At 54.1% G+C, this 57,322-nt stretch carries 58 protein-coding genes (2 of these 58 running past the window's edge); 38 read left to right on the top strand and 20 right to left on the bottom strand.

The annotated features are described in order from the left end of the window. On the bottom strand, window positions 1–32 hold the 5' portion of the coding sequence (locus tag ABIE48_RS19090) for a DUF1796 family putative cysteine peptidase (protein WP_192715552.1). 583 nt of this gene lie to the left of the window's left edge; the window shows 32 of its 615 coding nt (coding positions 1–32); the start codon lies at window positions 30–32; its stop codon lies beyond the left edge, outside the window. A gap of 156 nt (window positions 33–188) precedes the next feature. Between ABIE48_RS19090 and ABIE48_RS19085 the strand changes: the two genes are divergently transcribed. Further along, on the top strand, window positions 189–722 hold the full coding sequence (locus tag ABIE48_RS19085) for a pyrophosphohydrolase domain-containing protein (protein ID WP_145024086.1): 534 nt from the start codon (window positions 189–191) through the stop codon (window positions 720–722). A gap of 113 nt (window positions 723–835) precedes the next feature. On the opposite strand, the gene ABIE48_RS19080 is transcribed toward ABIE48_RS19085, so the two are convergent. Then, a complete protein-coding gene (locus ABIE48_RS19080) occupies window positions 836–1,039 on the bottom strand; it encodes a hypothetical protein (RefSeq protein ID WP_145024088.1) in 204 nt (67 codons plus the stop codon). Window positions 1,040–1,403: 364 nt separating this feature from the next. On the opposite strand from ABIE48_RS19080, the gene ABIE48_RS19075 reads away from it, so the two are divergent. The 3 genes from ABIE48_RS19075 to ABIE48_RS19065 are packed head-to-tail and all read left to right on the top strand — an operon-like array spanning window position 1,404 to window position 3,652. Beyond that, on the top strand, window positions 1,404–1,598 hold the full coding sequence (locus ABIE48_RS19075; RefSeq protein ID WP_145024090.1) for a hypothetical protein: 195 nt from the start codon (window positions 1,404–1,406) through the stop codon (window positions 1,596–1,598). A 39-nt stretch (window positions 1,599–1,637) separates the two neighbouring features. Then, window positions 1,638–2,636, top strand: coding sequence for an SMI1/KNR4 family protein (locus tag ABIE48_RS19070; RefSeq protein ID WP_354519496.1), 999 nt, complete (start codon window positions 1,638–1,640; stop codon window positions 2,634–2,636). A gap of 2 nt (window positions 2,637–2,638) precedes the next feature. Further along, window positions 2,639–3,652, top strand: coding sequence for a phosphotransferase (locus tag ABIE48_RS19065; protein WP_192715551.1), 1,014 nt, complete (start codon window positions 2,639–2,641; stop codon window positions 3,650–3,652). A gap of 108 nt (window positions 3,653–3,760) precedes the next feature. Here the strand turns inward: ABIE48_RS19065 and ABIE48_RS19060 are convergent, their stop codons facing one another. The 4 genes from ABIE48_RS19060 to ABIE48_RS19045 form a co-directional block, all read right to left on the bottom strand. Next, window positions 3,761–4,468, bottom strand: coding sequence for a hypothetical protein (locus tag ABIE48_RS19060; protein ID WP_192715550.1), 708 nt, complete (start codon window positions 4,466–4,468; stop codon window positions 3,761–3,763). Window positions 4,469–4,653: 185 nt separating this feature from the next. Beyond that, window positions 4,654–4,881 carry a sulfurtransferase TusA family protein gene (locus ABIE48_RS19055; RefSeq protein WP_145024096.1) on the bottom strand — a complete coding sequence of 76 codons (228 nt, stop codon included), beginning with the start codon at window positions 4,879–4,881 and terminating at the stop codon, window positions 4,654–4,656. 48 nt (window positions 4,882–4,929) lie between these two features. Beyond that, on the bottom strand, window positions 4,930–6,000 hold the full coding sequence (locus ABIE48_RS19050) for a YeeE/YedE family protein (protein ID WP_145024098.1): 1,071 nt from the start codon (window positions 5,998–6,000) through the stop codon (window positions 4,930–4,932). A gap of 118 nt (window positions 6,001–6,118) precedes the next feature. Continuing rightward, on the bottom strand, window positions 6,119–6,931 hold the full coding sequence (locus ABIE48_RS19045) for a helix-turn-helix domain-containing protein (RefSeq protein WP_192715549.1): 813 nt from the start codon (window positions 6,929–6,931) through the stop codon (window positions 6,119–6,121). A gap of 212 nt (window positions 6,932–7,143) precedes the next feature. Between ABIE48_RS19045 and ABIE48_RS19040 the strand changes: the two genes are divergently transcribed. After that, window positions 7,144–8,610 carry a sulfatase family protein gene (locus tag ABIE48_RS19040; RefSeq protein WP_192715548.1) on the top strand — a complete coding sequence of 489 codons (1,467 nt, stop codon included), beginning with the start codon at window positions 7,144–7,146 and terminating at the stop codon, window positions 8,608–8,610. Window positions 8,611–8,724: 114 nt separating this feature from the next. Here the strand turns inward: ABIE48_RS19040 and ABIE48_RS19035 are convergent, their stop codons facing one another. The 3 genes from ABIE48_RS19035 to ABIE48_RS19025 form a co-directional block, all read right to left on the bottom strand. Next, window positions 8,725–9,687 carry a serine hydrolase domain-containing protein gene (locus ABIE48_RS19035; RefSeq protein ID WP_192715547.1) on the bottom strand — a complete coding sequence of 321 codons (963 nt, stop codon included), beginning with the start codon at window positions 9,685–9,687 and terminating at the stop codon, window positions 8,725–8,727. 216 nt (window positions 9,688–9,903) lie between these two features. Beyond that, window positions 9,904–10,494, bottom strand: a complete 591-nt coding sequence (locus ABIE48_RS19030; protein WP_192715546.1) for a YjgB family protein — start codon at window positions 10,492–10,494, stop codon at window positions 9,904–9,906. Window positions 10,495–10,642: 148 nt separating this feature from the next. Then, the gene (locus ABIE48_RS19025; RefSeq protein ID WP_313958120.1) at window positions 10,643–11,440 is read right to left on the bottom strand and encodes a lipase family protein; all 798 of its coding nucleotides are present in this window, start codon (window positions 11,438–11,440) and stop codon (window positions 10,643–10,645) included. 79 nt (window positions 11,441–11,519) lie between these two features. Between ABIE48_RS19025 and ABIE48_RS19020 the strand changes: the two genes are divergently transcribed. After that, window positions 11,520–11,882 carry a DUF488 domain-containing protein gene (locus ABIE48_RS19020; RefSeq protein ID WP_260869346.1) on the top strand — a complete coding sequence of 121 codons (363 nt, stop codon included), beginning with the start codon at window positions 11,520–11,522 and terminating at the stop codon, window positions 11,880–11,882. A gap of 185 nt (window positions 11,883–12,067) precedes the next feature. Here ABIE48_RS19020 and ABIE48_RS19015 read toward each other — a convergent pair whose 3' ends face one another. Further along, the gene (locus ABIE48_RS19015) at window positions 12,068–13,000 is read right to left on the bottom strand and encodes a helix-turn-helix domain-containing protein (protein WP_260869347.1); all 933 of its coding nucleotides are present in this window, start codon (window positions 12,998–13,000) and stop codon (window positions 12,068–12,070) included. A gap of 56 nt (window positions 13,001–13,056) precedes the next feature. Between ABIE48_RS19015 and ABIE48_RS19010 the strand changes: the two genes are divergently transcribed. Further along, window positions 13,057–14,364, top strand: coding sequence for an ADP-ribosylglycohydrolase family protein (locus tag ABIE48_RS19010; RefSeq protein ID WP_145024110.1), 1,308 nt, complete (start codon window positions 13,057–13,059; stop codon window positions 14,362–14,364). Window positions 14,365–14,542: 178 nt separating this feature from the next. After that, window positions 14,543–15,367, top strand: a complete 825-nt coding sequence (locus tag ABIE48_RS19005; RefSeq protein WP_192715545.1) for a sugar phosphate isomerase/epimerase family protein — start codon at window positions 14,543–14,545, stop codon at window positions 15,365–15,367. Between the two features lie 105 nt (window positions 15,368–15,472). Here the strand turns inward: ABIE48_RS19005 and ABIE48_RS19000 are convergent, their stop codons facing one another. After that, window positions 15,473–15,679, bottom strand: coding sequence for a helix-turn-helix transcriptional regulator (locus tag ABIE48_RS19000; protein ID WP_354520664.1), 207 nt, complete (start codon window positions 15,677–15,679; stop codon window positions 15,473–15,475). A gap of 49 nt (window positions 15,680–15,728) precedes the next feature. Continuing rightward, window positions 15,729–16,328, bottom strand: coding sequence for a hypothetical protein (locus ABIE48_RS18995; RefSeq protein ID WP_354519490.1), 600 nt, complete (start codon window positions 16,326–16,328; stop codon window positions 15,729–15,731). 198 nt (window positions 16,329–16,526) lie between these two features. Here ABIE48_RS18995 and ABIE48_RS18990 point away from each other — a divergent pair, with 198 nt between their 5' ends. The 6 genes from ABIE48_RS18990 to ABIE48_RS18965 all read left to right on the top strand — a co-directional run bounded on the left by ABIE48_RS18990 (window position 16,527) and on the right by ABIE48_RS18965 (window position 23,618). Further along, on the top strand, window positions 16,527–18,407 hold the full coding sequence (locus tag ABIE48_RS18990; RefSeq protein WP_192715544.1) for a beta-L-arabinofuranosidase domain-containing protein: 1,881 nt from the start codon (window positions 16,527–16,529) through the stop codon (window positions 18,405–18,407). A 212-nt stretch (window positions 18,408–18,619) separates the two neighbouring features. After that, window positions 18,620–19,513 (top strand): helix-turn-helix domain-containing protein, encoded by an 894-nt coding sequence (locus ABIE48_RS18985; protein WP_354519488.1) that lies wholly within the window; start codon window positions 18,620–18,622, stop codon window positions 19,511–19,513. 104 nt (window positions 19,514–19,617) lie between these two features. Then, window positions 19,618–20,628: a phytanoyl-CoA dioxygenase family protein gene (locus tag ABIE48_RS18980; RefSeq protein WP_192715543.1), complete on the top strand. Its 1,011-nt coding sequence runs from the start codon at window positions 19,618–19,620 to the stop codon at window positions 20,626–20,628. Window positions 20,629–21,142: 514 nt separating this feature from the next. Continuing rightward, a complete protein-coding gene (locus ABIE48_RS18975; protein ID WP_192715542.1) occupies window positions 21,143–21,904 on the top strand; it encodes a sigma-70 family RNA polymerase sigma factor in 762 nt (253 codons plus the stop codon). Window positions 21,905–21,994: 90 nt separating this feature from the next. Next, window positions 21,995–22,816, top strand: coding sequence for a VOC family protein (locus ABIE48_RS18970; RefSeq protein ID WP_192715541.1), 822 nt, complete (start codon window positions 21,995–21,997; stop codon window positions 22,814–22,816). Continuing rightward, window positions 22,803–23,618, top strand: a complete 816-nt coding sequence (locus ABIE48_RS18965) for a VOC family protein (RefSeq protein WP_354519485.1) — start codon at window positions 22,803–22,805, stop codon at window positions 23,616–23,618. The genes ABIE48_RS18970 and ABIE48_RS18965 overlap by 14 nt, the downstream gene beginning before the upstream one ends. 327 nt (window positions 23,619–23,945) lie before the next feature. On the opposite strand, the gene ABIE48_RS18960 is transcribed toward ABIE48_RS18965, so the two are convergent. After that, window positions 23,946–24,755: a phytanoyl-CoA dioxygenase family protein gene (locus ABIE48_RS18960; protein ID WP_145024139.1), complete on the bottom strand. Its 810-nt coding sequence runs from the start codon at window positions 24,753–24,755 to the stop codon at window positions 23,946–23,948. 134 nt (window positions 24,756–24,889) lie between these two features. Here ABIE48_RS18960 and ABIE48_RS18955 point away from each other — a divergent pair, with 134 nt between their 5' ends. From ABIE48_RS18955 to ABIE48_RS18935, 5 genes are all read left to right on the top strand, one after another. Next, complete coding sequence (locus ABIE48_RS18955; RefSeq protein WP_354519483.1) at window positions 24,890–25,708, top strand: helix-turn-helix domain-containing protein; 819 nt, start codon at window positions 24,890–24,892, stop codon at window positions 25,706–25,708. Window positions 25,709–25,753: 45 nt separating this feature from the next. Further along, complete coding sequence (locus tag ABIE48_RS18950; protein ID WP_354519481.1) at window positions 25,754–27,013, top strand: serine hydrolase domain-containing protein; 1,260 nt, start codon at window positions 25,754–25,756, stop codon at window positions 27,011–27,013. 237 nt (window positions 27,014–27,250) lie between these two features. Then, complete coding sequence (locus ABIE48_RS18945) at window positions 27,251–28,438, top strand: hypothetical protein (RefSeq protein WP_192715538.1); 1,188 nt, start codon at window positions 27,251–27,253, stop codon at window positions 28,436–28,438. 307 nt (window positions 28,439–28,745) lie between these two features. Further along, window positions 28,746–29,150 carry a CBS domain-containing protein gene (locus ABIE48_RS18940; RefSeq protein WP_192715537.1) on the top strand — a complete coding sequence of 135 codons (405 nt, stop codon included), beginning with the start codon at window positions 28,746–28,748 and terminating at the stop codon, window positions 29,148–29,150. Window positions 29,151–29,194: 44 nt separating this feature from the next. After that, window positions 29,195–30,148 carry an aminoglycoside phosphotransferase family protein gene (locus ABIE48_RS18935; protein WP_192715536.1) on the top strand — a complete coding sequence of 318 codons (954 nt, stop codon included), beginning with the start codon at window positions 29,195–29,197 and terminating at the stop codon, window positions 30,146–30,148. Between the two features lie 99 nt (window positions 30,149–30,247). Here ABIE48_RS18935 and ABIE48_RS18930 read toward each other — a convergent pair whose 3' ends face one another. After that, window positions 30,248–30,511, bottom strand: coding sequence for a hypothetical protein (locus ABIE48_RS18930; RefSeq protein ID WP_192715535.1), 264 nt, complete (start codon window positions 30,509–30,511; stop codon window positions 30,248–30,250). Between the two features lie 324 nt (window positions 30,512–30,835). Between ABIE48_RS18930 and pdxK the strand changes: the two genes are divergently transcribed. Then, the gene (pdxK, locus tag ABIE48_RS18925) at window positions 30,836–31,648 is read left to right on the top strand and encodes a pyridoxine/pyridoxal/pyridoxamine kinase (protein ID WP_192715534.1); all 813 of its coding nucleotides are present in this window, start codon (window positions 30,836–30,838) and stop codon (window positions 31,646–31,648) included. 118 nt (window positions 31,649–31,766) lie between these two features. On the opposite strand, the gene ABIE48_RS18920 is transcribed toward pdxK, so the two are convergent. The 6 genes from ABIE48_RS18920 to ABIE48_RS18895 all read right to left on the bottom strand — a co-directional run bounded on the left by ABIE48_RS18920 (window position 31,767) and on the right by ABIE48_RS18895 (window position 35,495). Next, complete coding sequence (locus tag ABIE48_RS18920) at window positions 31,767–32,711, bottom strand: hypothetical protein (protein WP_192715533.1); 945 nt, start codon at window positions 32,709–32,711, stop codon at window positions 31,767–31,769. 168 nt (window positions 32,712–32,879) lie between these two features. Then, on the bottom strand, window positions 32,880–33,176 hold the full coding sequence (locus ABIE48_RS18915) for a YxcD family protein (RefSeq protein WP_192715839.1): 297 nt from the start codon (window positions 33,174–33,176) through the stop codon (window positions 32,880–32,882). A gap of 5 nt (window positions 33,177–33,181) precedes the next feature. After that, window positions 33,182–33,619 (bottom strand): hypothetical protein, encoded by a 438-nt coding sequence (locus ABIE48_RS18910; RefSeq protein ID WP_192715532.1) that lies wholly within the window; start codon window positions 33,617–33,619, stop codon window positions 33,182–33,184. A gap of 136 nt (window positions 33,620–33,755) precedes the next feature. Then, a complete protein-coding gene (locus ABIE48_RS18905; protein ID WP_076171178.1) occupies window positions 33,756–34,316 on the bottom strand; it encodes a PadR family transcriptional regulator in 561 nt (186 codons plus the stop codon). Between the two features lie 242 nt (window positions 34,317–34,558). After that, window positions 34,559–35,122 carry a beta-class carbonic anhydrase gene (locus tag ABIE48_RS18900; protein ID WP_192715531.1) on the bottom strand — a complete coding sequence of 188 codons (564 nt, stop codon included), beginning with the start codon at window positions 35,120–35,122 and terminating at the stop codon, window positions 34,559–34,561. Between the two features lie 73 nt (window positions 35,123–35,195). Then, window positions 35,196–35,495 (bottom strand): iron-sulfur cluster biosynthesis family protein, encoded by a 300-nt coding sequence (locus ABIE48_RS18895; protein WP_192715530.1) that lies wholly within the window; start codon window positions 35,493–35,495, stop codon window positions 35,196–35,198. A 123-nt stretch (window positions 35,496–35,618) separates the two neighbouring features. On the opposite strand from ABIE48_RS18895, the gene ABIE48_RS18890 reads away from it, so the two are divergent. The 18 genes from ABIE48_RS18890 to ABIE48_RS18805 all read left to right on the top strand — a co-directional run. After that, a complete protein-coding gene (locus ABIE48_RS18890) occupies window positions 35,619–37,136 on the top strand; it encodes a carboxypeptidase M32 (RefSeq protein WP_192715529.1) in 1,518 nt (505 codons plus the stop codon). 209 nt (window positions 37,137–37,345) lie between these two features. Continuing rightward, complete coding sequence (locus tag ABIE48_RS18885; protein WP_192715528.1) at window positions 37,346–38,356, top strand: ABC transporter substrate-binding protein; 1,011 nt, start codon at window positions 37,346–37,348, stop codon at window positions 38,354–38,356. Between the two features lie 25 nt (window positions 38,357–38,381). Further along, window positions 38,382–39,152 (top strand): ABC transporter ATP-binding protein, encoded by a 771-nt coding sequence (locus ABIE48_RS18880; protein ID WP_076171190.1) that lies wholly within the window; start codon window positions 38,382–38,384, stop codon window positions 39,150–39,152. Between the two features lie 89 nt (window positions 39,153–39,241). Continuing rightward, entirely contained in the window at window positions 39,242–40,024 is a 783-nt protein-coding gene (locus tag ABIE48_RS18875) for an ABC transporter permease (RefSeq protein ID WP_285855274.1), read from the top strand. A gap of 224 nt (window positions 40,025–40,248) precedes the next feature. Then, window positions 40,249–41,226, top strand: a complete 978-nt coding sequence (locus ABIE48_RS18870; RefSeq protein ID WP_192715527.1) for an aromatic acid exporter family protein — start codon at window positions 40,249–40,251, stop codon at window positions 41,224–41,226. 265 nt (window positions 41,227–41,491) lie between these two features. Then, window positions 41,492–42,052 (top strand): outer spore coat protein CotE, encoded by a 561-nt coding sequence (locus tag ABIE48_RS18865; protein ID WP_116229842.1) that lies wholly within the window; start codon window positions 41,492–41,494, stop codon window positions 42,050–42,052. Window positions 42,053–42,165: 113 nt separating this feature from the next. Then, window positions 42,166–43,425 carry a putative amidoligase domain-containing protein gene (locus ABIE48_RS18860; RefSeq protein ID WP_192715526.1) on the top strand — a complete coding sequence of 420 codons (1,260 nt, stop codon included), beginning with the start codon at window positions 42,166–42,168 and terminating at the stop codon, window positions 43,423–43,425. 63 nt (window positions 43,426–43,488) lie between these two features. Next, window positions 43,489–46,260 carry a DNA mismatch repair protein MutS gene (mutS, locus tag ABIE48_RS18855; RefSeq protein WP_192715525.1) on the top strand — a complete coding sequence of 924 codons (2,772 nt, stop codon included), beginning with the start codon at window positions 43,489–43,491 and terminating at the stop codon, window positions 46,258–46,260. A 57-nt stretch (window positions 46,261–46,317) separates the two neighbouring features. Continuing rightward, on the top strand, window positions 46,318–48,423 hold the full coding sequence (mutL, locus tag ABIE48_RS18850) for a DNA mismatch repair endonuclease MutL (RefSeq protein WP_192715524.1): 2,106 nt from the start codon (window positions 46,318–46,320) through the stop codon (window positions 48,421–48,423). A 145-nt stretch (window positions 48,424–48,568) separates the two neighbouring features. Next, on the top strand, window positions 48,569–49,360 hold the full coding sequence (locus ABIE48_RS18845) for a class I SAM-dependent methyltransferase (protein WP_192715523.1): 792 nt from the start codon (window positions 48,569–48,571) through the stop codon (window positions 49,358–49,360). Further along, window positions 49,350–50,330: a tRNA (adenosine(37)-N6)-dimethylallyltransferase MiaA gene (gene miaA / locus ABIE48_RS18840; protein ID WP_192715838.1), complete on the top strand. Its 981-nt coding sequence runs from the start codon at window positions 49,350–49,352 to the stop codon at window positions 50,328–50,330. The genes ABIE48_RS18845 and miaA overlap by 11 nt, the downstream gene beginning before the upstream one ends. 19 nt (window positions 50,331–50,349) lie before the next feature. Then, window positions 50,350–50,589, top strand: coding sequence for an RNA chaperone Hfq (gene hfq / locus ABIE48_RS18835; RefSeq protein ID WP_076171204.1), 240 nt, complete (start codon window positions 50,350–50,352; stop codon window positions 50,587–50,589). A gap of 190 nt (window positions 50,590–50,779) precedes the next feature. After that, window positions 50,780–53,485 (top strand): transglycosylase domain-containing protein, encoded by a 2,706-nt coding sequence (locus tag ABIE48_RS18830; RefSeq protein WP_192715522.1) that lies wholly within the window; start codon window positions 50,780–50,782, stop codon window positions 53,483–53,485. 135 nt (window positions 53,486–53,620) lie between these two features. After that, window positions 53,621–54,178, top strand: coding sequence for a ribonuclease FAU-1 family protein (locus ABIE48_RS18825; protein ID WP_105442220.1), 558 nt, complete (start codon window positions 53,621–53,623; stop codon window positions 54,176–54,178). Next, entirely contained in the window at window positions 54,175–54,831 is a 657-nt protein-coding gene (locus tag ABIE48_RS18820) for a YdcF family protein (RefSeq protein ID WP_192715521.1), read from the top strand. Before ABIE48_RS18825 ends, ABIE48_RS18820 begins: the two co-directional genes overlap by 4 nt. Window positions 54,832–54,915: 84 nt before the next feature. Then, on the top strand, window positions 54,916–55,914 hold the full coding sequence (locus tag ABIE48_RS18815; protein WP_145024172.1) for an AAA family ATPase: 999 nt from the start codon (window positions 54,916–54,918) through the stop codon (window positions 55,912–55,914). A gap of 48 nt (window positions 55,915–55,962) precedes the next feature. Continuing rightward, window positions 55,963–57,267, top strand: a complete 1,305-nt coding sequence (gene hflX, locus ABIE48_RS18810) for a GTPase HflX (RefSeq protein ID WP_192715520.1) — start codon at window positions 55,963–55,965, stop codon at window positions 57,265–57,267. Between the two features lie 22 nt (window positions 57,268–57,289). After that, on the top strand, window positions 57,290–57,322 hold the start of the coding sequence (locus ABIE48_RS18805; protein ID WP_192715519.1) for a methionine gamma-lyase family protein. It continues 1,221 nt past the right edge of the window; 33 of the gene's 1,254 nt are visible here — the first part of the coding sequence; it begins with the start codon at window positions 57,290–57,292; the stop codon falls past the right edge of the window.

The following is a 57,322-nucleotide window of genomic DNA, read 5'->3' as shown; positions in this document are numbered from 1 at the left end:
AATATGGCATCGAAGGACCTAACCATGGTCATGGTCAATTCCCCCTTTCTGAGTACGGGACTGAACCTATGATATTCGCGGCGCTCTTTAGCGGAAACGGCATGAATCTATTTTCTACCAAAATGCTGTGCCGATAAATTTGCTATAATACTAGAGATTACACCGATAAAGGAGCCAGAGAAATTAACATGACGGAATCCAAAACGTTGGGAAAAACCCAATTTCAGCAGGTCCGCGAGTTTCATTTGGGCTTTGACTGCCCCGCTCCGGAAGAGCCGCAGGCTTTGAACGACAAGCTGGCGATGAACCGCGCCGCCTTTATTATGGAGGAAGTGATTGAACTGCTGCATGCCACGGCCGGCAATGACGACAGGTTCCAGGCATTTTTCGCCGAGCTGATGGAACGGGCGCAGGATACATACCGCAAGCAGCAGCAAAAAGCCTATCCGGAGGACAAGCTGATCGGCCAGATCGATGCGTTCACCGACATTCTCTACTTTGCCAACGGCGGATTCGTCGAAGCGGGCGTGGAGCCGGACCGGATTTTTGATCATGTCCATACCGCCAACATGGGCAAGCTCTTTCCGGACGGAAAGCCGCATTATAACGAAGTGGGCAAAGTGATCAAGCCGGACCATTGGGAGCGGGACTTCGCTCCGGAACCTAAAATCGCGGCGGAGATCACCCGGCAGATCGAGCTCGGTCCGAAGAGGTTCAAGTAAAGCTGCAGGGGATGAGAGGGAACCAAAAGAAAAACGGCTCATGGCGGATGGAATATCCGTTCATGAGCCGTTTCCCTTTATCTAAGTATGACCACCAATTATGAAAGTAAGACTTAGTAGTTTGCGCCGTGATTGAACGGCTTGATTGCGTCTTTCGTGTCGTAATTAGCGCCGTGATTAAACGGCTTGATTGCATCCGCTGTGTCGTAGTTTGCACCGTGATTGAACGGCTTGATTGCATCCGCCGAAGCCACCGCCGCTAAGAGTCCGCTAAGAAGTCCAAGCAAGATTACTGTCGAGAGAATCGTTTTTTTCATCTTTTAATTCACTCCCATAGGTAATTTTTTTAGACAACGGTGTAGTCAAATCTGCAAACCTCTGATTAGCTTGTCTACGACAATATTATCAGAAAATGTAAAAGTCTGTAAAGGGTTATCGACAAAAAAATTCAACTTTTTCTTTCCGTAATTCGTATAACAAGAAGAATGCTCTGGACAACTGCAAAAGAAGCCGGAAATTGTCCGGTAGGGCGGTAAAAATATTGTCATTACCTGGCATTCGCAGCCGCCTCTATGATAAGTTCATAGGAAACGGATAAAGAGGAGGAATCGATGAAGAAAAGGATCAACCTGCTGAATCTCGTATTTTTTGTGCCTGCGGTCATTTTAAGCTTCGCGGTTTGTGACGGCAGTACAGTTTGATGGCACCGTCGGCGAACGGCCATTTGCCCGCATTACCGTTACAAAAAACGGATTTTCGTACCGAATCGAGCAGTCCATCGAACCGGTATACGGTGTGGAAGTCGGCGATGACCTTTGGATCACTTATGATGAAGAGACAAGGGAAGCCGTGATCGTACAGTACGCTTCTGCGTAAGTTTACATCGCCGGTGTTGGGAGAGGAGAGAGAACGACGATGAATATTGAAGATGCACAGCTGCTGCTGAAATGCCATGCTTTTACCCATGACCGCATAGATCATTGGAAAATGGAAAACGGCTTTCTGGGCAGCCTAAGGCCCTTCCGCGGGGAGCTGCGCGAGGGGAACTTTCATGAGGTTATGGCCGCTCTGCGCACGATGTCGGACGAGCTGGGCCGGGACCAGGTGAACCGGGAACTGATATCCAGCCTGTGGGGCCTCTACCATTTGGCCCTGGCCTGGGCTTTGGAGCCGGAAGGCATGCTGCGTTCGAACGGCCTGCTTTCGAAGGCACAGATCGAAACGATGGAAACGTGGCTGAACCTGATATCCTATGCCGTCATGATCCTGCTGGAAAATGGCGGTGGGGAGGAAGCGTTCCACGGTTACCGGGAATACGTGCGCAGCCGGGTTCTTCCCCTGAAGGAGGAGCTGGAAGCACTGCTCCCCGGCAAAATCCAGGACGAGGAAATCCTCGGTCTGTACGATCAATATAGGGATCATGGCGGGGCGGCACCTTCGCGTCTGGATGAGTTTGAGAAGAAATTCGGCATCCTTCTGCCGGAGGATTTTCGCGCCTTTTATGAACAAAAAGACGGAAGCGGCTATGCCTTTCATATCCTGTATCCGGGTGAGGACGCGGAAGAGGCGGCTCCTTTTTATCTCATGTCCCTCGCCGAAATCGAGGACGTCAAGCGATATTTCTGCGAGAGGGATGAACTGCTGGAGGAATATTATTCACCGGAGGAGATCGCCAAGCTGGATCGCGAACTCAAGCCCTACCTGTTCCACCGCCAGTGGTATCCGTTCGCGAGCATGGCCGGAGGGTCGCTGTATCTGATGCTGGACCTGGATCCGAGCGATGAGGGGACGTATGGGCAGATCATCAGCTACATCCATGATCCGGATTTCGTGTATTACACGGCCGACTCGTTCACGTCATTGCTGCGGGAGTCCAACCGCAATCTGGCCCAATTGGAGGAAATCGAATACTGATCATGCTGACATCGATATTAAACCAATATCATTCTTCCTGGAGAGGTGAGATTACACAGGGGGCAAGCGGCTGGAACAATACGACCCGGTTTATCGAGGGAGCGGAGGGGCGCGGCGTCCTGCGAATTTACGAAACGCATCGGGACATCGATAAAATCCGGTTTGAGCACGCCGTGCTGGCATCGCTTGCCCGGGACGAACTGGACTTCCGCACCCCTGTACCCATACCTGCCCTGACGGGCGATATGATCGTCCAGCTGGATGACGGGAGCGGGCGTTATGCTTGCCTGTTCAAATACATTGACGGCATCCGTCCCGAATCCACCGGTTTTCGGGCCGCGTATTCCTTCGGGGAAGCGGCGGGCTGCCTCTCCGAAGCGCTCAGCCGGCTCGTGGTTGCTCCGTCACCCGCCTACCGGCCATACTATGAGCTGGCCCATTCGTATCCGGGGTGCAGCCCGGAGCGGGTGGGGCAGTTCTGCATCGCGCCGCCTGAGCCCTTCCGCGGCTTGGAGGGCCCGCTTCGCAGGATCGGGGAAGCTCACAGGGAGGTCATCCGCGAACTTGAAGGGTTGGAGCGCCTGCCGCACCAGCTTGTGCACGGGGACCTGAATGCTTCCAATCTGCTGGTGGATGCAGACAAGCCTGAGCAGGTCACGGCGCTGCTCGACTTTGAATTTTGCACCCGTGACGTACGGGCAATGGAGCCCGCGGTCATCCTTCCGGGGCTGCTTGGGGACGATCCCGATACCGGCATGGAGGCGGCCGTTCAGTTTTGCCGCGGCTTCGGCAGCCGTGTCCGCCTGGCACCGGATGAAATCCGGGCGATCCCGGTGCTGATGAAGCTGCGGAACGTGGACGTGTTCCTGCATTTTATGACCCGGTACGAAGAAGGTACGGACGGCCCCGAGGTGCTGCGCGAGCAGATTCCGGCCATTGGTGCCGAACTCGCACGGCTTGAACGGGACCGGACAGCGGTCGAAGCTCTGCTCGAACGATACCTGTGCCAGGAATGACATCAAAGGCGATCTTCCCAGATAACGGGGAGGTCGCCTTTATTTTCAGAAATATCTTACCTCCTTGAGAACCATTTGCCATTTTGAGATGATTGTAAGGATCGTTTCCTATTCATGCGGAGCAGCAGACGTTGATGCTTGTTGACCAGGGCCTCTATCGAACGATAGGGATAAAAATTGTTGCGTGTATTTCTGTGCTTCTTCAAACCTCTTCCTGTTGCTGCAGTAGCGGGAAAGCATCATGAGAATCGACAGGTAGATGGTCTGCTCTTCAGGGCGCATATCTTCATGCTGATAAGCATCAAAGCGCTCCGTCAAAGGCGCGATATACTCATCGACGTTAAGATCCTGGGAAAGGGCACATTCTAAAAGGGTCAGCAATCCGGATAACGTTTCGGATGGATGCTGATTTAGAAATTGGGCGTACTCCTCGAGTTTTGTAAGATTTCCCGATAGAAGGTGTACAGACAGTGAATTGGCATAAGCATAAAAAGCATATTGGTCGAGTATCCGCTGGCTGCGTTCGCTTCCGTCCAAAAACCGGCCAAGATCTTTATACTGATCAATACACTTCAGCGATTCCCCGTATTGCTTGTCTTTTTGATAGCCGATTCCCTTCATCAGCAGACTATATCCTATATAATAAATCATCGGTTTTTGTGCCTGTTTATTGTGAATAAATGATTGATACGCGTCGTTATAGAGCTGATCCGACCGCCGAATCAGAAGTGTCCAATTTTCTAATGAATAGGCGTTGTTCAAGGCGGATATGGCCGTATCCAAATTCATATCTCCATCATTTGCGCGATCGTCCATGGGGTCCTCCTAGCATTCCTATATCTTCCAATGAGTAGAGTATATAAGGTAGGCCGGTTACGGTCAATTTATTGAAAAAAAGAACACCGGGCGTGGTCGCTGCAATTTTTGCGGTTCAACAATCCAATGCATGCAAAAAGGCGGCCTCCCCAATATGACGGAAGGTCGCCTGCTTATGCGTTACATTATTTCTTTTGCACCGTAATCGTCCAAGATGCATCGTCGATCTGTTCGAAATTCGTGACGGTGTGGCCGGCTTCTGCAGCCCAGCGCGGTATGGCTTCGGTGGCCTGCGTGCAGTCGAAGTCGATGACCAGCTCGTCGCCGCTGTTCAGCTCTTCGATCGTCTGCTTGGCTTCAATTAACGGGAATGGACAGACCATGCCCAGAACGGCTAGTTTTTGTTGTTTCATGGAAGTAACCTCCTTAAGATGTGACTAGTTTAACGTAAAGCTCCTAAATTAGGTTGTCGTGGTTTGCAGCGAAGCGGACTGCTTCAGCTTGGCTTTGGTGCGAGGGCGGACGTACACAAAATAAGAAGCCGTCCATGTGCCCAAAATCATAAACACGAGGGATACCCAGCCCTGCCATGTCATCATGGCGGTCATGACGAGACCGTTACCGATCGAGCAGCCGCCCGCCCAGCTGGCGCCGAAGCCCATCAGGATGCCGCCGGCAAAGCTCGAAACCGCCGTCTTTGCATCCGGGGCGCGGAAGCGGAATTCCCGGCTGCCTTTGGCGGCGATAAAGGATCCGACAAGGATACCCAGCACCAGGAACATGCCCCAGTTCACATACTTATCGCTGTCTCCCGTAACCAAGTACTGCAAAATGTTAGCGGAAGGCGTCGTGATCCCAAGACCTGACATGCGTCCGGTCGCCTCGCTCAGCGGCCAGGCCAGCAGGGCGATCAGGCCGACAAGAATGGCGGTAAAGAACGGATGCCAGCGTTTTTCGAACAGCAGATGGCTGAGCCCGGTACGCTTTGGCTTCATCGCCGGAATGGCCACCTTCGGTTTGCGCAGTGTACGGATGACCATCACGATCGTTATGATAGCTAGAAGGGCGATAAACGGCCAAACCGAAATGCCGAAGGTGTCCGGAATGGAGTTGGCCGGAGCTTCTACTTTCTTGATTCCGTTATTGAGCGGCGCCAAGGCACCCGATTTCATCGTGGCGCTCATCGCCATATAACCGAACAGTGCGATCCAGCTGCCGATCAGTCCTTCACCGGCCCGGTACCAGGTTCCTGTCGCACATCCCCCGGCTAAAATAATACCAATCCCAAATATAAACGAGCCGACCACGGTAGCTACCCAAGGGAACGTGCCGGCGCTGAATTCGATGAGTCCAAGCTGGATCAGCGCAAACACGCCGATGCTCTGAATCGAAATGGCGATCAGCAGGGCATAAAACATGCGGTTGTCCTTGGTCAGATACATGTCCCTGAATCCGCCTGTCAGGCAGAAGCGTCCACGCTGCATGACGAAGCCGAGCAGGGCGCCGCACAGCAGGCCTGTTAACATCAACATGACGTCATTCTCCTCCTTTGGTTATATACGAGTAATTCACTTTGTTTTATCGGTATTTATGATTCTAACAAACGGGCAGGAGAAGTCAATGGATAAATGTTCCAATGAAACTGACATATCATGTGATCGTGTTGATGAGCGGAGGCATGCCTGACCGCTGCGCCTGTGTTACGTATTCGGTAGGTGAGAGGCCACAGTACTTTTTGAACACTCGGTGGAAATAAGAAGTATCGTAGTAACCGAGGTACTGCGATATGCCCGCGACCGTCATATTTGAGCCCAGCAGCAGGCTGCAGGCCTCCTGCATGCGCAGCTCATGCATATAGCGGATCGGAGACCGGCCATACACTTCTTTGAAGACGGCGGTTACGTAATTGGGGGAGCGGCCGATCAAAGCGGCCAGCCGGGCAATCTCGATCTGCTCCCGGTAATGCTCCAGCAGATAGGCTTTGACCGCTTCGGCATATTTCAGCTTGCTCGGTGTCAGTGCGGGCTGTTCGAGTTCCCGGGCAATCATGCCCAGGAGCTCCTGCAATATACCAAGACAGACGATGGAACGGTAGCTTTTCCCGCCGCGCATCTCTTCGTACAGCCTGTCGCAGCGGTGATAGGCGTACTGGCTCGGGGATAGCCTGAACTTGACGCATTGTCCTTGATCCACGAACGGAATTCCCGTCTCGGCCCCGGGCTCGCATGTAAATAAAACGGTATGTTTTTGGTGGGGGATGCTGTCCTTGTTCTCTCCTGAACGGCGGGCACCGCGGGGGATGAAGAGCACGTCCTCCGCTTCGGCGATCACAACACTGCCATTAATCTCGTACCGGACCTGGCCCTGCCGGACGACGACCAGAACGTTATACGGAATCGTCTCAAGGTTGGTCCTCCATTGGGGGATTTCATTGTCGAAATTTACACTCATGATTTGAAGCATGCAGCTGCACCTCTTTATCCCATAACTTATTAAAACCCTATCATAATGCCGACTTCTCGTAAATTATGCTTCCTTGCATTCGGCATAAATCTTATAGATTGCGATAGAAATGTACATCAGATCAATGAAATGTACATGGACGCATATGGAGCGTCACGCCTATAATTCAGCTGCAAAGGCATTTCATATTATCCGGAGAGGACGGATGAACGATGAGAGTGTTACTGCTGGATTTGGATTCAACGAGACCGGACCACCTTGGCTGTTATGGCTACCACCGCAATACGTCGCCGCATATCGACCGGGTCGCGGCCGAAGGCGTACGCTTTGACAACTACTATACATCGGACGCCCCGTGCTTCCCGTCGCGTACGGCATTGATGACGGGCCGTTTCGGCATACATAACGGCGTCGTGGGACACGGTGGGACCGCGGCGGACGTCCGGCACGAAGGAGCTGACCGCGATTTCCACGACAAGCTCGCGTCAGAGAGCTTCCCGGCGGTCTTCCGCCGCGCGGGCATGCGGACGGCCCTAGTCAGCCCATTTGGGGAGCGGCATTCCGCCTGGACCTTCTATGCGGGATTCAACGAAATTTACAATACGGGCAAGGGCGGCATGGAGTCGGCCGAGGAGGTCACCCCCGTTGTGCTGGATTGGATCGAGCGGAACGCAGACCAGGACGACTGGCTGCTGTACGTGAACTACTGGGATCCGCACACCCCTTACCGGGCGCCGGCATCGTTCGGCAATCCGTTTCAAGACGAACCGCTTCCGGAGTGGATTACGGAAGAAGTGCTGGAGCGCCACAAGCAAAAGGTTGGCCCACATGGCGCGAACGAAATCAATATGTATAACAGCAGCACGTCGCCTCATTTTCCCCGTCATCCCGGCAACATTCAGAACATGGACGATTTGCGGAGGATGATCGATGGCTATGACTGCGGCATCCGGCATATGGATGACAATATCGGGATGATTTTCGATCGTTTGACGGAGAAGGGGGTTATGGACGACCTGGTGATCATCATCACCGCCGACCATGGCGAAAACATGGGCGAGCTCGGCATTTACGGTGAGCACGGCACCGCCGACCAGGGCACCTGCCGGATCCCGATGATCATCCGGTGGCCGGGGATGCAAAAGGGGATTTCCGATGATTCCCTGCACTATCATCTCGATCTGGTGCCGACCGTCGCGGAACTGCTGGGCGTTCAACCTGCGCCAAGCTGGGACGGCCGCAGCTACGCCGGTACGCTCCGCAGCGGAGAGTCCGGCGGAAGGGAGTACCTCGTCGTCTCGCAGTGCGCCCACGTATGCCAGCGCAGCGTACGGTTCGGGGACTGGCTGTATACCCGCACGTACCATGACGGATATCATCTTTTTGACAAGGAGATGCTGTTCAATCTTACTGAGGATGCCCACGAGCAGAACAACCTGGCTCAGGAACGGAGGGACCTGTGCAGGGAAGCGGTCTACTTGCTGAACGAGTGGCATGACGAGATGATGATGTCGATGATGTTTGACGTCGATCCGCTGTGGACGGTCATTCAGGAAGGCGGGCCGTATCATGCGAAAGGGCATCTGCCGATGTACATCGAGCGGCTGGAACAGACCGGGAGAGGGCATGCCGTGGATGAGCTGAAGCGCCGCCATCCGCGGGAGTTTGCACAGAAATAAGCGGTATGCGGCGGGAACGGAGACAAGGGGCTATCGATTGGCGATAGCCCCTTTCTTCATGGTCCGCGGCGATGTACATGCTGGCAACGGCGGTTTACCATGCATCGGCGCAGCTTATTTCAAATCTTCGAGCAGCAGCGGTGCGATGAAATCGCGGAACACATTCGCCGGATGCCGCTCTTTTTTACGCTTGTCATCGGTCAGGACTACTACCGTCTCCAGGACGGGGACGATATAGATGAACTGTCCCGCATATCCGCGGGCGTAAAAATAGTCAAATGAAAGCGGAGATGCTGCAGCGGAATGACCACCAAGCTCGGCTCCAAAAGTATCCATCCACCAATGCCAGCCGTAAAAGCCGCGGTTTGGCGGACCAGCGGGGATGGACGGCTGTACGGATCGGTTCACAAGCTCACGGGGGATCAGCTGCCGCTGCTCCCAGCGTCCCTGCTGCAGATACAGCTGCCCGAATCTCAGCAAATCCCCGGGACGGAGCCATAAACCGTAGCCTCCGGTGTGGATCCCCTGGGGGTCAGACTCCCAACGATAGTCTTCGATGCCCAGTGGTCCAAACAGATTTTCCTCGGCGTACCGGGCCGTTGACTTGCCGGCGGCTTGAACCAGGATCGCGGACAGAAGCTGGGAGCATCCCGAGCTGTACTCCATCCGGGTCCCAGGTGTATCGGAAATCGGCTGCTCGAGCACAAATTCGACCCAATTGCCGGTTCTGGTCATGCGCGGAAACGATTTGATCCCACCGAATTCGCTCCATTCAAAGCCGGCTGACATCGTCAGCAGATGCTCCAGCGTAATCTCCCGCTTGCGTGGATCGGAAGCGGAACGAAGCTGCGGGAAAAATTCGGTGATCGGCGTCTCCGCATCCGGCACGATGCCTTGGTCCATTGCGACGCAGATCAGGGCTGACAGAAAGCTTTTGGTGCAGGAATTGACCTTCGCCTTCTCGTCAGGGATGCGGGGATGCCGGTAGTGCTCAAACACCAGCCTGCCGTTTTGGCTGATCAGGCAGCTTCTCAGGTCGACCGGTGCGATCGTTGAAGCGAGTGCAGATATATTCATGGGAATCTTCCTTTGTTAAGTATGGCTTTTGTGGCATGACGCCGCCTATACATTATGGCAAACTGACGCCTCGCGGACAAGGTTCGGACGATGCTCCAATGGCTATTTTCGATCGAAGGACCATCACGTATAATAAATACTTAGCCCGCTTGAACCTCATCTATACACGCAAAAAGACAGCGGCTCCAGGTGAACCACTGTCTTCGGCGAAGGCTGTTATTTGGTTAAAAGGTTAATATGATCAAGCTCAGTGCTGCTGTTGAAAATAAACTCAAGCTTATAGTTGCCGCGGTTGTACGTCAGCTTGGTCTGTGTCTTGTTCCCGGTTTTGAAGGTGGACACCGAACTTGGTGCATACCAGTTCTGCTTCAGCATCTTCATCGTAATGCCGCCGATATTGGTCTGGCGTTCGACGTTGGTGCCGAAGTAGCGCATCTCACGGATTTTGCCCAGCTTATAATTGATGGCGTAGCCGGGATTGCCCATATTCGCGCTGTATACATCGAACCCATCGGCATCCTTCATCGGATTTTCGGGTTCCCCGATCTTGTGCAGGACATCCTGCCGGGTGCTCTTACCAACGCTGAGGCCGCTAACCGCCCCCGGGAACTGGCCTTTCAGCGCCGGTTTGTAGAAACTGTTCAGCGTCTGGAGTGCCTGCTTGGATGCGTAACCCGCATCGGCTGCCGCAGCAGCGTTAGCTTGATGTACGGAATATGTCGTGCCTGCGCCTACGGCTCCCAGGCCTACCATGCCGGCCACGGTCATGGCCATGATTGCTTTTTTTGCCGGTTTTGTGATGTTCATGCTGTATCCTCTCCTTGTAACTTCTTGGGTCTCTATGTTTTTATTACCCATTCTGCGTAAGATTCAATTCTTCTACAGCATAGTAGAACCCGAAGGAGATTGGGTTACGATTCCGTGAAAGAATATGTCAATTTTGACACGGATGGCGTTAAAGGACGCGTTCAGGGAACGGACAGAAGCCAGGATTGACTGATGACAGCATCTTGGTATATTCCGGCTGAAGCTTGGATAACTCGTTGAAATAGCTGGAGATGACGTGGTTCCCTCCAAAGGATCCGAGCTGAAAATGCCGGGGTGACAAGTTCTTTACATGGCTGTAATAAAAAGTTTTGGATCGTTTCGGCAGTTTGTATACGGCAGGGGGCGCATGGGTCACGACATCAAACAGATTGGCGATGCGAAAGCTGTTGGGGACATAGCTGGCACAAGCCTTGGCAAAGGCCGGATCGCCTACCCGCGGTGAACCGAATGTGAACAGGTAAGGGGAGCGGAAGCCGGTATTGGCTGCAACATCGACCGCGCATAAGGTCGCCAGCGCCGCACCCAGGCTGTGACCGGTAATAAACAGCGTCTTTCCGCGGGATACCTTAGCCAGTGTCGAGATAATGCGGGTCCTTGCGGAGGCATAAATGTCCGTGAAGCCCCGGTGCGTCATACAGTCTTCTTTAATGTACTTGTATTTCTTCTGAGATGCGATCAGGTCCGCGATCCAGTTGGTCGTCGTGCTGGTTCCCCGGAATGCAATGATGACCTCTTGATCCGAATCGAGAATAAAACCGAAGCGTTCCCAATCGTTCGTAATGGACCTGGCCTCAATCGTCTCAAGCCGTGAGTATGGAGAAGGGACGACAAACGACCCGTCCGCATTCTCAAATTGAGCATAGGTCTGTCCGCAGATGGCCGCCAGAAAAATGGTACGCTGCTGCAAATCGTCTGCCTTGCTCATACGCATCCCGCCTTTCACTCCTACACTATATTAAGAGGATAAGGATCGGGTGCTTGGGCATGAATAGTCTAATAAGGAGGTGTCCATCATTCCGATTCATATCAAACGGGTCTATGAAAAGCCTGAAGCATCAGACGGCAAACGAATCCTGGTTGACCGTCTTTGGCCGAGGGGACTCACGAAAGAGCAGGCCGCGGTCGACGAATGGATGAAAGAGATCGCGCCCAGTCATGAGCTGAGAAAATGGTACGCGCATCGGCTGGAGCATTACGAGAAGTTCAAAGAGCTCTACCTGCAGGAACTTCAGCAGGACAAGCCTTCCCAGCTTTTACGGCAAATCCGGGAGTTGGCAGAGGATTGCACGGTTACGCTGTTATATGCCGCGAAGGATACCACTATGAATCAGGCGGTCGTGCTCAAAGAAATCATTGAAACGTCGTAAGCACCGCGGGCTGGCCGGATAGTTGTAGTAGTTTACTCTCTCATATATCATTCCGGTGACCGTAATGGCGCCTCCTTAAGCCCAAGGGCTGCAGGTGGCGCCATTTTGAGTTGGTTGAGCCGCGCCTCTAATTGCCTGCCAATCACAAATGATTTTGCCGCAGCACGAAATATTTGCTGCCTCTGTCATCTGTTTTTGGACCGCCATTGGCTCGGGGCTTCGCCCATCAGCCGCTTGAAGTGCCGGTTGAAGCTGGATAAGGTCGCATAGCCGACCTCCTCGGAAATAGCCAAAATGCTGCTGCCGCTATGGCACAACAGGGCAGCCGCAACCTGAATGCGCACGTTGTTGATATAGTCCAGCGGAGCCATGCCCATGCATTTGTGGAAAATGCGCCGGAAATGGGTGACGCTGAGGCAGCATAGCTCGGCTAACCGGTGGATCGGGACTGGTTCCATATAATGCTGGGAAATGTACTCGAGCGCTTTTGAAATTTGCTGCATCGCCCGCCGGTCGGCACCGCCAGCCGCAGCTTCAGCTGTGCCGCTCTCTTGAAGCAGCAACTGCCTGCCGATCAGCGTCAGGAGCGTCCAGATGTATCCTTTTACAGCCGATTCATATCCCGGCCCGTGTTTCTCCAGCTCCTTCATCGCGTGATCTGTCAGCCAGACGACCTCAGCGTGATCATCCGGGGTGACGATGTTGTTGAACCGGGGATACGTATCCGTTCCGACCCGGTCCCAGAATCCGGAAGACAGCTGGTCAGACGAAAAGAGGGCGTCCGGATCAATAAAGCAGAAATGCCACCTGCTTTCTTTTCCCTTTAAGCTTTGGGCAAGATGCAGCTGATTCGGAAAGATGATGCTCACATTCCCTTGGGTGTAGGGCAGGATTTTGTCTTCAACGAAGAAGACGCCTGAGCCTTCCAGACAGTAGCCGATCTCAAGGCAGTTGTGAAAGTGCAAATACGTAATCTCGTTGTCTCCCTGGATATAATTGCTGAGCCAATCCACAGGGAAATCGGATGGAAGCATATAAGGCTGGGAGACGACTTTATAATCAAATGGTCGATTCTGCACAGCTTTCAGTCCTTTTTCGGCGGAAGTCATTGTTTTCATTATAATAAACTATCCTTGAACGAAATTCATTGATCTTGGGAAAGGAGTTTATTGATATGGCTTATCCTAAGGAACCGAGGATCCACGAACTGGCAGGCAAAATTATTGAGTACGGGCGGCTCGCGCACGAATACGGAGGACGGGGCGTAGCCGATGCCTGGATCGACATGGAAGAGAAGATGAAAGAAACGTTGGAGAAACTGCAGGGATTACCAATTGACGCAGAGCTTAAGGAGCGGGAGCCGGACGATCTGCCGTCCATTCGAGCGCAGCGTACTGATGGACCAAGAAGGCTTTGGGCATCGTTTGACAAGGCGGTCTACAAGGAAAAGCTCGAAGGGGCGATGCTCGCCCGTTTTGCCGGATGCACGCTGGGGGCGCCGGTGGAATTCTGGGAAGTGAGCGACATGGAGAAATGGGCCGCATATATCGGGGATGCCTTTCCTCCACAGCATTATTGGTCCAAAATCAAAAATCCGAACGATCTCCGTTACGGCAAAAGCACCTTTTATGAATATACCTTGGAAGGCTTGTCCCAAGTCCCAGTCGATGACGACATTACTTATACGATCCTCGGACTGCTCATTGCCGAAGAGCACGGCCTCAACTTCACGACAGAGGATGTGGGAAAGAGCTGGCTCAAGTACCTGCCGGTTGCTTGTACTGCGGAGGAGGCTGCGCTCAACAATTTGAAGGCGGGCATTCCGGCGCTGCAAGCAGCTGACGTCAACAATCCGTTCTGCCAGTGGATCGGTGCGGATATCCGCTCGGATCCGTGGGCTTACATGGCTCCGGCGTACCCGGCGAAAGCGGCGGAATACGCCTATCGGGACGCTTATTTGAGCCATCGGCGGAACGGGATTTACGGGGAGATGTTTTTCAGTGCTGCGCAGTCCGCGGCGTTCGCCGTCGATCATCCAGAGCAGGCGCTTCGTATCGGCTTGACCGAAATTCCGAAGGAATGCAGCCTTTACAAGGATGTGGAGTGGGCGCTTGCCGTTAGTGGTGAAATCCATGATTACAAGGAAGCCAGAGCGGCGGTCGATGAGCGCTTCAAGGGAATGTCGGGAGTGCACACCAACAATAACGCCTGCTTGACGGTGTTCGGCCTGATGATCGGGGGGACCGATGTGTCCAAGGTGATCTCGGAGACGGTTGCCATGGGACTGGACAACGACTGTACGGCTGCGACGGCCGGCAGCATCGTTGGCGCGATCGCCGGGAAATCCGGCGTGCCGGAGCATTGGGTTATGCCGTTTCACGATACGGTCACAACGTATATGACGAACGCGGAGAAGTTTCAGATCAGCGACCTTGTCGACCGATTTACTATCCTTGCCGGCAAAACGCATCACGAGGCGTAACTTGGCGACGTCTGCCGTGGTTCTTTTTAAGAACGATCCAGCGTGAATCCGCATGTTATCGAACAAAAGACATATCAAATCCATCCACGAATCATGCCCTTGGATCCATGGACAATCGGCGAAGTATCGGAAACAATGGGGGAAGCGGGATCCAATCAACCGGGAGAGGTGGAAAAGGATGAAACTCAAATTGATCAAGGCGTTGTGGGGCATGGAGGGTACGGGCACATTGGAAGAGCAGATGGCGCGCATCGCTTCCGCCGGCTACGATGGCGTTGAAGCGCCCCTGCCGGCACCTGAAAACGAACAGCGGTTTAAGGAGCTCCTCGCAAGCCATAAGCTTGATTACGTAGGGATGATTTTTACCGAAGGGCCGAACCACTATGCTTCTTTCGAAGTACAATTGGAACGGGCAACGTCGTTTGGGCCGATCCATGTTACTGCGCATTCCTTAAAAGACTATGTTCCGCTGGAGGAGCAGATCGATTATTTCCGGCGGGCCGTTCAGCTTGAGCAGCAGATGGGCGTCAAGGTGGGGCATGAAACCCACCGGGGCAGAGCTCTATTTAATCCCTGGGATACGGGGAAGGTGCTGAATGCCGTCCCAGGTCTCGGGCTGACGGCCGACTTTAGCCATTGGTGCTGCGTTACCGAATCGACGCTGGAACATTTCGAGAGCGAGCTTGACCTGGCTATCGCCCGCACCGTACATATCCATGGGCGTGTCGGTTATGCGCAGGGCCCTCAAGTTCCCGATCCGCGGGCACCCGAGTACGCGCATGAAGTCGCTCGGCATTTTGACTGGTGGAACCGGATCGCCGATGCGAGGCAGCATGCCGGTGCCTCCGAATTGACCTTTACGCCGGAATACGGTCCGCCGGGTTATCTTCACACGCTGCCTTTTACCAATCAGCCGGTTACGGATTTGTGGCAGGTATGTAAGTGGACGGTAGAACAATACCGTGAAAACTTTGAACGAACCCAATCCGTGAAAGCCACCTGACAAACATGAGTAAACCTATGTAAAAGAATGCAAAAAAGGCTGACGCATTGCTTCAACAGCATGCGGGCAGCCTTTTGTCATAGATGCAGGTACATCTGGCCGAAATTATTTTCGGTAGAGCTGCCGGAAAGACTTCGGGGTATGACCGGTATATCTCGCAAAGCTCCTAACGAAATAAGGAAAGGATCCGAAACCCGTCTGCTCGGCGACACGTCCGATCGGATCGTCGGTATGAATCAAGATTTGCTTGGCCTGCTCAATCCTATGCCTCGTTAAATACTCCAGCGGCGTACAGCCGAACGTCTTTTTCATACATATGGCGATGTAGTTGGAATGAAAGTGCAGGGCTTCCGACATCCGCTTATAGCTGATGGGCTCCCGGTAATGCCGGCGAAGATATTCGCCCGCCAGGTTCCGCCACCTTCAGATGTGGATTCTGTACTTCTCCCCCTTCCGTCTGCTGCAGCATGGACAGCAGTTCCTGAAAGCAGATCTGCTGCTTCCAGCGGGCGGATACAGTCTGTTCCGGGTGCAGCAGCATCAGCCTGCGGAGGAGCTCTTCCACTTGACTTGGGAGAAGCGGGACTCCTTGCTGGGAAATATAGATTGAGAATTTCTCGATCTGATAGAGCGGATGGCCTTCAAATGCCGGTAAAGAGGAATCCTGCTCGGAAACTTCGTTCCAGCTGCCCAAGGTTTGAAAATGCAGCCAGTAAAAATGCGTTTCTTCCAAACAGGGCCGGGCGGTCCGGTGCGACCGGTCAGGCCGAAGGATGGCGTAATGTCCCGCCGGGACGGTAAGCATCGTAAGCTCTTCCTCCAGAAACAGGCAACCCCTCGTCACGAAGATCAGGTCAAAGACGCCGATGCCGCTGCGGTCCGGATGGATTCCACCAATGGGGTAGGTGTCCTCCCCGCAGGTAATGTAATGGGGCAGAGGCGGAGCGAAGAATTGAAACATGGCGATCCTCCTTCCTTCGAGTCGAATTGCTTCTATCATAAAGGATTGCGTATGGCGAAGCCATATGTTTTGCCTGCATGACGAGGTTGTGATTGGACAAAAACATGTTGATATCTGGTATCGGTAAATAGCGGGGGACATGGTATATTTCATAGCGTTAGCCGAAGTAAACCGAAGATGAAAAGGGAGTGGCGAGCTATGAAATTCGTTAAAACCGCTTTTGAACAACTGCCGCTTGGCGCGGTTAAACCTTACGGTTGGCTTAAGGATCAACTGATGATTCAAGCAAAAGGTCTTACCGGGCATTTGGAGGAGCATTGGGCGGATGTCGGGCCAGAAAACGGGTGGATCGGAGGCAGCGGAGAAAGCTGGGAACGCGGACCGTACTACTTGGACGGACTTCTTCCGCTTGCCTATTTGCTCGAAGATGAAAGGTTGATCGCCAAAGCCAACCGGTGGGTTGAATGGTCGCTTGCGAGTCAGCAGGACGATGGCCACTTCGGTCCGAAACGGATCGAAACCGTCAACCGTGAGGTCGATAAAAAGCACGATTGGTGGCATTACATGATCATGCTGAAGGTCATGATGCAGCATGAAGAAGCGACGAAAGATGAACGGATCGTTCCCTTCCTGACGAAATTTTTCGGCTATGTCCGCCGCACCATTGAAGAGAATCCGCTGCAAGGCTGGGCGAAAACCCGAGGAGCAGAAATGCTGCTCTGCCTGGTTTGGCTGTATAAAAGGACGGAGGATCCTTTGCTGCTGGAAGTGGCGGAGATCGTGGCCAAGCAGACGACAGACTGGTCCGATATTTTTTACGACTTCCCGTTCTGGCGAAAGATAGAGGAGTGGGACTGGACGACGCATGTGGTCAATGTGGCGATGGGGATCAAGACGCCGGGCGTTTTGTACGAACTGGCCGGAGATGCCGTCTTGAGGGAGGCTGTGCACCGCGGAATCGATTCGCTGATGACATACCACGGACAGGCACACGGCATGTTTTCGGGTGACGAGTGGCTCTCCGGCACGCACCCGAGTCAGGGTGTCGAGCTGTGCGCCGTGGTGGAATACATGTTTTCGATGGAGCAGCTGACGCGGATATTCGGCGACGGCAGGTTCGGCGACATTCTTGAGAAAGTGGCGTTTAATGCGCTGCCGGCGGCAATCTCTCCGGATTGGACTTCCCATCAGTACGATCAGCAGGTGAACCAGATTTTGTGCAACGTCGCTCCCCGCAGCTGGGTGAACGGGCCTGACGCGAACCTTTTCGGCCTGGAGCCGCATTTCGGCTGCTGCACCGCGAATATGCACCAAGGATGGCCCAAGCTGACGTCGCATTTGTGGATGAAGGACCTTGGGGGCGGGCTTGCAGCCGTTTCCTATGCGCCGTGTACTGTCGAGACCCCGGTTGGCAACGGTTCCTTGGCCAAGCTGGCCGTCAGCGGAGAATATCCCTTCCGGGACCATGTCTCCATCTCAATCACTTTGGAGCGCCCGGAAACATTTACGGTTTCCTTGCGGATCCCGTCCTGGTGTACACAGCCTGAGATCCAGATCAACGGTACGCCGGTGAACGTTCAGACCGAGAACGGCTATGCCAAAATCAACCGCGAGTGGGCGAGTGGAGACGGGATCGAACTGACGCTGCCGATGGCCGTCAACACGACGTCGCGCAACCTTTATGCGGTCAGCGTAGAAAGGGGACCACTTGTCTATGTGCTGCCGGTCCGGGAGCAATGGCAGATGGTGCGGGAGCGTGAAATGTTCCATGATTGGGAACTGTATCCGGGATCGGCCTGGAAATACGGCCTGTTGGCCGATACCGGCTTTGAGGTAACCGAGGCCGATATTCCAAGCCAGCCGTTCTCCGCGGATGGAGCCCCCGTGCGGATCAAAGTATCGGGACAGCTGGTCAAAGACTGGAAGATGGAAGGCAACAATGCAGGCACACCGCCCATTCATCCCGACTGTAACGGTCAGCTTGTGGCGGAGCTTGAGCTGATCCCTTACGGAAGCGCGCGGCTGCGGATCGGTGAGTTCCCGCTCATCGGCAGCCGGAAGCGGTTCAAGGAGCAGTAAGATAAGCTGTGCTAGACAGGGCTTGTCACCCTGCCCGGCAAGGCGTGCGGAATCCGTTCCGGGTTCGCTCTAAAGAGAGAGATGTCGCAGGCCATGCGGTCATCTCTCTTTTTTTGGGCTGCAGGGCGCGGTTTAATAGTGTATCATGCTATTAAAACGACCGGTTCCGATCCGGCAGCGAGAGGGCCAGAGACTAGGGAGGTTGTGCATCGTTGCTTACATTACCCGCCATCCATGCCATGGGGGATATCGCCGTGAAGCCGGGATCCGTTCTCGGGATGCGTACGATCGACGATTTCGAATTGGTATACTTCCCGGCAGGGACCCGATCCGTTTACGAAATCGACCGGGGGTCGTTTGCGCTGGACCGTCCGGGAGTCGTGTTCACCTGCCCCGGAGAACCGCACAGGTATCGGTTTGATCCTAGCCTTCCCACAAGGCACTTATTCGTTCACTTCGAATTTGCTGCATTTCGGGAAGCCTTCTGCAGGCCGGACCACGATCGGAAAAATTTCCGTGACTGGTCGGTCATTGCCGGAGGGAGCCTGATTCCCTCAATGCTTAAGCAGATGCTGAAGATCGCGCATATCAAGCCGGCCGGCTGGCAGCGAAGGGCGTCCGTTTTGCTGATGGGCGTCCTTGAGGAATGGCAGGCGATTGAGGAAGACGAGTCGATGTCGGCCGCTTCACTGCCCGCTCCCATCATGCGGGCGATGGATTATATGGAGCAGCAGCTTCACCGCCAGATTACCATTGAAGAAATCGCGGCCAGCTCGGGCTGGACCCATGAGCATTTCACCCGGATGTTCGTCCGCTGGATGGGCATTCCCCCTCAGAAGGCGCTGCTGGAACGCCGCCTCCGGAGAGCTGAGCAGCTCCTTATTCAGGCGGAGCGGACCATCAAGCAGATCGCTTACGACGTCGGATTCACCGATGAGCATTATTTCTCACGCATGTTCAAGCGAACCCGTGGAATGACGGCCCTGGAGTTTCGCGACCGGTTCGCGGATCCGTTGTTCCGGCATTTGGCCGTCATCGAGGAAGAGGAGGCCGCGTATCCTTTGAACCGGCATTTTGTCGTACTGGATCACGGGGATTCCCGGTAAAGCGGATATCAAATCCGTCCACCGTTTTCCGTGTCCTCTCCATTGAGAACGCTTACGGAATCCTTCACACTTAAGATAATCAATGCGTGTGGAGGGGATCAACCATGGGGCAGACTTATGTGCCGAAAGCCAAACTAAGAGAGGACCGTTATTATGTAACGGTGGAAGAGTATAAGCAGTATCACAGGGACGGATTCGTCATCGTCCGAGGGCTGCTGGATCCGAAAGAAATCGAACAGTACGCTGTGTGGGCCGAACGGCTGCGGATCGAGAATGAAGGAAAGCGCAAGCAGGCATCCGAGGAGGATACCGACCCGCTCAAAGCGGAGTTCGCCGAAAAAACGCGGGTTCATATGATCTCCCGCCTCTACCCGGAAGGGGAGCAGCTGATGCTGCATCCCCGGATCCTCGATGTGCTTGAAGCGCTAACGGGTCCGGATGTGTATGCCCTGCAGTCCATGATCTTTTTTAATCCTCCGGGAAAAGGGGGACAGGGATGGCATCAGGACGCATACTACATCAAAACCCATCCCGACACGCTGATCGGAGCATGGATCGCGCTTGAAGACGCCGATGAAGAGAACGGCTGCCTGTGGGTGGTTCCCGGCTCCAACCATGAGCCGATTTATCCGCCGCCGGGAGATCATGGCGGGAACGTTCACGCCAGGGAGGCGTTTTCCGATCTCCATTCCGTGGAGCATGTCAGTCACCTGGATGACGAAGTCAACACGCTGTCGAAGGTGGTGTCCCATTATCCGGACCCGATTCCGGTTCCGTTAAAGCCTGGGGACGTGCTGTTCTTCCATTCACACCTGTTTCACCGCTCCTACCCGAATCGAACGACGGACCGTTACCGCCGATCGTATGTGTGCCATTACTGCAACGCCCGTTCATTTGTTCCATGGGACCATGACGGCTACGAGGGCGACAGCGGGAATTACCGCCAAATCTTGGCGCGCGGACGGACGCATCTGGCATATGCCGAACCGCTATTCGATACGCCGGTTGATATTACGCAGCATGATGAGATTCCCGACTCCACCAGCGTGACGATGATGGGGATGGACGACGGCATGATGATGCCGGTCGTTCAGGAAAAAGACGAACAGGACTGAATCACGGTACCTGGACTTCTTTGGAGTCATGAATCTAGCCTTCTGTATCTTTCATAAAAAAGAGCCCGGCACAGGTGCCGGGCTCTTCTTTGTTTTGAAGGCGTTTGCCCCAAACCCCGCTATTCTTCATCTAGTATGGCGATCGGACTGAAGGCTTCATAATGAATGCGCTCCTTAGGAATTTTCAGCTCTTTCAATGCTTGATTGATTGCTTTCATGAAGGAGACGGATCCGCAGAAATAATACACCGCCTAGGGGAGTAACTCCGATTCCTCCGCCGATGAGGACCAGATGGTCGTTGGTATGGGTCAGGTTTTCCAAACGATGGGGGCTGTATGAAATGCGGTACAGGGAGGTGGCAAGATCAGAATATTTTTTGAGAAAAAAGAGGAAAAAGCAAAATAGAGATAGAATATCTTGAATAGGAACATTTGTTTGCGTGTTGTTTTTTTATTAACAATCCCAAATAGGCAGGTCATATGCGGCGTTGGGACAGGGGAGCGAGGTGAGTTATATGACGGAAACAACCCTTAATTCTTCCTTTCGGGGGGAATTTGCCGGATTATTGGCCGAATTGAGACCCCAGCTGCTGCAGTACTGCCGATCACTGACCCATCGGGAATGGGAAGCCGAGGACCTGGTTCAGGATACTATGGTCAGATTGATGAACCGGTGTATACAAATGCCGGAGATGACCCTGAGCAAGCCGTATGTGTTCCGCACGGCCCGCAATCTTTGGATCGACCGCTGCAGGTCCAGCCGGAGGCTGGTCACCATGTCGGTCGAACAATTTGAATCGGCTTACGGAAGTGAACCGGGACCCTTCGCAGACAACCTGATCACGCGCGATCTGCTGGAAGAGCTGATGTACCGGCTGAAGCCGAAGGCTTTTGTCATGGTTCTTCTGTGCGACGTATTCGGGCTTACCGCCAAGGAAGCGGGAAACTGCATCAACATGGCGGAGGGGGCCGTTCAGGTCGCCCTTTCCCGGGCGCGCAAACGGCTGCGCCTGCTGGCGCTCCATACGCCGGAAGGGATTTGGAGCGATGCATGCGCGCCGCGGAGCCGGCCGGGCGATCCCAAGTCGGCCGCCAAGCTTCTGGAAGCGGTTGCCGCTGCTTTTATCCGCCATGATCCCCACATGATTTATGAAGCTTATCTTCGGGTGTACGAGAACGGCTGCCGCATTGCGGACATCCGGACCCGAGATGGTCGATTTTATTTTACTTTTCAGGATCCGGACGGCAATGTTTTTATGGTGAGCGAAACATTTTAATCATCATCTTAGGTGATTGTGTATGGTTGCAGGCGGCTTCATCGTTATTTACATGTGAGGGCATTTAAGCTAGAGAGGAGGTAGAGTTTCATGCCATCAGGCGGCTCTTCATTTGTATGCATCGACAGAGTCATTCTGCCGGTCCCTGATGCCAAGGCGGCTGCGGAATGGTACATCAACGAGTTTGAATTCCGGATCGGGCGCAGAGGCAGTAAGGAGATCGACTTGCGGATACAAGATGGGGAAACATTGCTTACGCTGACGGAACATTCCGGAAACCAGCGTTATCAGCCGCTTATCCACCTGGACGCCTCTGGCCACGTTCCATGCTTCAACTTCTATTGTCATTGGGACGATTTGCACAGCGGCTGGCTTCGTTCCAGGAACATTTCGGTCACGTCAACGATGCAGACGGCTCACATGAACGTTTGCGAGATGACCGATCCATACGGAAACGTGACCGGGATCTGCCATGAAAAAAGCAATTCGCTCTTCTATACGCCGGCTCCCGGACCGGTTCCCCCGATGTTTCATCGGATTCTAGCCGTTTTTCTTCCCGTTATAGATTTGGAGTCCTCGATCCGATGGTACGCGGATATGCTTGGTTTTGAGCTGGTAAACCATTGGGGGCAGGGGGCGGATCTCAAAATCGGCAAGGGAGAAACGATTGTCACAATGATTGTTATGGACGAAGAGCTGCACCGTCAAGCGTTGCTGAGGCTGAACGGCCAGGCTTATTATTCGCTGCAAACGCCCAGCATTCACGATGCTTACCGGCAGCTGTCCCAATTAGGCGTCCCAGCCGAGTCATGCCGGGACCAGGATGGAGTCAACAGGTTCCACATTTGTTCTCCGGAAGGTTTAATCATCCGTATATCGGAAAAGGAGCTGATTCAAATTGTCTCAACATGAAGAAATGAATCGCACTACCGCGATCCCGTTCGAGAACCGGATTGCGAGCGTGTTTGTGCATGTCACGAATCTTCGGGAATCTGCTGAGTGGTACAGCCGCCTGCTGGGTCTTCCGATCAAGGAAGAACGGTTAAACGGCGGACCGGTGTATTGGTTTGATTTTCAAGGTACGCACCTTATCCTGGATTCCAATTCGGGGAACAGGCAAAATCCGGATTGGAGGGAAGATATGATGCCGCGCATGATGTTACCTGCCAAGGATATTGACGAGGCATACCTTTTTATTCGGGAACAAGGCACGCCTCTCTCTGAACCGGAAAGACACGGGCCGATGGCATACTTTAACTTCCGCGACCCGGAGGGGAACGTACAGATGGCATGCTGGGCCGAGAACCGCGAGGAAGACCTCTCTTTGGCAGGATTAAGCCGAAGTCCGATTTTGCCGAGAATCGGCGGCGTATTTGTTGACGTGAAGCATATGCCTGCGGCTGCCCGGTGGTACTCGGGTCTGTTTGGTGCGGAATATGATGAAGCGGCTGCCATGCAGCGGATTTATTCCGTTCCGACGGCATCCGGTGCCGCGCTTCTGCTTGACCATAACCGTCATCTGAACGGGGAGTCGTTTTCGGAGCTGTTTTATTTCGAAACAGAGGATTTTGACGGGGCACTCCAATTTGTAAAGTCTAACGGCTTCGAGTTGGCCGGTGAACCGCAAAACTTTCCTGACCTGAGCGAATTTGCGCTTGTGGACCCGGATGGGAACTGGATCGTCATTGCACAAATGAACGAGGAAGGACATTGAAAGAATGAGGAAGAAGCGTACGGCGCGTTGTTCGGATGGTTTGAGCAAGGGCCTTATGAATGGGATGTACGTGATGGCTCATTTGGCTATGAAATGAACCGGCTTCAACCGGTAAATCCCTTTGAAATTCCTGTCGATGACATCGACTAATTTGATGATGATATTTATGCGCCGATCAAGGACGAAGCAGCGTCGGGGCAGACCCCCCAAGCGTTTGCTTGGGGGGATCCGCTGTGAATACCGCCCCTGTCAGCTGGCCAGAACGGCTGCTAATCTCGTAATTCATCCTGCACGCTTGTTTGCCACCCTTCGGATTTCATTGATTCATTAATGCGGGTAAGCGGTGCCGAATTCGATGCCGCAAGGACCGCCGTCCGGATTGACATCGAGATCGACCTCACTTCCGTCCCTGCGGAACAACGGCCGATAAAATGAACTGATCTGGGTAGCGGAAGCGTTGGCATAATGGCAAATAAAAGCACGCCGGAAACGATTCTGCGATTTGTTGCGGTAAGACCCGTGGATCAGATTACCGTTGAAGAACAGAACGTCTCCCCGGTCCATGATGGCGGGAACGGCTTTCCTGTCTTTGGGCGGCTTGACCAGATGAGTCGTAAACGACTCGCTGGAATCTGCTTCCTCCGGACATACCAGCGCATAATCGCTCGTTTTGGGAACGATGAGCATTCCGCCGTTTTCTTCATCCGCCGGGTCGATTGCGGTCCAGGCCGCAATGCAGTTACCCGGTTCGACCTGCAAGTAGAAGTTGTCCTGATGCAGCGCTTGCCCGCGTGAGCCCGGCGGTTTGTAATAAAACATGCTTTGTGCCGCCAATGCCTCCTCGCCGTACAAATCGGCGAGCACATCCATCACGGGTTTATGCAGCATATACTTTTTTGCGGTAGCGTTGAACCGGTGGGGATGCATGACGCGAGGATATCGCTTCAGCGGATCGCCTGCTTCCTGATCGAGCACCGGCTCGAAGTGTCCGGGTACGACGGTGTTGCCGATCTCTTCGAAGGTAGCGTCAATGTCTCTCAATTCTTCTGGCTGAAAAAGCCCCTTTACGATTAAATACCCTTCCGTTTTAAACATTCGCAGCTGTTCTTCCGTCAAAACTTGCGGATTCGTCTGCATGGGGTGTCCCTCCCTGATTCGTAATGGATACTGATTGACAATAGCATACGGTAACTCTATGTTAAGGAGAAGACCGAAATCTGCTATTAAGTCACGGAATCCTGCTATCATCCGAAATGAGGGGAGGTGCGAATGTGTCAGGGTTTGTTCGTCAACCAGACGTCCTTGAAGGAACTGGCGCAGCGATATTCGGTGACCATTTTGAAAAAGATGACACCTACAGACTGCACCGGCCAGACGGGATGCGGGACTGGCTGCTGGTCTATACGCTTAGCGGCGAGGGTTACTTCCTGACACCCAGCGGAAAGAAGGGGTGCGGAGCCGGGCAGCTTGGCCTGCTCCGGTCAGGCGTGCCGCACGAATACGGGACGGTCCGAGGATCATGGTGGAATTTTTTATGGATCCATTATCCCGGACTCCCGGAAAACGCTTATCTGCCCGAAGATGACATCCTGATTGAAACGCTGTCCGAAGAACGCATCAAAGACCGGATCGAGCGGGCGTTTCGCAACGTCCTTCAGGATTCGCGCGACAGATCCGTTTTGTGGAAGCCCTTGTGCGAGAACGCGATTCGTGAAGTACTGCTTCTGCTTGCGCAGCGGACGAAGAAACGGTTTGATCCCAGAATCGAACAGACGCTGGGCATCCTCTCCAGCCGGATGAAGGAGGAGATCAGGGTTGATTTGTTGGCCCGGGAGGTAGGGTTGTCCCCTTCACGCCTGGCCCATTTGTTTAAGGCAGAGACGGGCCGCACCATTGTGCAGCATGTCAATCAAATGCGTATCCGTCAAGCGGCTTTGCTGATGAAGCATTCCGGAAGGCTGGCGGTAGAAGCCGCCATAGAGGTCGGTTTCGGTAACTACAACCACTTTGCCGACCAATTTCGCAAATATTACGGAGTTACGCCCCGTGAATACCGCAATCCGTCCCCTACTATGGACAAGGGCTCTTAACGTTGAAGACCGATGGTTGAATCGGGCAGTAAAAGAGTGGTATATATGAACGAGGTAGGCGACCGCAAGTCGGCGTTCTTGACCCAGCAATGCGGGAGGCGGCATGATGACACATTGCGGAGCGCGACATTTGTGAAAGGGGCGATGGCTATGAGCAGTTTCGAACGTTTGACCCCGCTGTTCAAAAGGTATATGGAACAGGGAGGACCGGCCGGTTGCGCCTGTTTGGTGATGCGCAGAGGTGAAACGGTCTATGATGAGAAATTCGGATATGCGAATTTGGAAACAAAGCAGCTTATCCAATCGGACACCATCTATCGCATGTATTCCATGACGAAAGTCATCACATGCGCAGCAGCTCTCCAGCTGTATGAACGTGGACTGTACCTGCTTGATGATCCGCTGGAGGAATATTTGCCCGAGTTCAAGAGCCCGTCGGTATTTCGTCAAGATGAAAGCGGTAACATGGTGGCCGGCCCTGCGGCGGGTCCGATTCGCATCAGGGATCTTTTTACGATGACGTCCGGTCTCACCTATGGCGGCAGCGGATCGGAAACGGAGCGGTTAACGGGGCCGATTTATCAAAAAGCGCCGGCGTCGATGGACGTGCGTGCTTTCACCCGCGCGCTGGCAGAAGTTCCGCTCGCCTTCGATCCCGGAACACGCTGGCAATACGGCCTGAGCCATGATGTGCTCGGGGCGCTGATTGAAGTGCTGTCCGGACAGACGTTCGAACAATACTTGAAGCGGGAAATATTCGACCCGCTGGGTATGAAAGACACCTCTTTCCGGATTAGTGAAGGCAAGCGGGATCGTCTTGCCGTGATGTACAATCTTGCAGAAGACGGAACGCTAACGCCCAACAACTCGCTCGAAACCCCGTATCAACCGGAATGCCGGTTCGAGAGCGGCGGGGGAGGGCTGTTGTCGACGATCGGTGATTACGCCCGTTTCGCACAGGCTCTCGTTCGTGGCGGGGAACTGGACGGCTACCGGTTGCTGAGTCCAAAGACCGTTCAATTGATGGCGAGTAATCATTTAACCCCACAACAGATGAATGATTACAATTGGGGGCATTTAAACGGATACGGTTACGGGCTTGGCGTTCGGGTGATGATCGATCCGGCGGCTGGCGGCACAGGCAGCTCGATCGGGGAATACGGCTGGGCCGGCATGGCCGGTTCCTGGGTTATGATTGACCCGCAGGAAGACTTGACCCTCGTGTATATGCAGCAGATGCTGCCGAGCCGCGAGCCTTATATTGCGAACCGGATCCGCAACGTCGTTTACAGCGCATTGGATTAAACAACCTAGAGTACGTTTTCGGTCTTTTTTATATTTTTGCTGTGGCTTACGTCATCCACTGGACGTAAGCCGTTTCTATTTCCGGGAGATGGCATAGTGGGTACCTTATATTAGTCAAAATGTACTTGTATATTGGTCAGTTTGGCAGGGGGCGATCCAGCCCTTTTGCCGCTTGTTGGAGAGAGAATCGCCGCCCATAATGGAAACGGGTCCCAATTCTGACAAGGAGCTGATGAAATGATGATGACGATCACCAAACGGTCCAGCAAACCATCGAATGTCCGCAAATGGCTGTTTGGGGCAGCTGTTGGCCTATGGGGCATAATCGCCGGCAGCAATGTATTTGCGGAGCCGTCCGCCCAGAACCCCCCGCAGATGCTTTCTTATTCGGACTTGAATGTTCATGCTGGTGATGTTTTTGAATACGGGATGAACGCGATTTCCTATGCCGGAATTGAAGGGGATGAGGTTGTCGTCCATTCGATCGGCGCTTATGGTCAAATTAAGAAGGAAATCAGCTTTCCCAAACATGAGCTTGAATATATCGCGGAGTTCCACCACACCCAGGATCAGGGGTATATCGCTGGAGGTGGATCACAGATTTTAAAGGTGGGCGAAAAAGGGCAAAAGGAGTGGACTTATACCCTGGAGAAGGCGGACAGTTATATCGTTTCGGTGGATCAACTGAAAAACGGAAAGTATGCGGCTGCAGTGGATACACCTGGAAGCACCTCCAATAGCCATACGCTACATTGGATCGTATTTTCCGAAGCGGGAAAAGCCTTGCATGAAGGAGATCTGGTAGACGTTGCCTTCGAACGGATTCATTCCGTGGAGCACACGTCGGATGGAGGGTTTCTCATATCCGGCAGTGAGTACCGGGACGGGGAGAAGGGGCATGTGGTGCTGGCCAAATTCGCTCCATCGGGTCAAGTCAAATGGAAGCAATCGATCGCAGTGGCAGACGATTCCCAGAACGTTGAAGTTTTGTCGCTCGCCGAAGCACATGACGGCAGTATCGTGGCCGCCGGCTATTATAACCATCCGAACCCGAACGATCCGATCCGGTATTTGACTACAGGCTTTGCGCTGTCGGTGGATCGCAGCGGCACGCTGCAATGGACAACTATACTTGATTCTGCGTTTGACCGCAGCATGGTGAACGATATCCAGCCTGCATCAGACGGCGGATTTATCGCGACGGGTAAAGTGAATGAGGATTGGCACGGGACGGTATCCCGACAAGGGGTTTGGGGAATCGCTCCTGACGGGGATACGACTTGGACGAAAGTGATTAACCGTGCCAGCTACAATGCCGGTGAATTCGTTCAGCCTTTACAGAACGGGCAGACGCTGCTCATCGGCACTGCGGACGGAGCTTACAAGCTAATAAAGCTTGGTGCCGCCGCCCTTCAGAACTATTGAAATCCACTGAAGTTTGACGATGTATACGAAAAAAATGATCAAAACAAAGTGCCCATCCATGGCGTTATCGACGCCGAATGGGCTTTTTGCTTATGCGAACTCTCTCTGCTTCTTACAGGCGTTCACTTCCCGCTCCGATGTCCACGGACAGCGGCTTCGTATCTGTTTCGCATGATTCGAAAGTTTTTTCTTTTTTTCGAGTATGCTACACTTACAACAAAGGCACAGAGCGAGCGGCAAATCGCTCCTGTCCACTACAGACGCACTAGTAGCGGCGCAAATTGAATGAGAAGGGAGCTTTTGTTCGATGGAAATATCCGATTTTCTGTTCCCCAAAGACAAGGTGGCTTACATCCATTCTTCTTCCACGATGCAGGAGGCTATGGACAAGCTGGAGCAAAGCCAGTATTCGGCGATCCCCGTCATCGATGAAGAGGGGAAATACGCAGGCACGCTGGCCGAAGGGGATCTATTGTGGAAAATGAAGAATACCCCCGGGCTGAGCTTTCAAAATTTGGATACCGTCATGGTCCATGAGATTAAGCGCCGGATTAAAAATGAATGCGTTTCAATCCATGCGCATCTGGAAGATATGCTGGAGTTGGCCGCCGACCAAAACTTTGTTCCCGTCGTGGATGAAAACCAGATCTTTATCGGCATCATCCGCCGCAAGGTTATTATAGAGTATTACACGAGCAACATTAGTGATTGATCATTCGGTCAGATCAAGACCGGAACAACGGGTGAATGAATCTTATGAACAAGTTCACAGCCATCCTGAGCAAGTATTACGGACTGGAGCAGGTGGAGGTTCTCCGGCAGAAGGGCGGATGGGCCGCGCTGGCCTATAAGGTGACGGAACCGGAAAGCCGCCGCTCCTACTTTCTGAAGGTATATGAAAAAGACAGGTCGTCCACGTCCAAATGGACCGCGCGGATTGATCAATATGTACCCATCACGAGCTGGCTTGAGCGGTCTACAGCGCTGCATGGGAAAATACCTGTTCCGATGATGACGATCCATGGTCATTACCGTTGTGAAGATGATTATGGCATCTATCTCCTCTATGACTATATTGATGGTGAGACCATTGGGGACAAACCGCTGACACAGGAACAAATTTGCCAGCTCGCGGCAATCGTGGCCGAACTGCATAGCTGCGGTAAAGAGATGCCTGTTCAGTCTGAAAATATCGTGGAAAATTTCGAGCTGCCGTTTGCATTAAGCTTGAAAAATATCCTGATGACTAAGGGTGCCGGTCTTCCAGGCGATGTATATGATCTGCTGGGGCCATACCTTGAAACGTTAAACCGGATGATCTTCAATGCCGATGAAATATCAGCCGAGCTAAAACAGAGCAACCTTCCGCTTGCGCTGTGCCATACGGATATCCATCCATGGAATTTAATGCAGCCTCAAAGCCGCCGTCAACTGATGCTGATTGACTGGGAGGGCCTTAAGCTAGCTCCTGTAGAAGCTGACCTAATGTTTGTGGTAGACCAACCCTACTTTAATGAATTTATGCAGATTTATCGGCAATTTCATCCCGATTTCACGCTGAATGGCAGGACGCTGCTGTTCTACCAAATCAGAAGGAAGCTGGAGGATGTATGGGAGTTTATTGAACAGCTGTTATTTGACCGTCAATCACCGTCAGAACGAACATCGACACTTCACAGTTTAGAGAAGGAACTGCTGGAAATAAAATAATCCAACGATGTCTGAAATTTTCATCTTGGATGTTGATATATTCACACACGAGCTGAAAAGAGGGGGAAGCCAACCGGCTTCCTCCTCTTTTCATAAAGATTAATTGCGCTGCAGCAGCAGGTACCCGCTGATATCGGAAGTCGTTTTGCGGAATACGATTTTAAATCCTACATCATGATCCTGTAGACAAGCCAATGCAGTGCTGAGCAGCGCATTGGGTCTTAAGTCTTGCCTGCAGGGAGCGGCGCTGCCAATGACACGAGCAGCGACGATTCTGCGTGCAGAACCGGGAACCAGCGGGTTTCTGGACCAGCTGATCAGTACAAGGTCCGGCTGCCGGACAGCCTTCACACGACGGGGCATAGCGTCTCACCTCTTTTCTAGTAGTTCGCTATATTCAATGCAGTGGAGATAGAAAACGTGCTAGACAGGAACCTCACAAGACACGGGGATCTCTATCGCTTGCTTATAAAGGTGCAATAGATTGGCATTGCTTTAAGTTTTCAGGGGTAGGCACCTCAGTTCCATACAGCCATTGTTGGGGGGATGCCAACGATCCGGCTATTTTGAATGCTTTGGGTACATCCTAAAATGGAGGTCGCTGGAATAACGCATTCGACAATTTTCTGGTATAATCAACTCAGTTTCAGAAAATAAGCATTCACGCAGAACAAAGGGGAAATTCACATGCCGAAGATTATGAAGACGTTAACCATTGCCGGCAGCGACTCCAGCGGGGGCGCAGGCATTCAGGCGGATTTGAAAACTTTCGAAGAGTACGGCACTTACGGTTTCAGCGCGCTGACCACGATCGTGACTATGGACCCGGACAACGGCTGGCATCATAACGTATATCCGGTGGATTCGGCTTTGGTTGCGGAGCAGCTGAAGACGGTCTTTGCCGGTGGACCGGTGGACGCCATGAAGACAGGCATGCTTGGCAGCGTGGACATCGTCCGCGTAGCGGAGCAGGCGATCAAAAGCAATCAGCAGAAAAACGTGGTCATTGACCCGGTCATGGTCTGCAAAGGCGAAGACGAAGTGCTGAATCCCGAAAGCGCAGAGGCGATTCGCGACCTGCTTCTTCCGCTGTCCACGGTGGTTACGCCCAATCTGTTTGAAGCCGGCGTGCTGTCCGGCCTTGGCAAGCTGACCAGCGTCGAGGAAATGAAGGAGGCGGCCCGCAAAATTCACGGCCTCGGCGCCCAAAACGTCGTTGTCAAAGGCGGAAAGGCACTCGGTGGCGACCGTGCGATCGACGTCTTCTTCGACGGCAAGGACTTTACCGTCCTGGAGACGGACAAGATCGAACCGGCCTACAACCACGGTGCCGGCTGTACTTTCGCCGCGGCGATTACGGGCGGACTGGCGAATGGACTATCTGTCGCAGATGCGGTGGCCAAAGCCAAAGATTTTGTGTCGGCGGCCATTCGCAGCGGATACCAGTTCAACGAATACGTGGGGCCGGTCTTCCACGGCGGGTATCGTCTGAACCGGTAATTTCGAAGCCAATGGGCAGCAGGCTGCTTTGGAGCAATGAAGAAAAAGGATGCACATTCCCGGAATGTGCATCCTTTTTTCATTCGTTTTTATGACATAGGCAGCGGGGGGAGATTACTCACCGCCGATAGAGAGGCGTGAGCCGCTCCAGTCCGATCGCGCTGATCAGCATCCGCTGTTTTTTATTCCCGATCAGCTGCTGCGTCCAGTTAACGAATCCGCCGTCGCCGATGGCATAGGTGTTTCCTTGAATTTCGGTCACCAAAGTGAACTGGAGACCCTCGTAATACGCGTTATTTGTTTTGTCTGAGTGAAGGGAAACGGTCACGTCAACCGATTCCGTTTTGCCGGCCCCGGCCACCCGGCGCACCAGCCCTTCGGGATCCGCATAACCTTGACGGACTTGGATTTCAACGCTGATGGGACTGTGGAACAGCCGGTCGAAAATGTCCCGATATACCCGGATATGCTCCCAAAAGGAAGGGATTTCAAAGCTGTACGATCCTTGGTCCATGCCGGAAGAAACCATACAAAAGACATGAAAGTGGGGTACCATCCCGGGGGCATGAAACTGCTGGGCCCGCACGTGACGATGTGTTGTGCTGAGCCGGACGTGGCGGCTCCGGTTATCCAGATCACCGCTCTTTAACCCGTCGCTGATATGCAAGGCGAGCATGTTGGTAGCATCCGCCACAAGCTCGGTTCCCCTTAAGGCGGATATGACCTTGTTCTGGTCGACGGTGGCGACGACCGAGCACGACCCGAGAGGGGCGGCAGGAGAGAGCTGAATGGGCTCAAAAGCATGCGCATCGGCGATTTCGAGCACGTCCAGCTCCAGCCTTTTTAAATCAAGCGCGGACACTTCGGCCGGTTTGACAAACCGGTTGTCATGGTACCTTTTCAGCAAATCGGAGGCATTCCCCGCTTGGGTCCGTTCCCTGAATACCTTCAGCAGCAGCGTGTTCAGCTCCGAACCCGACAGCCGCCTGCTTAATGTTTCCGATAACGGCCCTTGATCCAATGTATGTTCCGTATGAATTCTATGGTTGGTTTCATCTGACACCCCTGATCCCTCCCTTGAGCCAAACCGCACATAAGGCAGCAGCCCCTAATTAGGGGGATTATAGGCAGTGGGTGGACCCCGTGTCAAGGTAATGTAACGGTCAAAATGAATCGGGATATCAAAAAGAAGGCCAGGCATCCAAAACGGACACCCAGCCTTCGCTATAAATTAATACGCCTGTTCAACCTCAACATCAACGTGAGCCGTGATTTCTTCATCCAAATCCAGCGTCACCTGCTCGCGGTAAGCCCGAATGTTATATTCGCTGTAGAGGTAACGCAGGATGGCTTCAATCATGTTGGACTCAACCAAAAACTGGCTCCGTCCCTGTGTCCAAACCTCTGCGGTATATCCCGTTTCCTCGTCCCAGCTCAGCTCCACCTGCACATCCGTCGGACGGATCTGCTTACGCTCGGCGGTATGAAGACAAATCGCGTTCACGATTTCATCCATGGTCAGAATCAACATGATCAGTACCGTCCGTCATTCGGATTCGGTCGCTTCCGGTTGCGGAACGCTCTGTATCCGGCCCGGATGAGCGAGAAGAGAACGTAAATGGCCAGCAGGTTGATGATCAATCCGAAGAAATCGCCCATGAATCCCATGTTGCTGAACATGCCGCCGAACAGAAGTCCGGCCAATCCGCCGATCATGAGTCCCTTCATAAAGCTGCCGCCGCTGAAGAAGCCGCGTTTTGCCGTTGTGCCGGCTGTACTCGAGGTGTTGTTGGTCGACTTTTTGACGTTGCTGTTCGGCGTCGACTTGCTCGGCGTGTTCGTGTAGGACCTTGTGCCGGATTTATATCCACCGCCTGCACGTCTGGCGTCCGCGTTATCCGGTACGGTAACAGCGAAGAAGAACGTAAACGCCAAAGCAATTAGCATCCACTTCTGTAAAAATTTTTTCATGGTTTGAAATATACCTCCCTGAGAATGGTGAAAGCATGTCTATCTCATAATACATTACGTACCAAATATCTTAAGGTTTCAAAATTAATTAAATTAATTTTTGCCGATAAAGATGAATAATGTCAGATCATTCAGTTTACGGTTTGACTAATGCCGGAGGCTCTGAATAATCGCATTCTCTCAATATGCCCAGAACCCAATTGCACCATTCCAAACCGGCTGCCGCATTAAAGATGCCTTTCTGGATCAGCAGGTGATCGTAAAATTCCCGGGTACCGAATTTCTTATGTTCCTCCGTCACTTTGCCCTGCATCGATTGGAACGATTCCAGCCGGCGGATGAAGTAAGATTTGCGGGTTTCCACGATATCGATGGCGTTATCCCTGTCGGTCATCCACATGCAGAAGGTTTTCATCGATAATTCGTCGCGGGTCACCGGATCGGGAAGCGGTTTGTACATCCATTCCTTGAGCTTGCGGATGCCGCTGTCCGTAATGGAGTATACCTTCTTATCCGGTTTGTCGCATTGTTTCACCCAATGGGAGCTCAGCAGCTCATTCTCTTCCATCTGCGCCAGCAGCGGATAGATTTGGCTGTGCTTGGCCTGCCAGAACGGCTGAATCTTGAGCATCACATCATATCCTGATCCGGGTTCCCGTGCAAGGAAAGCTAGTAGTCCATAGGAAAGTGTATTCATTAGCATATCTCCTATACGTGAGATGGTCTTTTCAACCAAAGTGTACACTTAAACTGTATGGTTTTCAACCTGAGCTCATGACTGGAAAGCATGGATCTGAACGGAAAAAGAAAATGATGTGCGTCTAACACTGATAAATCGAGTTTAAAGAAGCCGGTTCGGCGCTGGACCGCTGCTCGCTGTTCACAAAATAGAAAAACACGGATGATGATCATCCGTGTTTTTGCAAATCCAAGCGTATTCTACTTATCGTAACCGTCGACAACCAGCTCGAGGTGGCCTGTTTTCGGATCGATGACCATGCCGTGAACGCTGCAGCCCGGCGGGAGAAGCGGGTGATTTTTGATCAGGCCCACGGTTCCTTTTACGCCTTCCTGTACGTTATCGAATCCGCGCAGCCACTCGGTCAGCTTGATGCCGGAGTTCTCCAGCGTCGACAGCACCTCATCGGTGATGCCGCGCTCCTTCATATGCTCGATCATGACGTCTGCGTTGAGCGCCGCCATGCCGCAGTCCAGATGCCCGACGACGATGACTTCGTCAGCTTTCAGTTCATACAGAGCGACGAGAACGCTCCGCATGACGCTGCCGAACGGATGCGAGATGATCGCACCGGCGTTTTTGATAAGCTTCACGTCGCCGTTGCGGACGTTCATCGCTTTGGGCAGCAGCTCTACGAGGCGCGTATCCATGCAAGTGACGATGACGAGCTTTTTCTCGGGGAACTTGCCGGTAATGTATTTTTCGTACTCTTTACTTTCTACGAACTGCTGGTTGAACTCCAAAATTTGCGAAACGGTTGTCATAATGAATTGCTCCTTCCATTGTTGGGTAATGATGCATGATGTAAGGCGTCAACGCTTATCCACTAGCCTGATATTATGACCGTACAGCTGGCCGTCCCCAGTAAGCCGGAACGATGGATCGTTTTTTTTCGGAGTCAAGGTATAGATGCTCTTCGAAAAAAACCGCCTGCAGGCGGTGAATAATAAAATCCAGCTGATTACTCTGTATTTCCTCATCATCGGCTTCTTTGGCGGAAACGATCCAGAGTGCCGGCAGACCGTTGACGCCGCAGCCGCAGCCTTCGGAATCGTAGGCAAGCCGGATTATGGCCGATTCCGGCCCGGCAAGCGACTCGATATGCTTTTTGGCAGTTTCGGTAACTTGGATAACCACGGCGGGTTTCAGGCTCCTTCCCTATGTAAAAAGGATAATAGCGTCTATTAAATATTGATTATACTTTCCAGTAAAAGTATCATCAAGAAGGAAGAAAAAATTCGGCGTGAGGTGAACCTAATTATGGAAAAAGAAGCAAAAGCGACATTGGACTCATTTCTCGGTCTGGTCCGCAAAATCAGAAGCTATGACGAGGCCATCGGCTTGATGCACTGGGACTTGCGGACGGGTGCACCTCGTAAAGGAGCAGAGCAGCGTTCCGAGGTGATCGGGATGCTGTCGGCGGAAGATTTCAAACTCCGAATTTCGGATGAAATGGGCTCGTATCTGGAGGCGTTGACCCGTCCTGATACATATGAGGGGTTGGACGATATTTCCAGAAGGATCGTTGACGAGTGTAAAAAAGAATACGACGAGAACAAAAGCATCCCGGCGGAAAAGTTTCAGGAATTTATGGTGCTGTCATCCCATTCCCAGACGATTTGGGAGGAAGCGAAGGCGAAGAGCGACTTTGCCATGCTGGAGCCGAACTTGACGAAGCTGGTGGGCATGCTGAAGGAATTCATCGGATATTGGGGCGTCAAGGGTACGCCATATGACACACTGCTGGACCGTTATGAGCCGGATATGACGGTTGAGAAGCTGGACCAGGTGTTCAGCAAGCTTCGTGACCGGCTGGTTCCGCTCGTGGAGTCGATTGCGGCGTCTCCGAACAAACCGGATACGTCGTTCCTGGACCAGCTGTTCGAGCAGGAGCAGCAGGCGAAGATGAGCCGCTTCATTCTTGGCGAAATGGGGTACGATTTCGAAGCCGGGCGCCTCGATGAGAGCGTACACCCGTTTGCCACCGGCTTGAACCCGGGAGATGTGCGGATTACGACCCATTATTTGCAGGACGACGTGACGAGTGCGCTGTTCAGCTCCCTGCATGAAGGCGGCCATGCCCTGTACGAGCAAAACGTGAGCAAGGAGCTGGCCGGAACGCCGCTCGCCCAAGGGACGTCCATGGGCATTCACGAATCGCAGTCCCGCCTGTGGGAAAATATGATCGGACGCAGCAGCGCCTTCTGGGAACGCTACTATGCTGATCTGCAGCAGCATTTCCCGCAGCAGCTGAAGGACGTGCAGCTGGATGATTTCTACCGGGCCGTCAACCGCGTGGAGAACTCCCTGATCCGGATCGAATCTGATGAGCTGACGTATAACCTGCACATTATTATCCGCTATGAAATCGAGAAGATGCTGTTTAACGAGGGGCTTGAGGTCAAGGATCTGCCTAAGGTATGGAACGAGAAATACGAGCAGTACCTCGGCATTACACCGCCAAGCGACAGCCTGGGCGTCCTTCAGGACGTGCACTGGTCCGGCGGGGATTTCGGTTACTTCGCCTCCTATTCCCTCGGCAACATGTATGCAGCGCAAATCATGAACACGCTGCGCAAGGAGATGCCAGAGCTGGATCAGCATATTAAGGAAGGCAATCTGGCACCGATCCGCGAGTGGCTCACGGAGAAGATTTACCGCTACGGCAAGAGCCGCAAGCCGTCCGAAATCATTTTGCAGGTGACCGGTGAAGAGCTGAACCCGGACTATTTGGCTGATTACCTCGAAACGAAATATAAGGAAATTTATCAATTGTAATGCAGCGCAGGAACGCTTGACATCAGATCCAATCATCCAAGCGTAAGCACAGAAGCACCCCTGTCACTTCCGTAAAGAAGCCCCGAGGCTACTTGAGGAAATGGCGGGGGTATTTTTGTGTTCGTCCGTGGCCATGTTTAACCCTTTGCTGGGCGCATGCATAAGATGGCATATGGCTGGAACGCGAAGAAGGATGGAGGACAATGACAATGAGAAAGGGTAAACGTGGATTCGCCCTGGTGCTTGCGGCGGTTCTCCTTTGCGCAGCCGTGCTGTCCGGTTGCTCCGGAAGCAAGGGTGACGTGAAGGTCAAAATCGGCGAAGTGACGCGCTCGGTATTTTACGCTCCGGAATATGTGGCGCTTGGGAAAGGCTTTTTTAAGGAAGAAGGACTGGATGTGGAGCTGCAGACGATTCCCGGCGGTGATAAGACGATGACGGCGCTGCTCTCGGGTGCCATCGATGTGGCCCTGGTCGGATCCGAGACGTCGATTTACGTATATCAGCAAGGTTCGGACGATCCTGTGATCAACTTCGGTCAGGTGACGCAGACGGACGGCACATTCCTCGTCTCAAGGCAGGATGAAGGAGAGCTGGACTGGAATCAGCTGAAAGGGAAAACCTTCCTCGGGCAGCGCAAGGGCGGCATGCCGCAGATGGCCGGCGAGTTTACGCTGAGAAAGCATGGCATCGATCCGCATCAGGATCTGAACCTGATCCAAAACATCGATTTTGCCAATATCGCTTCGGCGTTTTTGTCCGGAACAGGTGAATACGTGCAGCTGTTTGAGCCGCAGGCCTCGATTTTTGAAAAAGAAGGCAAAGGGCATGTCGTTGCCTCATTCGGAGTGGAGAGCGGACATCTGCCCTATACGGTCTTTATGAGCAAGCAGAGTTATATCAAGAAGAACGGCGAAACTGTTCAGAAATTTACGAACGCGCTCCAGAAAGCCCAAAATTGGGTGCAGCAGCACACCCCCGAGGAGATCACCGACGTCATTCTTCCTTATTTTAAGGATACCGATAAGGATATCGTTGTCTCGGCGGTCAAACGGTATAAGGATCAGGGAACGTACGCGACGGATCCCATCGTGGATGAGACGGAGTGGAACAACCTGCTGGACGTCATGGATCAGGCGGGAGAACTGAAGGAGAAGGTGCCTGCCTCCGCCATCGTGGACAACAGTTTTGCCGAAAAGGCCAAATCGTCCGTGAAATAATGGTTATGGAGAGGAGATCGTGCGCATGGAGCCGGTAGTCGAACTTAAAAATTTGACGCATGTATACGTTAACGACCGAGAAGCTTCGCTTGCTGTCGAAGGACTGAATCTGACGGTACATCCCGGAGAGTTCATCAGCCTGGTCGGACCGAGCGGATGCGGAAAAACGACGATTCTGTCCATGATTGCCGGGCTCTTGCATCCGACGAACGGCGAGGTGCTTGTCTATGGGCGGAAGGTGGAGGGGCCTTCCCCGGATGTCGGGTATATGCTGCAGCAGGATTATTTGTTCCCTTGGCGCACAATCCTTCAGAACGCGGCCATCGGGCTTGAGGTAACCGGGCGCCTGCAGCGGGAATCGATGGATCACCTGACGCAGCTGCTTGACGAGATGGGACTGGAAGGAACGGGGAGTCTGTACCCGCAGCAGCTGTCGGGTGGGATGAGGCAGCGGGTTGCCCTGGTACGGACGCTGTCGACCGATCCCGGACTGCTGCTGCTCGATGAGCCCTTCTCGGCACTTGACTATCAGACCAAACTGCAGCTTGAAGATTTAATTGCCGGGACGCTGCGGGAAAAGAACAAAACGGCAATTCTGGTCACGCACGATTTATCCGAGGCCGTGGCCGTCAGCGACCGGGTCGTTCTGCTGGGTAAAAATCCCGGCCGAATCCGCCGTACCTTTGAAGTGCCCGGGCACATCCGGGAGACACAGCCTTTCTATGCCAGAAAGGAGGAAGGTTTCAATGAATTGTTTCACGAAATCTGGCGCGAGATGGAGTCGGAGGAAGACTGACATATGGAAGAAGGGAGGCGGCGCGTGTGAACAGTGTGCTTAGATCGGATGAAGTGATCCGGAGGGACCGGGGTTCCAGCCTCGATGCTCTGCATCAAGCTCATTTGCGCCGCCAGCGCAAGCTGCGGGCACAGGTCCTGTCCGTTCAGATGGCCATTCTGGTGCTGTTCTTTGCCTTGTGGGAAGTCGCCGGACGTTTGAAATGGATCGACGTGCTGCTGTTCAGCTATCCAAGCAAGGTGTTCGCACAAATTTGGAAGGATGCGGTCAGCGGAGAGCTGTGGGGACATTTGGGCGTGACGGTGGGCGAGACGGTCGTCGGATTTTTGCTGGGAACGATCGTGGGGACGCTGCTGGCTGTCTTAATCTGGTGGTCGCCGTTTCTTTCAAAAGTGCTGGATCCGTATATGGTCGTGTTCAACAGCATGCCGAAGGTGGCGCTTGGTCCGATCTTCATCGTGATGTTCGGCGCAGGCTTTATGGCCATCACCATTACGACGCTGTCGATTACCGTCATTGTGACAACGCTGGTCGTTTATAACGCATTCAAGGAAGTGGACCCGAACCTGGTCAAGGTCGTCCGCACGTTCGGCGGAACCCGGAGGCAGATATTCAACCAGGTCATCCTCCCGGCGTCGTTTCCGACCATCATTTCCACGCTGAAGGTCAATGTGGGCATGGCATGGGTCGGCGTGATCGTCGGCGAGTTTCTTGTCGCAAAAATAGGTCTCGGTTATTTGATCATTTACGGGTTCCAGGTGTTCAACTTTACGCTGGTACTTGCCAGCTTGATGATCATCGCGGTCGTCGCTACGGCTATGTACCAGCTGGTCGTTTATATTGAAAGAAAGCTGCTTGCGCATCGGCAGTAGGGAGCAGCCTTGAAGGGCCGGAACTGCGGGGGCGGGAAAGAGAAGATAGGTGCGGATATACTTGCTATAGCATAGAGCCTTTGCCCTTTCCCGAACCGCAGCCTCACCGGCATTTGATTAACATTTAATGTATTTCTGAAAATTTCATATCCATGTCACGTTGTGTGAAGCATCAAAATCAAGTACCATGAAATACGTCAACATGTATAGAGAGAGGCGGTTTCATGGGTTTTCGTATTATTAAAACGGCTATTGCGACGCTGATGGCGATTCTGGTCTCGGATGCCTGCGGCGTGACGGGACCGCTGTCGGCGGGGATCCTGGCCGTGCTCGGGGTCGATGTGACGCGAAAAAGGAGCCTGAAGACGGTATCCGCACGTTTTTTCGCCTCGTTGCTGGGACTGTTTTTTGCCTGCATTTTATTTGAACTGCTTGGTTTCCATTACTGGGTGCTCGCGATATATATTCTGATCGCCTTTCCGGCCATCACCCGGGCGAACTTCAAGGAAGGCATCGTTACCAGCTCGGTCGTAGTGTTCCGGGTTTTTGGCAGTGCGGAAGTCAGCACGGATGTCATCGTGACGCAAGTTGAGCTGCTCGTGATCGGGCTTGGCTCGGCCATGCTCGTCAACATGGTGTACATGCCCCCGGCTTCAGAGCAAATGACGTCGATCCGCAGGCGGGTGGATGAGCAGTTTTCGAAAATCTTCAAACAGATCGCACTAACCCTTCGCGACCCTTCCTACGTATGGGACGGGCATGAACTTATCGCCGCGGGAAAAGCGATTCAGAGCGGCAAGGAAGCCGCGAGCAGGGAGATGGAAAACCAGGTGCTGCACCCTGACGAGTCGTGGACCATCTATTTTTATATGAGAAAAGAGCAGCTGGAATCGATTCAAAATATGCTGCAGCTCATTTCCCACGTCTATCAGAAGCTCCCGCAGGCGGATGACGTAGCCGAGCTGTTCGAACAGCTCAGCAGGGACGTAACGGAGGAAAACTACACGGGACGCACGGAGAAGCTGCTGGTCGCCCTCGAGAAGGAGTTTAAAGAAATGGAGCTTCCGGCGACGCGGGAGGAGTTTGAAGTCAGATCGGCCATTTTGCAGCTGATTCGTGAGCTGGGACAATATTTGAAAATCGCGAAAAAAAATAAGACGCCGGCACCGGGCAAGTTACGAAAACCCTCTGCCGGGTCCTGAAAACGCAAAGAAACCCCTTGGCAGCTGCCAAGGGGTTTTTATACAATGAAAGCCGCATAAAGTAGAGTGACGTAAAGTTTCAGACTAGATTAAAAGGGCCGTGAAATCCAGGCCAGCCAAGGTATTTCGGCGCTCGCGTCATAGCATTATTCCTATTCTAGCCGGGCGATCACAATAATATTTCATTCATTTATGCTCGTTTAATCAACAAATGCCTATGTCCTGCATACACTTAAGTGAATGATTGTATGGAGGAGGTTCAAAGATGTCATTAAGCGATAAACATCAATGTAGAGAGATCATCACGAAAGCGATCTGCGGCAAGGGTCGTAAGTTCTCTACCGTAACACATACCGTGACTCCGCCTCATAATCCTACCAGTATTTTGGGGGCATGGATTATAAACCATCAGTACGAAGCGGTTGCCGCAGGCGACGGAATTGAAGTTATTGGTACTTACGATTGCAACATCTGGTATTCCTACGACAAAAACTCCCAAACTGACGTTGCCAAAGAAACGGTATCTTATGTAGAATTCGTACCGCTGTCTTACCTGGATCCGAAACACCGGGCTTCAACCGTCGAAGTCTCTGCGGAGGCCACGCAGGAGCCGAGCTGCGTTGAAGCCAGTGTCTCTTCGGGAGGCGGCAATGTCATCATCCGCGTGGAGCGGGAATTCGCGGTCGAGCTCGTCGCCGAGACCAAGGTGCGTGTTTTGGTGTGCAGCCGCGGCCATGGCGACTATGACGACAAAGAATTCGAGTTCGCCGGCGACGATGGGGACTATGAGGATCTCGATCCCGATTCCCTTGATGATGAGCTGTAATTCGTAGAGCAAGGAAAAGAGGTATGATGTACTATATGCCGGGAGAGCGGCGGCGAAGAGGGCGGATGCCCTCCTTTTTTTATTTTATTTTCAGCGTGTGAGGGGGGATGAGGGTGACAGAGGAGGAAAAAGAAGCCCGGTATGCCGGATGGCCCGACCGGGTCAAGCATGCCCGTCTGGTCCGTTCCGGCATCAGCTCCCTCCTGCTGCCGGAAGAGGACGCGGCTGCCCGGGAATCCGCCCGATACCGGCGAAGATACGCCGTTAACGTCGCTGGCCTGCAAGCCGTTGACTTGAAGCGCGTCGAGGGAAGCGCAGACGGTTTACGTGTTCCCGTCGGTTCGGCCCACGCGGGTGAGGCACTGCTCATCGGGCTGTATGCCCGCTTGGAGAAGGCGGCGGTGCGGGCCCTTTATACGCTTGGCCTGGATTCGGGCGAAGTCGTGCTGGCTTCCTCTGGAGAGCGGAAGTTCGGCGTTGAGCGTGTCACGCCTTCCTCCGGAATAAAAGATCCGCGCATCAAGGCGCGTTATGACCGGGCGGAGACGGAGCTTGCCCGCCGGCTGCGGCGGGAAGAGGAGGAAGGGATCCGCCTCGTGATGGGCATGGATCCGGAGTTTGTGCTTGTGGATGCGGGCAGCAACGAGATGGTTCCCGCATCCCGGTTTTTGGACCGGGAGGGGGAGGTCGGCTGCGACGCCGTCCACGGCGAGGGCTTTACGACCTTCCCCATCGCCGAGCTTCGCCCGGATCCAAGCGGGGACCCCACCGGTCTGCTCAAGCGCCTGATGTTCACGATGCAGGCCGCCGGCCGGATGATCGGGGACCGGTCGCTCATCTGGCAGGCGGGGGGCATGCCCAGACCCGGTTTGCCGCTGGGCGGGCATCTGCATTTCAGCGGCATTGTGCTTACCCCGGAGCTGCTGCGGGCGCTGGATAACTACCTGACGCTGCCCGTCTCGCTGCTCGAAGACGAGAACAGCCGGGCGCGGCGGCCCAAATACGGCTATTTGGGCGACTTTCGCCGCCAGCCGCACGGCGGCTTCGAATACCGCACACTGCCGAGCTTTCTCGTGTCCCCCCTGCTGGCTAAAGGGGTGGTGTACCTCTCCTATTTGATCGTCAGCCATTACAGAGAGCTGAAGATGCGGCCGCTGGACGCGAGCGAGCGGGTGCACCGGGCCTATTACCGGGGTGACCGCGAGGTGATGAAGCCAGCTGTTCGGCCGCTGCTCAGAGAGATCCGGCAGCTGCCGGATTACGGCAATTACGCCGGCTCTATCGAACCGCTCCTGGCGCATATCGAGCAGGGAACAACGTGGAACGAGAGCAGGGATATCCGGCCGCTGTGGAACATTCCGGTCGAACCTTGATTCCCGCCCACTTACTTTCTGTTATAATAGGGCGTGAGCACAAGTGAAGTCTGGAGGTACCTCATGGCCAAGTATACGCCAATGATTGAACAATATTTGGAAATCAAGCAGCAAGCCCAGGATGCGTTTTTGTTTTTCCGCCTGGGCGATTTTTACGAAATGTTTTTCGAGGACGCCTTAAAGGCCTCCCGGGAACTGGAAATTACGTTAACCGGCCGGGAAGGCGGCGGGGACGAAAAAATCCCGATGTGCGGGGTTCCCTACCATTCGGCTGAGAGTTACATACAGCGGCTGATCGAGAAGGGCTACAAAGTGGCCATTTGTGAGCAGCTGGAAGACCCGGCGGTGACCAAAGGCATGGTCAAGCGCGGCATCGTCCGCGTCGTGACGCCGGGGACGATCATGGAAGGCAAAAACGTAGCCGACAAATCCAACAACTATTTGGTATGCGTGACCGAGACCGACCGTATGATGTCGCTGGCGGCCTGCGATCTGACGACAGGCGAGCTGTACGTAACTTCCATGCCCGCATCCATGGAGTGGCTGCGCGACGAAATCGGCATCTATGAACCGGCGGAAGTGATCGGCGACCCGAAAATGCTGGATTTGATCAAGGCGGAACAGCTCCAGTGGAGCCGGCCGGTCGTCTACACGTCATGGGAGAAAAGGGAGGAGCAGACGGTCCGCGCGCAGTTCGGCGAATCGGCCTGGGCCCGGCTCGATCCGGAGCGGCAGGCATGCGTGGCCGTGCTTATTTCGTACCTGAGCGAGACGCAGCGGCGTTCGCTCGGCCAGCTGACGCAAATTTCGCCCTATGAACCCGGCCATTACATGATTCTCGATCCGTTCACGCGGCGAAACCTGGAGCTCGTCGAGACGGTGCGCGACCGATCCAAGAAAGGGTCGCTGCTCTGGCTGCTGGATCGGACCGAAACGTCGATGGGGGCCCGGCTGCTGCGCAGATGGATCGACAAGCCCCTTCTGCACCGCGGGCCGATCGAAGAGCGCCTGGAAGCCGTGGAGCATCTCTACAACCAGTTTATCCTGCGGGAAGACCTGCGGGCTGCGCTGAAAGACATTTACGATCTGGAGCGGCTGGTCGCTAGAATCGCCTTCGGCAACGCGAACGGGCGGGATCTGAACGCCCTCAAGCTGTCGCTGGCGCAAATTCCTTCCTTGAAGGAACTGTGCGTGTCGTCGGCGTCTTCCACCCTGCGGAAGCTGGCGGCGGAGATGGACGAATGCCGCGATCTTTATGAAGCGATCGACGCGGCGATCGTCGACGATCCGCCCGTATCTGTGAGGGACGGCGGCTTGATCAAACCGGGCTATCACGATCATCTGGACGAGCTCAGAGAAGCCAGCGTGAACGGCAAACGCTGGATCGCCGAGCTTGAGGCCAAGGAGCGTGAAGCGACGGGCATCCGCTCGCTGAAGGTCGGATTCAACAAAGTGTTCGGGTATTACATTGAAGTGACCAAATCGAATCTGAGCACCCTCCCGGAAGGCCGGTACGAACGGAAGCAGACGCTGGCCAATGCCGAGCGGTTCGTAACGCCGGAATTGAAGGAGAAAGAGGGGCTCATCCTCGAAGCCCAGGACAAAATGGTGGACCTCGAATATTCCCTATTCAGCGGACTAAGGGACCGGCTGAGCGCGGAAATCCCGCGGCTGCAGGCACTCGCCGAGAAGGTCGCCGTCACCGACGTCTATCAGTCGCTGGCAGCTGTGAGCGCGGAGCAGGGTTTTGTGAAGCCTAAGCTGACCGAAGGTTATGACCTGGTCGTAGAGAACGGGCGCCATCCGGTGGTCGAGGCGGTGATGAAGGATGCCTCCTTCATTGCCAACGGGACCCGGCTGACCCGGGAGGAAGCGGCGATTCTGCTCATTACCGGGCCGAACATGGCCGGAAAGAGTACGTATATGCGGCAGGTGGCGCTGATCTCGATCATGGCGCAAATCGGGTGTTTCGTGCCGGCCAAGGCGGCGGAAATTCCGCTCGTGGACCGGATCTTTACCCGGATCGGAGCGGCGGATGACCTGATCGGCGGCCAGAGCACTTTCATGGTGGAAATGGCCGACATTCAGGTCATGACCGAAAAAGCGACGCCGCGCAGCTTGATCATTATCGACGAGCTGGGCCGGGGCACGTCGACCAGCGAAGGCATGGCCATCGCCCAGGCGGTAATCGAATATGTCCATGATACGATCGGCTGCAAGGCGCTCGTATCGACCCATTTTCACGAGCTTGCGCATTTGGAGGACAGCCTGCAGAGCCTGCGCAATTACTCCATGGCGGTGCAGGAGAGCGGCGACAAGGTTCACTTCCTGCGGAAGCTGATCGCGGGGCCTGCCGGCAGCAGCTACGGCATCTATTGCGCCCGGCTGGCCGGACTGCCGTCGTCCATTATAGGAAGGGCGTATACACTGCTACAGGGCCTTGAGGAAAGCGCGGCCCAGACGGCTGCGGCCGCAGAAGCGACCAAGGCTGAACCGCCGGTACAGCTCAGGGAGCGGGCGGATGCTGGTGAATGGGAACGTTCGCTGACGGATACGGAAGCAGGGCACGCTGAACCTGCCGTTGGAGCTTCCGTTCAGGAGATGGCTTCAGGCCGGGGAGAGTCAAGCGTTGCGGAAGTCGTACAGCTCTCGATATTCGGGGATGAGGAGCTGGAGCCGGTGAAGCGAAGCGCTGCCGCTCCTGAGCCGCAGCCGGTTCATCCAGCAGTAACGCAAATTTTGGAATCGGTGAAAAGCGCCGACGTCATGAACATGACGCCACTGCAGGCCATGCAGCTGCTGAACGAGCTGAAAATGAAGGCAAAGGATCTGTAGACAAGTGGGACAAGGCCGATTGTCCGTTCATATCTTTTTTTGAAATGGGGGAACGGTATGGCGAAAATTCGCGTTTTGGACGAGCACATAGCCAACCAGATAGCGGCCGGTGAAGTGGTTGAGCGTCCCGCCTCGGTTGTGAAAGAACTGGTGGAGAACGCCATTGATGCCGGAAGCTCTCGAATCGAAGTCACGGTAGAGGAGGGCGGGCTTGAAAGCATCCGCGTAATCGACGACGGCTCGGGGATCGAACCGGAAGACGTTAGCACCGCCTTTTACCGCCATGCGACGAGCAAAATCGAAAACAGCAGGGATCTGTTCAACATCACGAGCCTCGGGTTTCGCGGCGAGGCGCTGCCGAGCATCGCCGCCGTGGCCAAAGTGGAATTGGTCACGGCGAGCGCCGATAACGGGCTCGGGCGGCGAATCGTCATCGAAGGCGGCAGGCTCGTGACGGAAGAGGACACGGCGGCGCCGAAGGGAACCGACTTGACGGTCCGGGAGCTCTTCTACAACACGCCGGCCCGGTTGAAATATATGAAGACGATCCAGACGGAGCTGGGGCATATTTCCGATTACATGTACCGCATCGCCCTGTCGCATCCGGAGATCGCGATTACGCTGCGGCATAACGGAAACGTGCTGCTGCAAACCGTCGGGAACGGTGATCTGCTGCAGGTGGTCGCCGCCATATACGGCCGGCAGGCCGCCAAGGCACTGCTGCCGATTCATGCGGAGAACCTGGACTTTACGATCGACGGGTACGTCAGCCGTCCGGATTGGACCCGCTCGAACCGGAACGGGATCTCGATCATCGTCAACGGGCGGTACATCCGCAGCTATGGCCTGAACCAGGCCATTCAGCGGGCGTACCATACGCTGCTGCCGATCAACCGCTACCCGCTCGCCGTCCTGGAAGTCAAGATGCATCCGTCCCTGGTGGACGTCAACGTGCATCCGGCCAAGCTGGAGGTGCGCTTCAGCAAAGAGCAGGAGCTGTTCCCGTTCGTGGAGAGCAGCATCCATCAGGTGCTCCGGCAGGAAGTGCTCATTCCACAGCCGGTTAAGCAGAGCATCGGCGATAAGGATAAAGGATCGTTTATTCAGGAGCAGTTTCATTTCTCCAAAAGCCCGGCCCCGCAGGCCGGACCGATGGACCGGCTCATGGATGGCCAGGAAGCCCCGCTGCCGCAGGATCCCGGCCCAGCCGGTCACACCGGAGCTTCGGAGGATAACGGCTCCTTCACTTCGGTGAGCGCATCCGGCAGCCAGCCGGTGAAGTCTCCTCCGGCCGCCGGACCGGAAGGCGCCGGCACGGGCTTCTCCGGCCAGCGTGCACAGGCGCCGGCGCAGCAAGGCTATTCCGGTCAGAGCAGCCCGAATGCAGGAAGCGTGCGCAACACGGGTGAAGCTGCCTATGCGCAGCAGAAGCTTCCGTATTCTGCGCGCGAAACGGTACGCGAAAATACGGTTCCTGGCTACCGGCTGAACTTGTCGCAGAGCGGGCGGGTATCGCAGAGCTCGAATCCAGCGCTGGCCAGCCGGCTGCTGGCGGGCACAGAGGCGCCGCCCGAAATTCCGCCTTTTCCGGAGCTGACGCTGATCGGCCAGCATCACGGGACGTACCTGATCGCCCAAAACGCGGACGGACTGTTCCTGATCGACCAGCACGCAGCGCATGAGCGGATCAATTACGAATTCTATTACGAGAAATTCGGCCGTCCGGCCGATGCTTCCCAGGAGCTGCTGCTGCCGATCACGCTGGAGTTTACGCCGTCGGAGTCGGAGCAGCTGACGCAGAAACTGCACTGGTTCGAGCAGGTCGGCGTATATCTGGAGCATTTCGGCGGGCAGACCTTCCGTGTGGTTTCCCATCCATACTGGTTTCCAAAAGGCGAGGAGAAAGCGCTGATCGAAGAGATGGCCGAATGGGTCCTCAGCGAGCGCAGCATCGATCTGGCCAAGCTCCGCGAGACGTCGTCCATTCTTTGCTCCTGCAAGGCTTCAATCAAGGCGAACCAGAAGCTGACCGAGCAGGAAGCGACGACGCTGCTGGACCGCCTGGCGGCATGCCGGCAGCCTTATACCTGCCCTCACGGGCGGCCGATCGTCGTTTCCTTTTCGACCTATGACCTGGAAAAGCTGTTTAAGCGTGTCATGTAACGCGTTATGTAACGCGGCATGCGGTTCAACACAGCGGGCAGCGAAAGTCGGAGAGGGACGGTTCATAAAACGAATTAAGGTGTATAACTAAACCAAGCGCATTTGCTTGGCTGATGTCCGATTTTATACAGGATTGGAGATTGTCATGATTATTACGACGGGGGATAAAGCGGCTGAATCGATCGTAGGCAGGGCGGTCGCCCTGGCCAACGAGACGGGGGGCAAATATGTCCCGAGAAGCCACACCCCATTAACGAGAATGGCCAAAATGCACGGCGATGACGAAATCATCGTCGTGCTGGACGGCGGAGCGAGGCTTGTCAGGCCGGGAAGTCCGCCGATGGAGTTTCATCCCAGCATGGGCTTTGTCCGCGCCAAGCGTCTGCTCAAGGGCGAGAGCGACCCGATGCTGGACGCGGCGTCGATGTCTGCGGGGGACACAGTGCTCGACTGTACGGCCGGCCTCGGGTCGGATTCGCTCGTATTTGCGGTCCAAGGAGGGCCCGGCGCGCATGTCACCGCGGTTGAAAGCTCGCCGGCCCTGGCGGCGATGCTTGCCGAAGGGCTGGCTCACTACCGTTCCGGCCTAGCTGAGGTGGATGACGCCATGCGCCGGATCCGGGTGGCCTGCGGCCATCATCTGGACGTGCTGCACAAGCAGCCGGACAACAGCGTGGACATCGTATACTTCGACCCGATGTTCCGCGAGCCGTTGATGGATTCTTCGTCCATCAGCCCGCTGCGCGCGTTTGCCAACAGCGACCCGCTGCAGCCGGAGAGCATCCGCGAAGCCGTCCGGATTGCTCGCAAGACCGTTGTGCTGAAGGAGAAAAAAGGCAGCGGCGAATTTGCCCGTCTCGGCTTCGTGCCGATCGACCGGCCGCATTCAAAAATTTCGTATGGAGTGATATGTGTTGACCGACCGCTTGACAACTGAGACGAAGCCGCTGCTGCTGGTGCTGATCGGCCCCACCGCCGTCGGCAAAACCAAAATGAGCATTGAGATCGCCAAGGCGCTGGGCTGCGAGATCATCTCCGGGGATTCCATGCAGGTCTACCGCCAGATGGACATCGGGACAGCCAAAATTACCAAAGAAGAGATGCAGGGCATCCCGCATCACCTGATCGACATACACGAGCCGGATGAAGCCTACTCGGTCGCCGAGTTTCAGGAAGAATGTTCCCGGCTGATCGCGGATATCCATGCCAGGGGGAAGCTGCCTTTTATCGTCGGGGGGACCGGTCTCTACGTGGAATCGGTCTGCTACGGTTTTCAGTTTGCCGAAGCGGGAGAGGACAAGGCGTTCAGGCAGGAACAGGCCGACTATGCGGAGCGTTACGGTGCCGAGGCACTTCATGCCCGGCTGGCGGAAGTCGACCCGGAGAGCGCCCTGAGGCTGCATCCCCATGACCAAAGGCGCATTATCCGGGCGCTTGAGATCTATCATTTGACGGGTATCCCTCTTTCGGCCCAGTTGAAGAGCCAAACCCGGGAATCGCCGTATCAATTATGCCTGGTCGGTTTGACAATGGATAGGCAAATGCTATATAAACGTATTGAAGCCCGTATCGACGAGATGCTGGAGCAGGGTTTGGTAGAAGAGGTTTCTTCTCTGCTGGATAAGGGCTACGGACCGGATCTGGTCTCGATGCAGGGACTGGGTTACAAACAGATCATCTCATATTTGCAGGGTGAAGCTACCCTGGAAGAGGCTGTTGCAATTTTGAAGAGAGATACGCGCAGGTTTGCCAAACGCCAGCTGTCCTGGTTCCGCCACATGAAGGAAATCCAGTGGGTGGACGTCACGGACACGGGAAATTTTCTCGCGAATTTCGCCGCAATCCGTGATATAATAGCAGGAAAGTTTCTCTTAAATCTTGAATATACTTCAAAACAATCTAATTGAATCGTTGGGGGTACGGCTAATGAACAAATCCATCAATATCCAAGATACATTTTTAAACCAGCTTCGCAAAGAAAACATCCCTGTCACTATTTTTCTTGTGAACGGATTTCAAATCAGAGGCTTAATCAAGGCGTTTGACAACTTCACCGTCGTGGTGGATACGGACGGCAAGCAGCAAATGCTGTTCAAGCATGCGATTTCAACGGTTACGCCTCAACGCAATGTATCCCTGATGCAGGAAACCCAGAACGAGGTATAATTTAACAGGACAAGCCTCATAGCTGAAACTTTTTCAAATGACTTTCGTTAAAGAGTATAGAATGGCGAGGATGCGGGTAAATCCGTTATAGACGTTCATTCTGTAAGCATAGGAAATGGAGCGGAGCAACCTGCAAGGGTTGTTCTTTTCATTCCGAGCTTAGAAATCAAAAGGGAGTCAGGAGGGTACCATGGACAACAACAAGCTGTCGAGGTCTGATAGAAACAAAGAACAGCCCAAGACAATGAAAAAGACAACCAAGAATAAGAAGAAAAAAATATCCGGAAAGCGCGTGTTTTGGACGTTATTTTTCACCTGTGCATTTGCTATCTTCTGTGCGCTTGCCGGATATTTGTATATTACGGTCAACGGGGAGCGCCTGCTGCAGGCGAACAAGGATAAGCTGACCGTACACGAAACATCTAAGGTATTCGACCGCAACGGCAATCTGATGGGAGAGCTGTCCCTGCAGAAGAGCGATCCGGTCCAGAGCGAGGATATTCCGAAGCTGCTGAAGGATGCTTTTGTGGCGACAGAGGACAAACGCTTCTATGAGCACAGCGGCGTCGATCTGTGGTCGATCGGCCGGGCGGCCGTCAAGGACGTCATCGCCAGATCCAAGGTCGAAGGCGGCAGTACGATTACGCAGCAGCTCGCCAAAAACATTTTTCTGACCCGGGACAAAACGTTCTTCCGGAAGGCGACCGAAGTGTCCATCGCCATGGCGCTGGAACGGAATAAGACCAAAGATGAAATCATTACGATGTATTTGAATCGTATCCCGTTCGGCGGGCAGCTTTATGGCATTAAAGAAGCTTCAAAGTATTATTTCGGCAAAAGCAATTTGAATGATTTGAAATTGTGGGAGATGGCCACCCTGGCGGCAATGCCAAAGGGTCCTTCGAAATATAACCCGGTGCGCAATCCGGACTTGTCCATGCAGCGCCGTGCCGTCGTGCTGAACCTGATGGCCCAGGAAGGGTACATCACGCAGGAAGAGGCCGAAGCCGCGAAAAAAGTCGAATATACGTATAAACCGCCGAAAAAACAGCAGCAGTACCAGAACTTTATGGACTACGTAATGAATGAGGCTGAAGAAGTCACCGGCCTGAGCGAAGACGATCTGAACATCGGCGGCTATAAAATTTATACGACGATGGATGCGAACGCCCAGAAAGTGCTGGAGAAGGAGTTTGCGGACGAATCGAACTTCGAGAAAAGCCCGGATGACCAGCCGGTGCAGGGCTCCATGGTCATCATGAACCAGGAGTCGGGTGCGCTCGTTGCCCTGCTCGGCGGACGGGATTATACGCGCGGCGGCTACAGCCGGGTCACGAACAGCCGCAGACAGCCGGGTTCGGCCTTTAAGCCGATCGTCTCGTATGCGCCTGCGCTGGAAAGCGGCAAATTCGATATGTACTCGTCTCTCAGCAACAAGAAGCAGTGCTTCGGCAGCTATTGCCCAGGCAACCTGCACGGATATTCGGATACGATCGGCATGGCCGAGGCGATCCAGAAATCCGAGAACATTCCGGCTGTATGGCTGCTGAACCAAATCGGGGTGAATACCGGCTTTAAATTCGCGGAGTCCCTCGGCATTCAGCTGACCGAAGATGACAAGAACCTTGCGATGGCGCTCGGCGGTATCAGCAAGGGAACGAACACGCTGGAAATGGCCCAGGCGTACAGCGCCTTTGCCAACGGCGGCAAGATGAACGAGGCGTACTCGATCAAGAAGATCGTCGACAGCGACGAAAAGCCGGTTTATGAGCATAAAGACAGCGCCAAGCAAGTCATGAGCGAAAATACCGCATACCAAATGACCGAAATGATGAAAAAGGTCGTTGAGGACGGTACGGGCCGGAAAGCAAGAATCGACCGCCCGGTAGCGGGTAAGACGGGCACGACGCAGAGCGGCTATACCGGTGTCAAATCGAACCGCGACGTATGGTTTGTCGGCTACACGCCAGAGCTGACGGCAGCGGTTTGGATGGGCTACGACAAGCCGGACAAAACGCATCTGCTGCACAACAGCAGTCCGCTGGCGGCCGCTTTCTGGGGCAAAGTCATGGAGCAGGTCGAGAAGAATTTCCCTGAGAAAGAATTCCCGGTTCCAGACAAAGTTAAGGAACAGGAGCCTGTGCAGAATGAGCCGGAACAGGACCAGAACCAGGGCAACGTCAGCGGCTTGAGCGCGGATTACAACATCAACACGCAGACGGTAACGCTGGGCTGGAACGGCGTAGATTCCGGCGACGCTCAGTATCGTATCTACCGCAAAGAATCCTCTGAAGCGAATTACTCGCTGATTCTGGATGGCGTAACCGGCACGACGGCTCAGGATATGGGAGCACTGCCGGGTATGACGTACGAATACTATGTCACGGCATACTTCCCGGATTCGGGTACCGAGTCGGATCCGTCCAATACGGTGCAGATCACGATCGATACACCGCCTGACGAACAAACCCCGCCTGATCAAAACAATGGAGATAACGGTCAAGACGGAAACGGTAATCCGGATAACGGCAATACCGACAACGGCCAGGGCGGTGATAACGGCGACATGGGTAACGGCAACGGGAATAATAACGGCAATAATGGAAATTGGAATGACGGCGGCCCGGGCAACAACGGCAACGGGAATGGCAACGGCAATGGCGGTTCCAATGGCAACAACGGCAGCGGCAACGGAGGCGGTGGCGCCGATAGCGGCAGCGACGGCTCTAGCGGGGATACAACCGGCGATAGCGGCACAGGTACGATAACCCCGCCTGAGAACGGCGGAACGACCGACAACGGTAGCAGTGACGGAACCGGAAGCACCGACGGAACGACCTTCCAAAACCCTGGTGATTCCAGTGGAGGCAGCACGGGAACCGTGACCACTCCGTAACCGGATAGGATAAGTTTTAGACCCCTTTCACTTGGGGGTCTTTTTTTTGCTGTCCGCACATCTGTCAGGCAATATTTTGAGTGTGATTCCCAAATGTGATAAGCTGAAGACACCATATTGGAGAGGGAATTTTCCATGAAACGAAAATTTGGAGATCGAGCGAACTGGCGCCGGATTTCCCGCCGCCGCTTCGCCTGCCGTTATGTTGAGAGCGATGCATTCACGGGCTATATTACGCTGTACACGATTTACAACCTGAAAGAGCCGCTCTGGAAAAACTACGGAAATCATACCTACCGCATCGCGGATAAAGGATACTCGTGGCTGCAGTACTTTCCCCATAACAGCCATTATATTGTCACGGCGATGTTCGACGAACGGAGCGAAATTATCCAATGGTACATCGACACCTGCAAAACGCAGGGGGTCACGGAACAAGGCGTGCCTTGGTTTGACGATTTGTATTTGGATGTGGTCGTCCTTCGAAACGGAGAGGTGTTCCTGCTGGATGAGGACGAACTGGATGATGCGCTGACCCGTGGGGATATCACCAAGGAAGACTACCAATTGGCAATCTCAACGGCGAAGAACGTGATGAAAGCCATTGATGCGCATCAGTTTCCGTACTTCCTCATGTCCCTTGAGGACCGGAAGCGACTATTTGACAACGGTGAATTCCGGAGGAAGTCATGAACGTCCGCAGCGGGGGGCCGGTGGCCGTAACCAAGCGTAAGAGAATGTCCGTGCTCCGGAAGCTGCTGATTACCTTCGCCGTTCTGGTCCTGCTCGGACTGCTGTGGGTCGGGTATGCATGGCGGCTCATGAACGGGGCCCACAGCTCCGTACCGGCATCGGAAAGCGATGTCGGCATTATTCTCGGCGCATCGATGTGGGGGGACTCGCCTAGCCCCGGTCTCCGGGAACGCTTGGACGAAGGGCTCCGCCTCTATCAGGAAGGCAAGTTTCCATATATTATCGTCACCGGCGGCCTGGACCGGGCGGATTACAAGTATACCGAAGCCGAAGGCATGCGGAATTACCTGGTGGACCACGGCGTGCCGGCATCGGCTATTATTCTGGAAAACAAGGCGACGAGCACCTATGAAAATTTGCTGTTCAGCCGGGAGATTATGAGAGAGCGGGGATGGCAAAGCGCCGTCATCGTTACGCATCAATACCATGGCATGCGCTCATTGGACATTGCGAAATTTTTGGACTACACCCGACCAGCCCTTGGTTTAACAGAGTCCAGAACGCTGCAGATGAAGTATCACAAGCCGCGGGAAGTGCTGGCCTACACCAAATGGAAGCTGGATGAGCTGCTGCTGCTGACAGGACTGAAATAGATGGGAAACTGCTAATAACGCCTGGGCAAGTAGAATACATTGAATAGAGAATACATCTCTGTAGATAAATGAGGTGATGGATGCATGAACGGGCGTATAGCGGCCGCGAACGGCCGGCCGGAGGGCAGGCCATCCAGACAAATCAATGTGATTTTGCGCAACCAGGAGCCTCCTGTCGTCAGCAGCGCCGTTCCGGAGAAGGAATCGGTCCCTGCCCAGAAGAATACAGCTCAGCACAGCCTGTATCAGGAAATTCAAAAAGAGCTGGATCAGCTGGTAGGGCTGGACAGCATCAAGGATTTCGTGTTTGAAATTTACGCCATGCTCCAAATCGCCCATATGCGTCAGGAAGCGGGGCTGGCCAGCGGCGGACATGTATATCATATGGTGTTTAAAGGAAACCCCGGCACGGGTAAAACCACAGTAGCACGAATCATCGCCAAGCTGTTTCAAAAAATGGGTGTGCTGAGCAAAGGCCACCTGATCGAAGTGGAACGCGCCGACCTCGTCGGTGAGTATATTGGACATACCGCGCAGAAAACCAGGGACTTGGTCAAGAAGGCGCTTGGCGGTATTCTTTTTATCGATGAAGCGTACAGCCTGGCCAGAGGCGGCGAGAAGGATTTCGGCAAAGAGGCGATCGATACGCTGGTCAAGGCGATGGAAGACCACAAAAATCAGTTCATTCTGATTCTTGCCGGATATTCCGAGGAGATTGACTTTTTTCTGCAAACGAATCCGGGGCTGCCGTCGCGTTTTCCGATTCAGGTCGATTTCCCCGATTATACGATCGATCAGCTGATCCAGATCTCCGAGCTGATGGCCAAGGAGCGGGACTACATCCTGATGCCGCAGGCGATACTAAAATTGAGGCAGCACCTGATTCAGGAGAAAGGCGAAAGCGAGCACGCCTTCAGCAATGCGAGGTACGTACGCAACACGATCGAGAAGTCAATCCGGAATCAGGCTGTGCGGCTGCTGAATCATTATGCGCACAGCAATCCGGGTAAGCTGGAGCTTATGACGCTCCGGACCGAGGATTTTAAGCTGGAAGCCAAAGGCTCGCCCGGCAGTTTGAACTGATCTTTATTTTGCAGCAATGGACGCTGAAGCGAAAAGGAGCAGATCATCATGGCAAACCAAACGTATGACACGAATCATGAAATTCCGGACCGGGCCGTACTGGTCAGCCTGGTGACCGACGAGGTGAAGAGATCCGGCATGAATACGGAGCACTCGCTTCAAGAGCTCGTCCGGCTGGCCGAGACGGCTGGCGTGGAAGTGCTGGAAATGCTAGTGCAGAACCGGGATGTACCGGATGCGAGATGGTTTATCGGCAAAGGCAAGGTGGAAGAGCTGAAGCAGATTCTGGAAATGCATGGCGGCAATACGGCCATCTTTGACCAGGAGCTCTCCGGCGCCCAGGTCCGTAACCTGGAGGAGGCCCTCGATGCCAAAATCATCGACCGCACCCAGCTCATCCTGGATATCTTCGCCCAGCGCGCCAAAACGCGCGAAGGGATTATCCAGGTGGAGCTGGCTCAGCTGACGTACCTGCTGCCACGGCTGTCCGGACACGGCAAAAACCTTTCCCGTCTCGGCGGGGGAATCGGGACGCGGGGACCGGGGGAAAGCAAACTGGAAACCGACCGCCGGCACATCCGCGGTCGGATCGGCGACCTGAAACGCCAGCTTGAAGAGGTTACCAAACACCGGAAGCTGCACCGCGGCCGCCGGCAGAAGAGCGGGGTGGTCCAGGTTGCGCTGGTGGGCTACACGAACGCGGGCAAGTCAACGCTGCTCAAACAGCTGACCAACGCTGACGTCTATATCGAAAACCAACTGTTTGCGACGCTGGATCCGACCTCGCGCATCATGAAGCTGCCCGGCGGCAGCGAAGTTATCCTGACCGACACGGTCGGCTTCATCCAGAACCTCCCGCATGACCTCGTCGCCGCGTTCCGCGCCACGCTGGAGGAAGTGAATGAGGCCGATCTCGTGCTGCACGTCGTTGATGCATCGTCGGAGATGCGCGACGAACAAATGCGGGTGGTGGATTCCATTCTGGAAGAGCTGGGGGCGGCTGACAAGCCGCAGCTGATCCTTTTTAACAAAAAAGACGCCTGCACCTCGGAGCAGCTGGAAATGCTGCCGTCCGGGACGGGTTATTTAAAAATCAGCGCTTTTGCGGAAGGAGATCTGCTGGCCGTTCGCGAAGCAGTACAGACGAGGCTGACGGGAGATACATTAACCTTCCGCGTACCTGCCGGACGCGGTGATATATTGTCCCAGCTGCACTGGGTCGGCGAAGTGATTGGCCAGGATGCCGACAATGATGATATGATTTATACGGTGCAGGTGCACAAGCCAGACTATGAGAAGTACGGTTACATCGTAGAGAGCTATAAAGAACAGGTCAGACCTTCTGACCAATGAGAAGTGAGGAGAAACCGGGAACATGGTAACATTTGCAGACGAACTTATACAGTGG

The sequence above is a fragment of the Paenibacillus sp. OAE614 genome, assembly GCF_040546645.1.
Classification (GTDB): domain Bacteria; phylum Bacillota; class Bacilli; order Paenibacillales; family Paenibacillaceae; genus Paenibacillus_AQ; species Paenibacillus_AQ favisporus.
The sequence above is the reverse complement of the archived record's forward strand: the minus strand, read 5'-3'. Positions and strand labels throughout refer to the sequence as shown.

Bases quoted from the DNA above. Each gene is read 5' to 3' on its own strand.
- ABIE48_RS19085 (WP_145024086.1), top strand. From the start codon at position 189: ATGACGGAATCCAAAACGTTGGGAAAAACCCAATTTCAGCAGGTCCGC.
- ABIE48_RS19080 (WP_145024088.1), bottom strand. From the start codon at position 1,039: ATGAAAAAAACGATTCTCTCGACAGTAATCTTGCTTGGACTTCTTAGC.
- ABIE48_RS19070 (WP_354519496.1), top strand. From the start codon at position 1,638: ATGAATATTGAAGATGCACAGCTGCTGCTGAAATGCCATGCTTTTACC.
- ABIE48_RS19065 (WP_192715551.1), top strand. From the start codon at position 2,639: ATGCTGACATCGATATTAAACCAATATCATTCTTCCTGGAGAGGTGAG.
- ABIE48_RS19060 (WP_192715550.1), bottom strand. From the start codon at position 4,468: ATGGACGATCGCGCAAATGATGGAGATATGAATTTGGATACGGCCATA.
- ABIE48_RS19055 (WP_145024096.1), bottom strand. From the start codon at position 4,881: ATGAAACAACAAAAACTAGCCGTTCTGGGCATGGTCTGTCCATTCCCG.
- ABIE48_RS19050 (WP_145024098.1), bottom strand. From the start codon at position 6,000: ATGTTGATGTTAACAGGCCTGCTGTGCGGCGCCCTGCTCGGCTTCGTC.
- ABIE48_RS19045 (WP_192715549.1), bottom strand. From the start codon at position 6,931: ATGCTTCAAATCATGAGTGTAAATTTCGACAATGAAATCCCCCAATGG.
- ABIE48_RS19040 (WP_192715548.1), top strand. From the start codon at position 7,144: ATGAGAGTGTTACTGCTGGATTTGGATTCAACGAGACCGGACCACCTT.
- ABIE48_RS19035 (WP_192715547.1), bottom strand. From the start codon at position 9,687: ATGAATATATCTGCACTCGCTTCAACGATCGCACCGGTCGACCTGAGA.
- ABIE48_RS19030 (WP_192715546.1), bottom strand. From the start codon at position 10,494: ATGAACATCACAAAACCGGCAAAAAAAGCAATCATGGCCATGACCGTG.
- ABIE48_RS19025 (WP_313958120.1), bottom strand. From the start codon at position 11,440: ATGAGCAAGGCAGACGATTTGCAGCAGCGTACCATTTTTCTGGCGGCC.
- ABIE48_RS19015 (WP_260869347.1), bottom strand. From the start codon at position 13,000: ATGAAAACAATGACTTCCGCCGAAAAAGGACTGAAAGCTGTGCAGAAT.
- ABIE48_RS19010 (WP_145024110.1), top strand. From the start codon at position 13,057: ATGGCTTATCCTAAGGAACCGAGGATCCACGAACTGGCAGGCAAAATT.
- ABIE48_RS19005 (WP_192715545.1), top strand. From the start codon at position 14,543: ATGAAACTCAAATTGATCAAGGCGTTGTGGGGCATGGAGGGTACGGGC.
- ABIE48_RS19000 (WP_354520664.1), bottom strand. From the start codon at position 15,679: ATGAAAAAGACGTTCGGCTGTACGCCGCTGGAGTATTTAACGAGGCAT.
- ABIE48_RS18995 (WP_354519490.1), bottom strand. From the start codon at position 16,328: ATGTTTCAATTCTTCGCTCCGCCTCTGCCCCATTACATTACCTGCGGG.
- ABIE48_RS18990 (WP_192715544.1), top strand. From the start codon at position 16,527: ATGAAATTCGTTAAAACCGCTTTTGAACAACTGCCGCTTGGCGCGGTT.
- ABIE48_RS18980 (WP_192715543.1), top strand. From the start codon at position 19,618: ATGGGGCAGACTTATGTGCCGAAAGCCAAACTAAGAGAGGACCGTTAT.
- ABIE48_RS18975 (WP_192715542.1), top strand. From the start codon at position 21,143: ATGACGGAAACAACCCTTAATTCTTCCTTTCGGGGGGAATTTGCCGGA.
- ABIE48_RS18970 (WP_192715541.1), top strand. From the start codon at position 21,995: ATGCCATCAGGCGGCTCTTCATTTGTATGCATCGACAGAGTCATTCTG.
- ABIE48_RS18960 (WP_145024139.1), bottom strand. From the start codon at position 24,755: ATGCAGACGAATCCGCAAGTTTTGACGGAAGAACAGCTGCGAATGTTT.
- ABIE48_RS18950 (WP_354519481.1), top strand. From the start codon at position 25,754: ATGAACGAGGTAGGCGACCGCAAGTCGGCGTTCTTGACCCAGCAATGC.
- ABIE48_RS18945 (WP_192715538.1), top strand. From the start codon at position 27,251: ATGATGATGACGATCACCAAACGGTCCAGCAAACCATCGAATGTCCGC.
- ABIE48_RS18940 (WP_192715537.1), top strand. From the start codon at position 28,746: ATGGAAATATCCGATTTTCTGTTCCCCAAAGACAAGGTGGCTTACATC.
- ABIE48_RS18935 (WP_192715536.1), top strand. From the start codon at position 29,195: ATGAACAAGTTCACAGCCATCCTGAGCAAGTATTACGGACTGGAGCAG.
- ABIE48_RS18930 (WP_192715535.1), bottom strand. From the start codon at position 30,511: ATGCCCCGTCGTGTGAAGGCTGTCCGGCAGCCGGACCTTGTACTGATC.
- pdxK (WP_192715534.1), top strand. From the start codon at position 30,836: ATGCCGAAGATTATGAAGACGTTAACCATTGCCGGCAGCGACTCCAGC.
- ABIE48_RS18910 (WP_192715532.1), bottom strand. From the start codon at position 33,619: ATGAAAAAATTTTTACAGAAGTGGATGCTAATTGCTTTGGCGTTTACG.
- ABIE48_RS18905 (WP_076171178.1), bottom strand. From the start codon at position 34,316: ATGAATACACTTTCCTATGGACTACTAGCTTTCCTTGCACGGGAACCC.
- ABIE48_RS18900 (WP_192715531.1), bottom strand. From the start codon at position 35,122: ATGACAACCGTTTCGCAAATTTTGGAGTTCAACCAGCAGTTCGTAGAA.
- ABIE48_RS18890 (WP_192715529.1), top strand. From the start codon at position 35,619: ATGGAAAAAGAAGCAAAAGCGACATTGGACTCATTTCTCGGTCTGGTC.
- ABIE48_RS18885 (WP_192715528.1), top strand. From the start codon at position 37,346: ATGAGAAAGGGTAAACGTGGATTCGCCCTGGTGCTTGCGGCGGTTCTC.
- ABIE48_RS18880 (WP_076171190.1), top strand. From the start codon at position 38,382: ATGGAGCCGGTAGTCGAACTTAAAAATTTGACGCATGTATACGTTAAC.
- ABIE48_RS18870 (WP_192715527.1), top strand. From the start codon at position 40,249: ATGGGTTTTCGTATTATTAAAACGGCTATTGCGACGCTGATGGCGATT.
- ABIE48_RS18865 (WP_116229842.1), top strand. From the start codon at position 41,492: ATGTCATTAAGCGATAAACATCAATGTAGAGAGATCATCACGAAAGCG.
- mutS (WP_192715525.1), top strand. From the start codon at position 43,489: ATGGCCAAGTATACGCCAATGATTGAACAATATTTGGAAATCAAGCAG.
- mutL (WP_192715524.1), top strand. From the start codon at position 46,318: ATGGCGAAAATTCGCGTTTTGGACGAGCACATAGCCAACCAGATAGCG.
- ABIE48_RS18845 (WP_192715523.1), top strand. From the start codon at position 48,569: ATGATTATTACGACGGGGGATAAAGCGGCTGAATCGATCGTAGGCAGG.
- hfq (WP_076171204.1), top strand. From the start codon at position 50,350: ATGAACAAATCCATCAATATCCAAGATACATTTTTAAACCAGCTTCGC.
- ABIE48_RS18830 (WP_192715522.1), top strand. From the start codon at position 50,780: ATGGACAACAACAAGCTGTCGAGGTCTGATAGAAACAAAGAACAGCCC.
- ABIE48_RS18825 (WP_105442220.1), top strand. From the start codon at position 53,621: ATGAAACGAAAATTTGGAGATCGAGCGAACTGGCGCCGGATTTCCCGC.
- ABIE48_RS18820 (WP_192715521.1), top strand. From the start codon at position 54,175: ATGAACGTCCGCAGCGGGGGGCCGGTGGCCGTAACCAAGCGTAAGAGA.
- ABIE48_RS18815 (WP_145024172.1), top strand. From the start codon at position 54,916: ATGAACGGGCGTATAGCGGCCGCGAACGGCCGGCCGGAGGGCAGGCCA.
- hflX (WP_192715520.1), top strand. From the start codon at position 55,963: ATGGCAAACCAAACGTATGACACGAATCATGAAATTCCGGACCGGGCC.